Source organism: Streptomyces sp. NPDC046712 (genome assembly GCF_040645695.1).
Taxonomy (GTDB): Bacteria; Actinomycetota; Actinomycetes; order Streptomycetales; family Streptomycetaceae; genus Streptomyces.
The window spans coordinates 111516-167604 of sequence record NZ_JBEYYW010000015.1 but is presented as its reverse complement, the minus strand read 5'-3'; the positions used below and the strand labels follow the sequence as shown (position 1 = coordinate 167604).

General features: G+C 71.8%; 51 protein-coding genes (2 of these 51 only partly in view). 23 read left to right on the top strand and 28 right to left on the bottom strand.

Annotation, left to right across the window (positions count from 1 at the left end):
- The 8 genes from ABZ939_RS20985 to pssA all read left to right on the top strand — a co-directional run.
- A protein-coding gene (locus ABZ939_RS20985) for a TetR family transcriptional regulator (protein WP_361857057.1) crosses the window boundary here: on the top strand, positions 1-693 show its 3' portion. 150 nt of this gene lie to the left of the window's left edge; 693 of the gene's 843 nt are visible here — the last part of the coding sequence; its start codon lies beyond the left edge, outside the window; its stop codon occupies positions 691-693.
- Between the two features lie 388 nt (positions 694-1081).
- Positions 1082-2419, top strand: a complete 1338-nt coding sequence (gene ccrA / locus ABZ939_RS20980; protein WP_361857054.1) for a crotonyl-CoA carboxylase/reductase — start codon at positions 1082-1084, stop codon at positions 2417-2419.
- A gap of 14 nt (positions 2420-2433) precedes the next feature.
- On the top strand, positions 2434-4446 hold the full coding sequence (locus ABZ939_RS20975) for a protein meaA (RefSeq protein WP_361857051.1): 2013 nt from the start codon (positions 2434-2436) through the stop codon (positions 4444-4446).
- Entirely contained in the window at positions 4443-5408 is a 966-nt protein-coding gene (locus ABZ939_RS20970) for a CoA ester lyase (RefSeq protein WP_361857048.1), read from the top strand. Before ABZ939_RS20975 ends, ABZ939_RS20970 begins: the two co-directional genes overlap by 4 nt.
- A 5-nt stretch (positions 5409-5413) precedes the next feature.
- The gene (locus ABZ939_RS20965; RefSeq protein WP_260226712.1) at positions 5414-5938 is read left to right on the top strand and encodes a MaoC family dehydratase; all 525 of its coding nucleotides are present in this window, start codon (positions 5414-5416) and stop codon (positions 5936-5938) included.
- Positions 5939-5940: 2 nt separating this feature from the next.
- The gene (locus tag ABZ939_RS20960; protein ID WP_361857045.1) at positions 5941-7155 is read left to right on the top strand and encodes an acyl-CoA dehydrogenase family protein; all 1215 of its coding nucleotides are present in this window, start codon (positions 5941-5943) and stop codon (positions 7153-7155) included.
- A 169-nt stretch (positions 7156-7324) separates the two neighbouring features.
- Positions 7325-7981: a phosphatidylserine decarboxylase gene (locus ABZ939_RS20955; RefSeq protein WP_361857042.1), complete on the top strand. Its 657-nt coding sequence runs from the start codon at positions 7325-7327 to the stop codon at positions 7979-7981.
- Complete coding sequence (gene pssA / locus ABZ939_RS20950; protein WP_361857128.1) at positions 7974-8852, top strand: CDP-diacylglycerol--serine O-phosphatidyltransferase; 879 nt, start codon at positions 7974-7976, stop codon at positions 8850-8852. Before ABZ939_RS20955 ends, pssA begins: the two co-directional genes overlap by 8 nt.
- A gap of 59 nt (positions 8853-8911) precedes the next feature.
- Here pssA and ABZ939_RS20945 read toward each other — a convergent pair whose 3' ends face one another.
- The gene (locus tag ABZ939_RS20945) at positions 8912-9406 is read right to left on the bottom strand and encodes a GNAT family N-acetyltransferase (RefSeq protein WP_361857039.1); all 495 of its coding nucleotides are present in this window, start codon (positions 9404-9406) and stop codon (positions 8912-8914) included.
- Between the two features lie 64 nt (positions 9407-9470).
- On the opposite strand from ABZ939_RS20945, the gene ABZ939_RS20940 reads away from it, so the two are divergent.
- Positions 9471-10343: an NAD-dependent epimerase/dehydratase family protein gene (locus ABZ939_RS20940; RefSeq protein ID WP_361857036.1), complete on the top strand. Its 873-nt coding sequence runs from the start codon at positions 9471-9473 to the stop codon at positions 10341-10343.
- Positions 10344-10404: 61 nt separating this feature from the next.
- Here ABZ939_RS20940 and ABZ939_RS20935 read toward each other — a convergent pair whose 3' ends face one another.
- From ABZ939_RS20935 to ABZ939_RS20915, 5 genes are all read right to left on the bottom strand, one after another.
- Positions 10405-11673, bottom strand: a complete 1269-nt coding sequence (locus tag ABZ939_RS20935; RefSeq protein WP_361857033.1) for an ABC transporter substrate-binding protein — start codon at positions 11671-11673, stop codon at positions 10405-10407.
- On the bottom strand, positions 11670-12767 hold the full coding sequence (locus ABZ939_RS20930) for a branched-chain amino acid ABC transporter permease (RefSeq protein WP_361857030.1): 1098 nt from the start codon (positions 12765-12767) through the stop codon (positions 11670-11672). The genes ABZ939_RS20935 and ABZ939_RS20930 overlap by 4 nt, the downstream gene beginning before the upstream one ends.
- Positions 12760-13650, bottom strand: coding sequence for a branched-chain amino acid ABC transporter permease (locus ABZ939_RS20925; protein ID WP_361857027.1), 891 nt, complete (start codon positions 13648-13650; stop codon positions 12760-12762). The genes ABZ939_RS20930 and ABZ939_RS20925 overlap by 8 nt, the downstream gene beginning before the upstream one ends.
- Positions 13647-14417: an ABC transporter ATP-binding protein gene (locus ABZ939_RS20920; RefSeq protein WP_361857125.1), complete on the bottom strand. Its 771-nt coding sequence runs from the start codon at positions 14415-14417 to the stop codon at positions 13647-13649. Before ABZ939_RS20920 ends, ABZ939_RS20925 begins: the two co-directional genes overlap by 4 nt.
- Positions 14418-14559: 142 nt before the next feature.
- The gene (locus ABZ939_RS20915) at positions 14560-15378 is read right to left on the bottom strand and encodes an ABC transporter ATP-binding protein (protein WP_361857025.1); all 819 of its coding nucleotides are present in this window, start codon (positions 15376-15378) and stop codon (positions 14560-14562) included.
- Positions 15379-15558: 180 nt separating this feature from the next.
- On the opposite strand from ABZ939_RS20915, the gene ABZ939_RS20910 reads away from it, so the two are divergent.
- A complete protein-coding gene (locus ABZ939_RS20910; protein ID WP_361857022.1) occupies positions 15559-16755 on the top strand; it encodes a helix-turn-helix domain-containing protein in 1197 nt (398 codons plus the stop codon).
- A 394-nt stretch (positions 16756-17149) separates the two neighbouring features.
- Here ABZ939_RS20910 and ABZ939_RS20905 read toward each other — a convergent pair whose 3' ends face one another.
- Positions 17150-18304, bottom strand: coding sequence for a glycerate kinase (locus tag ABZ939_RS20905; protein ID WP_361857019.1), 1155 nt, complete (start codon positions 18302-18304; stop codon positions 17150-17152).
- Positions 18305-18637: 333 nt separating this feature from the next.
- Here ABZ939_RS20905 and ABZ939_RS20900 point away from each other — a divergent pair, with 333 nt between their 5' ends.
- From ABZ939_RS20900 to ABZ939_RS20890, 3 genes are all read left to right on the top strand, one after another.
- Complete coding sequence (locus tag ABZ939_RS20900; RefSeq protein ID WP_361857016.1) at positions 18638-19711, top strand: ADP-ribosylglycohydrolase family protein; 1074 nt, start codon at positions 18638-18640, stop codon at positions 19709-19711.
- Positions 19708-20199: an NUDIX hydrolase gene (locus tag ABZ939_RS20895; protein WP_361857013.1), complete on the top strand. Its 492-nt coding sequence runs from the start codon at positions 19708-19710 to the stop codon at positions 20197-20199. Before ABZ939_RS20900 ends, ABZ939_RS20895 begins: the two co-directional genes overlap by 4 nt.
- Before the next feature lie 144 nt (positions 20200-20343).
- Positions 20344-21081 carry a Sir2 family NAD-dependent protein deacetylase gene (locus tag ABZ939_RS20890; protein ID WP_361857010.1) on the top strand — a complete coding sequence of 246 codons (738 nt, stop codon included), beginning with the start codon at positions 20344-20346 and terminating at the stop codon, positions 21079-21081.
- On the opposite strand, the gene ABZ939_RS20885 is transcribed toward ABZ939_RS20890, so the two are convergent.
- Positions 21078-21575 (bottom strand): methylated-DNA--[protein]-cysteine S-methyltransferase, encoded by a 498-nt coding sequence (locus ABZ939_RS20885; protein WP_361857007.1) that lies wholly within the window; start codon positions 21573-21575, stop codon positions 21078-21080. The genes ABZ939_RS20890 and ABZ939_RS20885 overlap by 4 nt on opposite strands.
- Before the next feature lie 14 nt (positions 21576-21589).
- Positions 21590-23071: an AlkA N-terminal domain-containing protein gene (locus tag ABZ939_RS20880; protein WP_361857004.1), complete on the bottom strand. Its 1482-nt coding sequence runs from the start codon at positions 23069-23071 to the stop codon at positions 21590-21592.
- 196 nt (positions 23072-23267) lie between these two features.
- Between ABZ939_RS20880 and ABZ939_RS20875 the strand changes: the two genes are divergently transcribed.
- Entirely contained in the window at positions 23268-26033 is a 2766-nt protein-coding gene (locus ABZ939_RS20875; protein WP_361857001.1) for a SpoIIE family protein phosphatase, read from the top strand.
- A gap of 73 nt (positions 26034-26106) precedes the next feature.
- Here the strand turns inward: ABZ939_RS20875 and ABZ939_RS20870 are convergent, their stop codons facing one another.
- The gene (locus tag ABZ939_RS20870) at positions 26107-28167 is read right to left on the bottom strand and encodes a SpoIIE family protein phosphatase (RefSeq protein WP_361856998.1); all 2061 of its coding nucleotides are present in this window, start codon (positions 28165-28167) and stop codon (positions 26107-26109) included.
- 164 nt (positions 28168-28331) lie between these two features.
- Here ABZ939_RS20870 and ABZ939_RS20865 point away from each other — a divergent pair, with 164 nt between their 5' ends.
- Positions 28332-30260 carry a cellulase family glycosylhydrolase gene (locus tag ABZ939_RS20865; protein WP_361856995.1) on the top strand — a complete coding sequence of 643 codons (1929 nt, stop codon included), beginning with the start codon at positions 28332-28334 and terminating at the stop codon, positions 30258-30260.
- Positions 30261-30265: 5 nt separating this feature from the next.
- On the opposite strand, the gene ABZ939_RS20860 is transcribed toward ABZ939_RS20865, so the two are convergent.
- On the bottom strand, positions 30266-31468 hold the full coding sequence (locus ABZ939_RS20860; RefSeq protein WP_361856992.1) for an amino acid aminotransferase: 1203 nt from the start codon (positions 31466-31468) through the stop codon (positions 30266-30268).
- Positions 31461-32420, bottom strand: a complete 960-nt coding sequence (locus ABZ939_RS20855; RefSeq protein WP_361856989.1) for a DMT family transporter — start codon at positions 32418-32420, stop codon at positions 31461-31463. The genes ABZ939_RS20860 and ABZ939_RS20855 overlap by 8 nt, the downstream gene beginning before the upstream one ends.
- A 139-nt stretch (positions 32421-32559) precedes the next feature.
- On the opposite strand from ABZ939_RS20855, the gene ABZ939_RS20850 reads away from it, so the two are divergent.
- Positions 32560-33045 carry an Lrp/AsnC family transcriptional regulator gene (locus ABZ939_RS20850; RefSeq protein ID WP_361857122.1) on the top strand — a complete coding sequence of 162 codons (486 nt, stop codon included), beginning with the start codon at positions 32560-32562 and terminating at the stop codon, positions 33043-33045.
- Here ABZ939_RS20850 and ABZ939_RS20845 read toward each other — a convergent pair.
- From ABZ939_RS20845 to ABZ939_RS20835, 3 genes are all read right to left on the bottom strand, one after another.
- The gene (locus tag ABZ939_RS20845) at positions 33038-33556 is read right to left on the bottom strand and encodes an O-acetyl-ADP-ribose deacetylase (RefSeq protein WP_361856986.1); all 519 of its coding nucleotides are present in this window, start codon (positions 33554-33556) and stop codon (positions 33038-33040) included. The two genes, ABZ939_RS20850 and ABZ939_RS20845, sit on opposite strands and share 8 nt — an antisense overlap.
- Positions 33557-33563: 7 nt before the next feature.
- The gene (locus tag ABZ939_RS20840) at positions 33564-34985 is read right to left on the bottom strand and encodes an NAD(P)/FAD-dependent oxidoreductase (RefSeq protein ID WP_361856984.1); all 1422 of its coding nucleotides are present in this window, start codon (positions 34983-34985) and stop codon (positions 33564-33566) included.
- 63 nt (positions 34986-35048) lie between these two features.
- The gene (locus ABZ939_RS20835) at positions 35049-35885 is read right to left on the bottom strand and encodes an inositol monophosphatase family protein (RefSeq protein WP_361856981.1); all 837 of its coding nucleotides are present in this window, start codon (positions 35883-35885) and stop codon (positions 35049-35051) included.
- Between the two features lie 120 nt (positions 35886-36005).
- Here ABZ939_RS20835 and ABZ939_RS20830 point away from each other — a divergent pair, with 120 nt between their 5' ends.
- A complete protein-coding gene (locus tag ABZ939_RS20830; RefSeq protein WP_361856978.1) occupies positions 36006-37061 on the top strand; it encodes a biotin/lipoate A/B protein ligase family protein in 1056 nt (351 codons plus the stop codon).
- A gap of 9 nt (positions 37062-37070) precedes the next feature.
- On the top strand, positions 37071-37955 hold the full coding sequence (locus tag ABZ939_RS20825) for a hypothetical protein (RefSeq protein ID WP_361856975.1): 885 nt from the start codon (positions 37071-37073) through the stop codon (positions 37953-37955).
- Here ABZ939_RS20825 and ABZ939_RS20820 read toward each other — a convergent pair.
- The 7 genes from ABZ939_RS20820 to ABZ939_RS20790 form a co-directional block, all read right to left on the bottom strand.
- The gene (locus tag ABZ939_RS20820) at positions 37952-39364 is read right to left on the bottom strand and encodes an amidase (protein WP_361856972.1); all 1413 of its coding nucleotides are present in this window, start codon (positions 39362-39364) and stop codon (positions 37952-37954) included. The genes ABZ939_RS20825 and ABZ939_RS20820 overlap by 4 nt on opposite strands.
- 98 nt (positions 39365-39462) lie before the next feature.
- Positions 39463-40977, bottom strand: a complete 1515-nt coding sequence (locus tag ABZ939_RS20815) for an NCS1 family nucleobase:cation symporter-1 (protein WP_361856969.1) — start codon at positions 40975-40977, stop codon at positions 39463-39465.
- Positions 40978-41047: 70 nt separating this feature from the next.
- Entirely contained in the window at positions 41048-42049 is a 1002-nt protein-coding gene (locus ABZ939_RS20810; protein WP_361856966.1) for a TIGR03842 family LLM class F420-dependent oxidoreductase, read from the bottom strand.
- Between the two features lie 9 nt (positions 42050-42058).
- A complete protein-coding gene (gene hydA, locus ABZ939_RS20805; protein ID WP_361856964.1) occupies positions 42059-43462 on the bottom strand; it encodes a dihydropyrimidinase in 1404 nt (467 codons plus the stop codon).
- Positions 43463-43490: 28 nt separating this feature from the next.
- The gene (locus ABZ939_RS20800; RefSeq protein ID WP_361856961.1) at positions 43491-44771 is read right to left on the bottom strand and encodes an aspartate aminotransferase family protein; all 1281 of its coding nucleotides are present in this window, start codon (positions 44769-44771) and stop codon (positions 43491-43493) included.
- Positions 44768-45610, bottom strand: a complete 843-nt coding sequence (locus tag ABZ939_RS20795) for a nitrilase-related carbon-nitrogen hydrolase (RefSeq protein ID WP_361856958.1) — start codon at positions 45608-45610, stop codon at positions 44768-44770. The genes ABZ939_RS20800 and ABZ939_RS20795 overlap by 4 nt, the downstream gene beginning before the upstream one ends.
- A 244-nt stretch (positions 45611-45854) precedes the next feature.
- Positions 45855-46412, bottom strand: coding sequence for a TetR/AcrR family transcriptional regulator (locus tag ABZ939_RS20790; RefSeq protein ID WP_361856955.1), 558 nt, complete (start codon positions 46410-46412; stop codon positions 45855-45857).
- A gap of 97 nt (positions 46413-46509) precedes the next feature.
- On the opposite strand from ABZ939_RS20790, the gene ABZ939_RS20785 reads away from it, so the two are divergent.
- Positions 46510-47118 (top strand): DUF2867 domain-containing protein, encoded by a 609-nt coding sequence (locus ABZ939_RS20785; protein WP_361856953.1) that lies wholly within the window; start codon positions 46510-46512, stop codon positions 47116-47118.
- A gap of 31 nt (positions 47119-47149) precedes the next feature.
- On the opposite strand, the gene ABZ939_RS20780 is transcribed toward ABZ939_RS20785, so the two are convergent.
- The 3 genes from ABZ939_RS20780 to ABZ939_RS20770 form a co-directional block, all read right to left on the bottom strand.
- Entirely contained in the window at positions 47150-48400 is a 1251-nt protein-coding gene (locus tag ABZ939_RS20780; RefSeq protein WP_361856950.1) for a UL36 very large tegument protein, read from the bottom strand.
- Positions 48401-48508: 108 nt separating this feature from the next.
- A complete protein-coding gene (locus tag ABZ939_RS20775) occupies positions 48509-48889 on the bottom strand; it encodes a PPOX class F420-dependent oxidoreductase (protein WP_361856948.1) in 381 nt (126 codons plus the stop codon).
- A 35-nt stretch (positions 48890-48924) separates the two neighbouring features.
- Positions 48925-49308 carry a helix-turn-helix domain-containing protein gene (locus ABZ939_RS20770; protein WP_361856945.1) on the bottom strand — a complete coding sequence of 128 codons (384 nt, stop codon included), beginning with the start codon at positions 49306-49308 and terminating at the stop codon, positions 48925-48927.
- A 61-nt stretch (positions 49309-49369) separates the two neighbouring features.
- Here ABZ939_RS20770 and ABZ939_RS20765 point away from each other — a divergent pair, with 61 nt between their 5' ends.
- Positions 49370-50026, top strand: coding sequence for an NAD(P)H-binding protein (locus tag ABZ939_RS20765; protein WP_361856942.1), 657 nt, complete (start codon positions 49370-49372; stop codon positions 50024-50026).
- 7 nt (positions 50027-50033) lie between these two features.
- On the opposite strand, the gene ABZ939_RS20760 is transcribed toward ABZ939_RS20765, so the two are convergent.
- Positions 50034-50285, bottom strand: coding sequence for a helix-turn-helix transcriptional regulator (locus ABZ939_RS20760; protein ID WP_361856939.1), 252 nt, complete (start codon positions 50283-50285; stop codon positions 50034-50036).
- Positions 50286-50317: 32 nt separating this feature from the next.
- On the opposite strand from ABZ939_RS20760, the gene map reads away from it, so the two are divergent.
- The gene (gene map, locus ABZ939_RS20755) at positions 50318-51085 is read left to right on the top strand and encodes a type I methionyl aminopeptidase (protein WP_361856936.1); all 768 of its coding nucleotides are present in this window, start codon (positions 50318-50320) and stop codon (positions 51083-51085) included.
- Between the two features lie 154 nt (positions 51086-51239).
- Here map and ggt read toward each other — a convergent pair whose 3' ends face one another.
- On the bottom strand, positions 51240-53039 hold the full coding sequence (ggt, locus tag ABZ939_RS20750; protein ID WP_361856933.1) for a gamma-glutamyltransferase: 1800 nt from the start codon (positions 53037-53039) through the stop codon (positions 51240-51242).
- Positions 53040-53143: 104 nt separating this feature from the next.
- Here ggt and ABZ939_RS20745 point away from each other — a divergent pair, with 104 nt between their 5' ends.
- On the top strand, positions 53144-53887 hold the full coding sequence (locus ABZ939_RS20745) for a hypothetical protein (protein WP_361856931.1): 744 nt from the start codon (positions 53144-53146) through the stop codon (positions 53885-53887).
- On the opposite strand, the gene ABZ939_RS20740 is transcribed toward ABZ939_RS20745, so the two are convergent.
- On the bottom strand, positions 53859-55094 hold the full coding sequence (locus ABZ939_RS20740; RefSeq protein ID WP_361856928.1) for a cytochrome P450: 1236 nt from the start codon (positions 55092-55094) through the stop codon (positions 53859-53861). The two genes, ABZ939_RS20745 and ABZ939_RS20740, sit on opposite strands and share 29 nt — an antisense overlap.
- A 141-nt stretch (positions 55095-55235) precedes the next feature.
- Here ABZ939_RS20740 and ABZ939_RS20735 point away from each other — a divergent pair, with 141 nt between their 5' ends.
- Positions 55236-56089, top strand: partial view of a radical SAM protein gene (locus ABZ939_RS20735; protein ID WP_361857119.1) — the 5' portion only. Its footprint extends 481 nt past the window's final position; 854 of the gene's 1335 nt are visible here — the first part of the coding sequence; the start codon lies at positions 55236-55238; its stop codon lies off the right edge, out of view.

Genomic DNA, 56089 nt, shown 5'->3' with positions numbered 1-56089 from the left:
AAGGGGTACGAGGCCACGACGGTCGACGAGATCGCCGCCCAGGCCGGGGTCGCCCGCCGGACCTTCTTCCGCCACTTCCGCTCCAAGGAAGAGGCGATCTTCCCCGATCACGACGACACCCTGGTGCGTGCGGAAGCGGTGCTGAACGCCGCTCCGCCGCACGAGCACCCGCTGGACACCGTCTGCCGGGGCATCAAGGAAGTCATGAAGATGTACGCGGGGTCCCCGGCGGTCTCCGTGGAGCGCTACCGGCTCACCCGCGAGGTACCGACCCTGCGGGAGCGCGAGATCGCTTCGGTGGCCCGCTACGAGCGGCTGTTCACCCGCTATCTCCTGGGCCATTTCGACGAGCGCGACCACCACGACGGCAACGACGACCCGCTGCTCGCCGAGGTGGCCGCGTCGGCGGTCGTCACCGCCCACAACCACGTGCTGCGCCGCTGGCTGCGCGCCGGGGGCCAGGGTGACGTGGAGGCCCAGCTGGACCATGCCTTCGCCATCGTGCGGGAGACCTTCGGGACGGGCATAGGCGCCCGGCCCGCCGCGACTCCGCAGGCGGCGGTGCAGCCGGCTCCCGCGGGCCCCGCAGCCGTGGCCTCCACGGAGGGGGACGTGGTGGTCGCCGTGGCCCGTACGGACGCACCGCTGGACGAGGTCATGCGCACGATCCAGCAGGCACTGAAGAAGAGCTGACTCTCACCTCACGGCGAAGGCCGCCCCCCTCACCGGGGGCGGCCTTCGCCCGTTTTACCCCCACTCTCGATCGATCATCGCTCATGTGTGACCGGCGGATTGCATCTGAGTGAAATTGTTGGCACGCAGTGCCTTGTCAGGTGACACGCGGTGCCATACGTTGATGTTGTCCGGGCGGCCGGCGCGCAGAGGTCTCCTCGTGCGCCGGCTGTCCCCACAAGCGATCGTGATTGTGCGCCCGGACGCCTGCGTCACAGGCAAACTTCAGCGCCCACCAGGCGCGGCCACCGCACCACCCGCCGAACCGACGGCACACCTCCACAGCAGCACTCCAAGACGTAACCCCTCAGTGCGTCCCCCTCAGACGCCGCACCGCCGGAGGCACCCCGTGAAGGACATCCTGGACGCGATCCAGTCGACGGACGCCACGTCCGCGGACTTCGCCAACATCAAGCTCCCCGAGTCGTACCGCGCCGTGACCGTCCACAAGGACGAGGTCGAGATGTTCGCCGGCCTCGAGAGCCGCGACAAGGACCCGCGCAAGTCGCTCCACCTCGACGACGTGCCGCTCCCCGAGCTCGGCCCGGGCGAGGCCCTGGTCGCCGTCATGGCCAGCTCCGTGAACTACAACTCGGTCTGGACCTCGATCTTCGAGCCGGTCTCGACCTTCGGCTTCCTCGAGCGGTACGGGCGGCTCTCCGAGCTCACCAAGCGCCACGACCTGCCGTACCACATCATCGGCTCCGACCTCGCGGGCGTCGTGCTGCGCACCGGCCCCGGCGTCAACGCCTGGAACCCCGGTGACGAGGTCGTCGCCCACTGCCTCTCGGTCGAGCTGGAGTCCTCGGACGGTCACAACGACACGATGCTCGACCCCGAGCAGCGCATCTGGGGCTTCGAGACCAACTTCGGCGGCCTGGCGGAGATCGCCCTCGTCAAGTCGAACCAGCTCATGCCGAAGCCGGACCACCTGAGCTGGGAGGAGGCCGCCTCCCCCGGCCTGGTGAACTCCACCGCGTACCGCCAGCTCGTCTCCCGCAACGGCGCCGGCATGAAGCAGGGCGACAACGTCCTGATCTGGGGCGCGAGCGGCGGCCTCGGCTCGTACGCCACCCAGTTCGCCGTGGCCGGCGGCGCCAACCCGATCTGTGTCGTCTCCTCCCCCGAGAAGGCCGACATCTGCCGGGCGATGGGCGCGGAGGCGGTCATCGACCGCAACGCCGAGGGCTACAAGTTCTGGAAGGACGAGAACACCCAGGACCCGCGCGAGTGGAAGCGCTTCGGCTCCAAGATCCGCGAACTGACCGGCGGCGAGGACATCGACATCGTCTTCGAGCACCCGGGCCGCGAGACCTTCGGCGCCTCGGTGTACGTCACCCGCAAGGGCGGCACCATCACCACCTGCGCCTCGACCTCGGGTTACATGCACCAGTACGACAACCGCTACCTGTGGATGTCGCTGAAGCGCATCATCGGCTCCCACTTCGCGAACTACCGCGAGGCCTGGGAGGCCAACCGCCTGATCGCCAAGGGCAAGATCCACCCGACGCTCTCCAAGGTCTACTCCCTGGAGGACACCGGCCAGGCCGCCTACGACGTCCACCGCAACCTGCACCAGGGCAAGGTCGGCGTCCTCGCGCTCGCCCCCGAGGAGGGCCTGGGCGTGCGCGACCCGGAGATGCGCGCGAAGCACATCGACGCCATCAACCGCTTCCGTAACATCTGATCCCGGGACCCCACATGACAGAGCGCCAGAAGGACCGGCCGTGGCTCATGCGGACGTACGCCGGTCACTCGACCGCCGAGGCGTCCAACGAGCTGTACCGGCGCAACCTCGCCAAGGGTCAGACCGGTCTCTCGGTCGCCTTCGACCTGCCGACGCAGACCGGCTACGACCCCGACCACATCCTCGCCCGCGGCGAGGTCGGCCGGGTCGGGGTCCCGGTCTCGCACCTCGGTGACATGCGCCGGCTGTTCCAGGACATCCCCCTGGAGCAGATGAACACCTCGATGACGATCAACGCCACGGCCATGTGGCTCCTGGCGCTCTACCAGGTGGTCGCCGAGGAGCAGGGCGCGGACGTCACCAAGCTCCAGGGCACCACCCAGAACGACATCGTGAAGGAGTACCTGTCGCGCGGGACGCACGTCTTCCCGCCCGGCCCCTCGCTCCGCCTCACGACGGACATGATCACCTACACGGTGAACAACATCCCGAAGTGGAACCCGATCAACATCTGCAGCTACCACCTGCAGGAGGCGGGGGCCACTCCGGTCCAGGAGATCTCGTACGCGATGTCCACCGCGATCGCGGTGCTCGACGCGGTCCGGGACTCCGGCCAGGTTCCGGCGGACCGCTTCGGCGAGGTCGTGGCCCGGATCTCCTTCTTCGTGAACGCGGGCGTTCGCTTCATCGAGGAGATGTGCAAGATGCGCGCCTTCGGCCGCATCTGGGACAAGGTCACCCGCGAGCGGTACGGCATCGAGAACGACAAGCAGCGCCGGTTCCGTTACGGCGTCCAGGTCAACTCGCTCGGTCTGACCGAGGCGCAGCCGGAGAACAACGTCCAGCGGATCGTGCTCGAGATGCTGGCCGTGACGCTCTCCAAGGACGCACGCGCGCGTGCCGTCCAGCTGCCCGCGTGGAACGAGGCCCTCGGCCTGCCGCGCCCCTGGGACCAGCAGTGGTCGCTCCGTATCCAGCAGGTGCTCGCCCACGAGTCCGACCTGCTGGAGTACGAGGACATCTTCGCCGGTTCGCACGTCATCGAGGCCAAGGTCGACTCGCTCGTCGAGGAGTGCCTGGCCGAGATCGACCGGATCCAGGAGATGGGCGGCGCGATGGCCGCCGTCGAGTCCGGCTACCTCAAGTCGCAGCTGGTCTCCTCGCACGCCGAGCGGCGCGCCCGGATCGAGGCCGGCGACGAGAAGATCGTCGGCGTCAACATCTTCCAGTCGACCGAGGAGAACCCGCTCACGGCGGATCTCGACACGGCCATCATGACGGTCGACCCGGCCAACGAGGCCAAGGTCGTCGCGAAGCTCCACGAGTGGCGCGACAACCGCGACGAGAACCGTGCCCAGGAGTCGCTGGCCGCGCTCAAGGCGACGGCGGCCGGGGAGGGCAACCTCTTCGCCGCCACCCTGGAGTGCGCCCGCGCCGGTGTCACCACCGGTGAGTGGTCCTGGGCGCTGCGGGACGTCTTCGGCGAGTTCCGCGCCCCCACGGGCGTCTCCTCCGCCCCGGTCGCCGTGACGGCCGAGGAGGGCACGCCGCTCGCTCTCGTACGGGACAAGGTGGCGCGGACGGCCTCGGAGCTGGGCTCCGGGCGGCTGCGGCTCCTGGTGGGCAAGCCGGGCCTGGACGGGCACTCCAACGGGGCCGAGCAGATCGCGGTACGCGCGCGTGACGCCGGCTTCGAGGTGGTCTACCAGGGGATCCGGCTGACCCCCGAGCAGATCGTCAACGCCGCCCTCGCGGAGGACGTGCACTGTGTCGGTCTTTCGATCCTGTCCGGCTCGCACGCCGAGCTGGTTCCGGACGTCCTCGACCGTCTCCGCGAGGCGGGCGCGAACGACATTCCGGTCATCGTCGGCGGGATCATCCCGAACGCCGACGCCGCAGAACTGAAGCGCGCGGGTGTGGCCGCCGTCTTCACACCGAAGGACTTCGGTATCACCGAGATCATCGGCCGTATCGTCGACGAGATCCGGAAAGCGAACAAGCTCGACCCTCTGGAGGTCCCCGCATGACCACCCCCGTGAACCGTCTGCGTCCGCGCCGCTCCTGCCTCGCGGTCCCCGGCTCCAACCCGCGCTTCCTGGAGAAGGCCCAGGGTCTGGCCGCGGACCAGGTCTTCCTCGACCTGGAGGACGCCTGCGCGCCGCTCGCCAAGCCCGAGGCGCGCCACACCATCGTCAAGTTCCTGAACGAGGGCGACTGGACCGGCAAGACGCGGGTCGTGCGGGTCAACGACTGGACGACCCACTGGACGTACCGTGACGTCGTCACCGTCGTCGAGGGCGCGGGCCAGAACCTCGACTGCATCATGCTGCCGAAGGTCCAGGACGCCCAGCAGATCGTCGCCCTCGACCTCCTGCTGACGCAGATCGAGAAGACGATGGGCTTCGAGGTCGGCAAGATCGGCATCGAGGCGCAGATCGAGAACGCCCAGGGCCTCAACAACGTCAACGAGATCGCCACCGCCTCGCAGCGGGTCGAGACGATCATCTTCGGCCCGGCCGACTTCATGGCCTCCATCAACATGAAGTCCCTGGTCGTCGGCGAGCAGCCGCCCGGCTACGACGCCGACGCCTACCACTACATCCTGATGAAGATCCTGATGGCCGCGCGCGCCAACAACCTCCAGGCGATCGACGGCCCCTACCTGCAGATCCGCAACCCCGAGGGCTACCAGGCGGTCGCCCGCCGCGCCGCCGCCCTCGGCTTCGACGGCAAGTGGGTGCTCCACCCGGACCAGGTCGCCGCCGCGAACGAGATCTTCTCCCCCTCGCAGGAGGACTTCGACCACGCCGAGCTGATCCTGGACGCGTACGACTACTACACCTCCGAGGCCGGCGGCAAGAAGGGCTCGGCCATGCTCGGCGACGAGATGATCGACGAGGCGAGCCGCAAGATGGCCCTGGTCATCTCCGGCAAGGGCCGCGCCGCCGGCATGCAGCGCACCACCAAGTTCGAGATCCCGGAGGCCTGAGTCCGATGCAGTTCGGCCGCACCTACGAAGAGTTCGAAGTCGGCGCCGTCTACAAGCACTGGCCCGGAAAGACGGTCACCGAGTACGACGACCACCTCTTCTGTCTGCTGACGATGAACCACCACCCGCTTCACATGGACGTGAACTACGCGGAGAACACGACGGACTTCGGCAAGAACGTCGTCGTCGGCAACTACATCTACTCCCTGCTGCTCGGCATGTCCGTCCCGGACGTCTCGGGCAAGGCGATCGCCAACCTGGAGATCGAGTCGCTGCGCCACGTCGCGCCGACCTTCCACGGCGACACCATCTACGGCGAGACCACGGTCCTCGACAAGACGCCGTCGAAGTCGAAGAACGACCGCGGCATCGTCTACGTCGAGACCAAGGGCTACAAGCAGGACGGCACCCTCGTGTGCGTCTTCCGCCGCAAGGTGATGGTCCCCACCGAGACGTACATCAAGGAGCGCGGCGGCGAGCAGCCCGGCCGCCCCGAGCTGATCGAGCCCTCCAAGAAGACGGAGAAGTAGCCATGGCCCGACTCGCCCAGACCGCCGGGCTCACGGATGTCCAGCAGGAGATCCTCAAGACCGTCCGGGAGTTCGTCGACAAGGAGATCATCCCGGTCGCGACGGAGCTGGAGCACCGCGACGAGTACCCCCAGCAGATCGTCGACGGGCTCAAGGAGCTCGGCCTCTTCGGTCTGATGATCCCCGAGGAGTACGGGGGTCTGGGTGAGTCGCTGCTCACCTACGCGCTGTGCGTCGAGGAGATCGCCCGTGGCTGGATGTCGGTCTCCGGCATCATCAACACGCACTTCATCGTGGCGTACATGCTGAAGCAGCACGGCACCCAGGAGCAGAAGGACTACTTCCTTCCGCGGATGGCGGCCGGCGAGACGCGCGGTGCCTTCTCGATGTCGGAGCCGGGGCTCGGCTCGGACGTGTCGGCCATCACGTCCAAGGCGGTCAAGGACGGCGACGAGTACGTCCTCAACGGCCAGAAGATGTGGCTGACGAACGGCGGAACGTCAACGTTGGTCGCCGTTCTCGTCCGAAGTGACGAAGGACTCACTCCCGAAGAAGCTGCCGCGAAGCCCCACAAGTCGATGACGACCTTCCTCGTCGAGAAGGAGCCCGGCTTCGGAGAGGTCCGCCCCGGTCTCACCATCCCCGGGAAGATCGACAAGATGGGTTACAAGGGCGTCGACACCACCGAACTCATCATGGACGGACTGCGCATTCCGGCCAATCGGGTCCTCGGCGGGGTCACCGGCCGAGGGTTTTACCAAATGATGGACGGCGTGGAAGTCGGCCGCGTGAATGTGGCGGCGCGTGGTTGCGGTGTCGCGCAGCGTGCGTTCGAACTGGGTGTCTCGTATGCCCAGCAACGTCACACTTTCGGCAAGCCGATCGCTCAGCACCAGGCGATTCAGTTCAAGCTGGCCGAGATGGCTACCAAGGTCGAGGCCGCTCATGCCATGATGGTGAACGCAGCACGCAAAAAGGACTCCGGGGAACGAAACGACCTCGAAGCAGGGATGGCGAAGTACCTCGCCTCCGAATACTGCAAGGAAGTCGTCGAGGACGCCTTCCGTATCCATGGCGGATACGGGTTCTCGAAGGAGTACGAGATCGAGCGCCTCTACCGCGAGGCTCCGATGCTGCTCATCGGTGAAGGTACCGCCGAGATCCAGAAAATGATCATTGGGCGTCGGCTGCTCGAGGAGTACCGGTTCCAGGGTTGATTGTCGCATTTGGGTCGGTTCGGCCGCGAAGAAGATCACACCCTGTCATCGTCTTCCGGCCGCCGACTCGGCTTCTGGCTTGCCCAGTTGCGGCCCGCAACCGATAGCATCGCCCGAAAGCCGCCGTCCCCCGTTGCCAGTGCGGCATCATCCGCTACGAAGGTCATCCATGCCCCACAGCCAAACCTCTGCACCTCGCGACAGCCTTGCCGGCGTACGCATCGCACGCGGAGCATCGCCGTGGCTTCTGCCGACCGTCGCCACCGCGGCGCTGAGCCTCGCGCGTGCGCGCAGGTCGAAGCGTGCCGCGGCCATCGCCGTGCCCACCACCGCCCTGGCGGCGGGCATGCTGTGGTTCTTCCGCGACCCCGAGCGTGAGATCGCTCAGGGCCGGGTCATCTCGCCCGCCGACGGTGTGGTGCAGAGCATCATGCCGTGGAAGGACGGACGCACCCGGGTCGCCATCTTCATGAGCCCGCTGAACGTCCACGTCAACCGCGCGCCGCTGGCCGGCACGGTGACGTCCGTGGAGCACATCCCCGGCGGGTTCGTCCCGGCGTTCAACAAGGAGAGCGAGAACAACGAGCGCGTTGTCTGGCACTTCGACACCGAGCTCGGTGACATCGAGATGGTGCAGATCGCGGGGGCCGTGGCCCGCCGCATCGTGCCGTACATCCCGCAGGGGACGAAGGTCGAGCAGGGCGAGCGCATCGGTCTGATCCGTTTCGGGTCGCGCGTCGACATCTACCTTCCGGAAGGTGTGGAGGTCGCCGTCGAGGTCGGTCAGGCCACGACCGCGGGGGTGACTCGCATTGACCGTGATTGATCCCGACACCCGGGCCGGCGACTGGGTCGCCGACGCGGAGGCGGACGCGGCCGAGGAAGCCGAGGAGATGCCGCTGTCGCTGAGGCTGTCCATAGCGGACGCCCTCACGCTCGGTAACGCCACGTGTGGATTCATGGCGGTGTACTTCACCACCACCGGCATCCTCATCCCGCACCTCACGGGCAGCACGGAGACCGGCATGGCGCGCAACAGCGCCGCCACCGCCGTGATCCTGATGCTGGCCGCGGCGATCTTCGATCTCTTCGACGGCATCGTGGCGCGCAAGCTGCGCTCGTCCCCCATGGGCGCGGAGCTCGACAACCTGTCCGACCTGATCAGCTTCGGTCTGGCCCCGGCGTACTTCGTGCTCGTGTACGGGATGCTCGCGGACGACGGGTTCCAGCAGAAGGTCTCCGCGGTGGCCGCGATCGTGGTCCTCCTCGCGGTGGTGCTGCGGCTGGCGAGATTCTCGTGCGTGACCATGAAGGACGGCATGTTCCAGGGCATGCCGAGCCCCTTCGGCGCGCTGACGGTGGTCTCGATCATCCTCCTGGAGCTGCCGTTCATCCCGACGCTGCTCGCGATCATCGGTGTCGCCTGGCTGATGGTGAGCCGGGTCGAGTACCCCAAGCCGCGGGGCATCCTCGCGGTGGCGATGCTCAGCTGGATCGTGGGTGCGATGGGCATGCTGGCGGCCTGGGCGTTCGACGCGCCGGGCGGGCAGCTCCTGCTGCAGACCGGCTGCGCGCTGCAGGTCGTGATGGGCGCCGTGATCCCCCTCTTCGCGACGGCCCGCCGGGTGAACACCTTCCGCGGCAACCGCCGCGAGAGCCGCGAGGCTCGTCAGGCGGAGGCGGCACAGCTTCCGTAGGCGAAACGTGTACGACGAAGGGCCCGGAGACGGATGTCTCCGGGCCCTTCGTCGTACGGTCAGCCGCTCAGCGGCTTCTCCAGGCACAGCAGACCCGGCCGGTCGTCCCACGGGGCGACCGTGTCGAAGCCGAGCTTCCGGTAGAGGGCGAGGGCGTGCTCGCGCCAGAGCCAGACCGAGAGGCGTACGGAGCGGGCTCCGGCACTCGTCGCATGGCGCAGGGCCCCGCGCATCAAGGCCGCCGCCGCGCCCCGGCCGCGGGCTCCGGGGTCGACCCAGAGACGCTTGATCTCGCGGGCGCCGTCCCCGTGGGGCGCGGTCAGCACCACCACACCGGCCGCGGAGTCCTCCCCGTCCACGGCCAGCAGGACGGTGTCGCCGGCGAAGGCGGTCTCCGGGGCGAGCACCTCGGCGCGGTAGGCGGGCGGAAGCTCGGCGGGCGAGTCGACCGGGACGCCCTTCTCCGCCTCCGTGCTCAGGTGGTAGGCGGCGACCAGGGCGGGGATCCGGGGATCGTCGAGGGCGGCGGGCCGGACCGTGTACGTGTCGTTCATGGGCCGAGCCTCACATCAGCTTGTTGCGCCCGAGTGACGACATGCCCATGTCTACGATGATCAGATGCGTGTACTTGTCGCGGGCGCCACGGGCGCGATCGGTCGGATCCTCCTCCCCCGCCTTCTCGACGCGGGCCACCACGTCACCGGGGTCTCGCGCTCCGCGGACGGCGCCGCGCTGATCCGGAAGGCCGGTGCGGAGGCGGTACGGGCCGACGCGCTGGACGCCGAGGGGCTGCGCCGCGCGGTCGCCGAGGCCGCGCCCGAGGCCGTGATCCACCAGCTCACCGACCTGAGCGGGGCGGACGGCGCCGCCAACAACCGGCTGCGCCGGGAGGGCACGCGCCACCTCGTGGACGCGGCGCGGGCGGCGGGCGTACGGCGGATCGTCGCGCAGTCGATCAGCTGGGTGTACTCCCCCGGTCAGGGTGCCGCGGACGAGTCCGTACCGCTCGACGGCACGCGGGAGCAGCCGCGGGCACGGATCGTGGACGCCGTCCGCGCGCTGGAGACACAGACCGCCGAGCTTCCCGAGGCGGTCGTGCTGCGGTACGGCATCCTCTACGGCCCCGGGACCTGGTACGCGCCCGGTGGGCCCGTGGCCGCGGCGCTGGGCGGGGATCAGCGGGCCCGGTTCCTGGGGAGCGTCGCCGCGGACGACTCCGTCAGCTCTTTCGTCCATGTCGTGGACGCGGCGCGGGCGGCTGCCTCGGCCCTGGGCTGGCCGGCGGGCACGTACAACGTGGTCGACGACGAACCGGCCCCGGGCCACGCCTGGGTCCCCGTCCTCGCGGGGGCACTGGGCACACCGGCCCCGGAACGGACGACGGGCGGCGCCCCCTGGGCCCGCGGCGCGACGAACGCCCGGGCGCGCGAGGCCGGCTGGCGACCGTCGTATCCGTCGTGGCGGACGGGCTTCGCCGAGCAGCGAGGCTGACACGGGGGTGCCCCCGGCGCGCGACGGACGCGCAGCGGGGGCACCTCGGCTCAGGCAGCCGTCACTTCACCGGGTAGCTCTTCGCCGCGTCGGAGACGAAGGGCTCGCGGACCGTGCGCATGCCGCCCGGGACCGACTTGTCGGGCTGGAGGATGACCGACTCGCGGGACGACGGGGCCTTCGGGTCGCTGAGGTCGTGCGTCATGCCGAAGCCCGCGTCGTGGCTGTTGAGCGTCAGCAGCGCCTTGTCGATGCCCTCGCGGGTGAGGTCCTTGGAGGCGCAGGCCTTCTTCAGGGCCTCGCCGAAGACGCTCGCCGCCGTCCAGCCGGCCACGATGCCGTTGTCGAGGCTGTCGCTCGGGTAGGCGGCCTTGTAGTCCGCCACGAGCTTCTTCGCGGCCGGGGTGTCGGCGCCGATGGGCAGGCTCGGGGAGGCGAACCAGTACATCTTCTCCAGCGCGGGGCCGGCCTGGGTGCCGAGCAGCTGCGGCGCGAACGCCGAGTTGTTGCCGATGATCGGCACCAGGAGCTTGGTCGCCGCGGCGACCCCGACCAGCGAGGCGGCCTGACGCGGGCCCGCGCTGATGACGATGCCCTTGACCCCGGCCTGCTTGAGCGCCGCGACCTGGGCCGACATGTCGTTGTCGGTGGGCTTGATCTTCTGCTCGACGACCGTGAGCCCCGCCTTCCCGGCCGCGTACTTCGAGCCGGCCAGCGCGTTCTCGCCGTAGTCGCCCTCGAAGTAGACGTGGCCGAGCTTGTCGCCCGCCTTCAGCCCCTTCTCCTTGACCAGGAAGTCGACGGCGTTGATCGTCTCGACGTCGTACGTGGAGCCGAGGACGCGGATGTACGGGGAGCCCAGCAGCGAGGCGGACCAGGCCTGAGGCAGCACGAGCCCCTTGTCCTGGCCGTCGACGCGCTGCTTGACGGCGGCGACGAACGGGGAGCCGATGAACTGCATGTAGCCGGCCACCTTGGGCTCCAGCTCGGTGTACGCGGAGAGCGCCTTCTGCGGGTCGTAGCCGTGGTCGCGGACCGTCAGCTCCAGCTGCCGGCCGCAGATCCCGCCGGCCGCGTTGACCTGCTTCACGTACAGCTGCTGGGCCTGTGTGACGCTCTTGCCGAGCGTGGCGTACACGCCGGTCATGTCCGTGAGCGCGCCGACCGCGATGGTCTTGTCGGTGACGCCCTTGCCGGACTTCACCCCGCCCGCGCCGGTGCCGTTGTCGTCGCCGGTCTTGGCCTTGGAGCTGCAGCCGGCGGCGGTCAGGGCGACGAGGGTGGCGAGCGTGACGGCCATGGTTCTGGACGCCTGTCGTCGGTGGGTCATCGTTCCTCCCCAGAGGAGTGCGAGGGTTGGGCGGTTCGTTTCCGGGCGGCCAGCCGGACCAGGCCTCCGGGCAGGAAGAGCACCACCGCGACGACGGCGGCGCCGTAGAGATAGCGCGCGGCCTCCCCCGGTGCGATCCCGCCCGTCCCGGGGGCGGAGACCAGGGGAAGCGCGTCGCTGTACCGGTTGAGGAGCTGCGGGAGGAGGGAGACGAAGACGCCTCCGATCACCGCACCGGCGACCGAACCGAGACCGCCGATGACGATCATGGCCAGGTACTCGAGGGAGAGCATCATGCCGAAGTACTCCGGCACGGTCCGCTGGAAGACCAGCGCGAGCAGGACGCCGGCGAGACCCGCGTACATGGACGACAGGACGAAGACGGCGGCGCGGTAGCGGGCCACGGGGATGCCCATGACTCCGGCGGCGATCCGGTGGTCCCTGATGGCGTTCATGGCGCGGCCGGGTCGGCCGCGGAGCACTCCGCGGGCGAACAGCGCACCCGCGAGGAGGAGGACGAGCCCGAGGTACCAGAGCTTCTCGGCCGCGCCGAACGGCACCTGGGCGACGAGGAGTTCGCTGTCGTCGAAGGTGAGGCCGAAGAGACTGAGCGGGGGCACCGCGCGCCCGTTGAATCCGCCGGTGATGTCGTGGGCGTTGAAGAGCACGTGCTGGCCGATGAAGATCAGCGCGAGGGTGGCGATACCGAGGTACGCGCCCCGCAGCCGTCCCGCGATGGGGCTGAACACCCCGCCCGCCAGGCCCGCGAGGGCGACGGCGAGGACGGCGGCGAGCCAGCCCGGCAGGCCGAGACCGGTGAGGTCGTCCTTGCCGTCGCCGGCGAAGGCGCAGTAGCCGTAGGCGCCGACGGCGAGGAAGAAGGCGTGGCCCATGGAGAGCTGTCCGGTGGCGCCGGTCAGCAGGTTGATGCCGATGGCGCCGATCGCGGCGGCCATGGCGAAGAGCCCGGCCTGGAGCCAGAAGCGGTCCAGGTAGAAGGGGAAGGCGGCGAGGACGAGGCCGGCGGCGGCCCATCCGTAGACGCGGGGTCGGGCGAGCGTGGCGGCTCCACGGCGGGGAAGCGCGTCAGACACGGGCCAGCTCCTTCGTGCCGAAGAGTCCGGCGGGACGGATCAGCAGCACCGCGACCATCACGAGGTACGGGGCGAGGTCGCCGATGCCCCGGCCGAGGAAGGTCAGATCGCCCTGGTAGCCGGTGGCGAGGGACTCGGTGACGCCGACCAGGAGTCCGCCGACGAGGGCGCCGGTGGTGGAGTCGAGGCCGCCGAGGATGGCGGCCGGGAAGGCCTTCATCGCGGCGAACGAGGTGGTGCGCTCCAGGCCGGGGGTGGGGAAGACGGTGAGGAAGAGGGCGGCGACGGCGGCGAGTCCGCCGGCCACCGCCCAGGCACCGATCGAGACCCGGCCGAGGCGGATGCCCATGAGGGCCGCGGTCTCCTGGTTCTCGGCGGCGGCGCGCATGGCGACGCCCCAGGAGGTGTACCGGAAGGCCAGCAGGAAGGCGGTGATGAGCAGGGCGGCGGCGAGGAAGGCCGCGATCCGGGTCTGGGCGATCGTGACCGGGCCGAAGGTGACGACGGCGTCGCCCCAGGGGTCGCCGAGCGACAGGATGTCCGTACCGATGCGGCGGGTCAGTTCGGTGGCGAGCAGGATGTCGACGCCGATGGTCACGATGGCGAGGACGCTGTGGTCGGAGCCGCGGTAGCGGCGCATGACGAGGAACTCCACGGCCGCGCCGACCAGTGCGGCGCCGCCGATGCCGACGAGGAGCGCCGGCCAGAAGCCGATGTCGTCGTGGAGTACGGCGGTGAAGTACCCGCCGGCGAGGAGCAGGGAGGCGTGGGCGAAGTTGACGACCTCGGTGGCGCGGAAGATCACCACGAAGCCGAGGGCGATGAGTGCGTAGATGGAGCCCAACGAGACGCCGTTGAGCAGGAGTTCGGCGAAGGTGGTCACTCGGCGGTCTCCTCTCCGAGATAGGCGCGGACGACCGCCGGGTCGTTCTGTACGTCGCCGGGGGCGCCGTCGGCGATGCGACGGCCGAAGTCGAGGACGGTGACGGCGTCGGCGAGCCGCATCACCACTCCCATGTCGTGCTCGACGAGGACGATGGAGATCCCGAGGCTGTCGCGGACGCCGGCGATGACGGCGGCGGTGCGGCGGCGCTCGTCGGCGGTCATGCCGGCGACGGGCTCGTCGAGGAGGAGCAGCCGGGGCTCCATGCAGAGGGCGCGGGCCAGTTCGGCGAGCTTCTGCTGTCCGTACGGGAGCGATCCCGCGGGCTGGTGGAGCTGCTTCTCCAGGCCGACGAAGGCGGCGATCTCTCGGACCCTGGCCCGGTGCCGGGCGTCCTCGCGGGCGGCGGAGGGCAGCCGGAGCCCGGCGGCGAGGAAGCCGGTCCGGGTGAGCCGGTGGCGCCCGAGCATCAGGCTGTCCTCGACGGTGGCGCGGGGCGGCAGCGCGAGGTTCTGGAAGATGCGGGCGACGCCGAGGGCGGCGATCCGGTGCGGGGGCAGGGCGGTGAGCTCGTGCTCGCCGAAGCGGACACTGCCGGAGGTCGCCCTGTAGACCCCGGAGAGGACGTTGAAGCAGGTGGACTTGCCGGCGCCGTTCGGTCCGATGACGGCGTGGACGGTGCCGGGGCGGACGGTGAAGCCGACGGAGTCGAGGGCGGTGAGCCCGGCGAAGCGGACGGTGACGTCCCGGACCTCGAGGGCGGGCACGGACACGGCGGTGGCCCGGTCCGCCTCGGCGGCCGCCTCGCCGGGAGGCGGGAGCTGGCTCATCGGTTCTCTCCCCAGGACGGCATCGGGCGAAGGGCGGCGGCGCGCGGTGCGCGGCCGGCCGCGGGCGCGGTGGTCGTGGTCATCGGGCCTCCTCCCAGCGGGACAGGACCGGGTGCGTGGTCGCGGCGCCCACCGCGTCGGCGGCGGCGTCCTCGTCCACGACGCCCAGATAGCGGCGGCGTACCTCGTCGGAGGCGGCGAGTTCGGCGGCCGGGCCGGAGAGGGTGACCTCGCCGACCTCCAGGACGTACGCCCGGGACGCGAGCCGCAGCGCGAGCGCCGCGTTCTGCTCGACGAGCAGCACGGCCGTGCCCTGGGCGTTGATCTCGCGGATCGTGTCGGCGATCCGGGCGGCCATCAGCGGCGCGAGGCCGAGCGAGGGCTCGTCCAGGAGCAGCAGTTTCGGCGAGGCCATCAGCGCGCGGCCGACGGCGAGCATCTGCTGTTCGCCGCCGGAGAGCAGCCCGGCGCGCTGGTGGGCGCGGTCGGCGAGGACGGGGAAGAGCTCATGGACCCGTTTCAGGGCCGCCGCCTTTCCGGCGCGGTCTCCCTGCGCGCCGAGCGCCCCGGCGCGCAGGTTGTCCTCGACCGTCATCCGGGCGAAGACCTGGCGGCCTTCCGGCACCTGGGAGACCCCCGCGGCCACGATCCGGTCGGGGGCGAGCCCGCCGATCGCCCGGCCGCCGAAGCTCACGGTGCCGGAGGTGACGGCTCCGCCGTGGAACGGCAGTGTGCGCGAGATGGCCCGCAGGAGCGTGGACTTGCCCGCGCCGTTGCCACCGAGGACGGTGACGACGCTGCCCTCCGGCACGGTGAGCGACACCTGCCGCAGGGCGCGTACCGGTCCGTATCCCGCCGACAGGTCCGCCACCTCGAGGGCGAGTGCGGTACCTCCCATGGTTCCCCTTCCGTGGCCCGTTCAGTGGCGCTCACCCCAGCACCGCGTACGGCCGTGCGTCCACGTGCGGCGGCCGAAACGCTGCCGGTGACCAGCGGGCGCGAGGGTGGGTTGTGCACGCGCACAACACCGCGTGTCAGGGGCCTGTGGGGATGGGCTCCGGGATGGCATCCTCCGGGCATGGGACGGCGCAGACCGCGGACCGGCGATGACTGGAAGCTGCTGGCAGAGGCGTGCATGGCGCTTCTGGAGCGGCTCCCGGAGCTGGTGGACGAGCATCTGAGGGACCTGCACGAGTACGAGCCGGCGTACGGCCGGATCGTGCCGTACGACCAGCACTGGCAGGAGGCCCATGAGGCGATGCGGATCGGGATCGAGATGATCTCGGCGCCCCGGGACTCGCCGCGGCGGGACCTGGAGCACGCGGACGAGATGGGGCGGCGGCGGGCCGAGCAGGGCATGCCGCTGGAGCTGGTGGTGCACGCGTACCGCCATGCCGGGCATCTGGTGTGGGACGCGCTGATCGAGGACGCGTCGGCGTTCCCGCCGAGAATGGCGGCGCTGACGCAGTCCGCGACGATGGTGTGGTCGGCGGTGGACGCGCAGGCGGACACGGCGTCGGAGGCGTACCGGGCGACGGAGCTGGAGCTGCGGCGCCGCACGGACGAGCAGCTCCAGGCGCTGCTGGACGCCCTGCTGCACGGGCAGCGCTCGCCGGAGGTGACCTCGCGGGCGGCGGCGGGTCTGGACCTGCCGGAGCACGGGCGGTACGCGGTGGTGGTGCTGCGCCACGACCGGCGGGAGGTGCCGGAGCCGTTCCACCGTCGGGTGCAGGGGGCCGGGGTGCGGTTCCTGTGGCGGATGGGGGCGGACTGCGAGTTCGGTGTGGTGTCGCTGGCCGAGGACACGGGTCTGGACGCGCTGTCGGAGCTCCTGGAGGGCCGGTGTCCGGGTCCCGGCGGGATCAGTCCGGTGGTGGTCGGCCTCTCCGAACTGGGCCGGGCGCGCCGTCTGGCGGAACTGGCCCTGCGCACCTGCCCGCCCGACTCCCACCAGATCGTCCGCCTGGACCGCCGGATGGGCGGCGCGCTGGTGGTCGGCCAGCCGGAGCTGGCCGGCCTGCTGGTCACGGACGTCCTGGGCGGACTCCTGGAACTGGACCCGGCGGACCGGGCGATCCTTCTGGAGACCCTGGACGTCTGGCTGGACTGCGAGGGGTCGGCGGGGCGGGCGGCGGGTCGTCTGTACTGCCACCGCAACACGGTCTTCAACCGCCTGCGACGTCTTGAGCAGCTCACATCGAGGTCGCTGTCCCGCCCGCGGGACCTGACGGAGATGACACTGGCCCTGGACGCGTTCCGCCTGACGGCGGGCTGAGCGGGGGATTTCCCCCCACCCCACCCCTTCCCGAAACCCTGCCGGGGCGGGTGGGGGGTGATGCATCGGGGGCAGCTTCGCGCCGCAGGCTGCTCCCCCAGGCCCGTTGCGGGCAGAAGTTCCGCAGGGACGGAACACCCGACGGACGGCGCGCCTCCGCGCGGCCGCACTGCTCCCCCCGTTGTGGGCATTCGTTCCGCTGGGGCGGAACGGGTGGGCACAACGGACGACGGCGCCCTTGCGGGCGCGTCCGCCCCAGGGGCCCGCGACCCCGAGGGCGGCACCTTCGCGCGCGGGGGCCCGGCCATCGGGCCGCGCCGGCCCGGGCAGCTTCACGCTCCCGTGGGCCCCGCCCCGGGGTACCGAGCGCCCGTGCCCCGCGCCCGCACGGGCGCTACGCCAGGAAGTCCCTCGCGATGTTCGCCGCCACCTGCTCCAGCAGCGGGCCCGCGTTCGCGATGCACTTCGCCGTGTCCGGTTCGAGGTCCGTGAGCGGGTAGGCGCGGCGGATGCCGGCCCTGCCGAGGGTCTCGGGAGCGAGCGCCAGGCGACCGCAGACCGCGACGACCTCCTTGCCCGCCGCCCGCGCCGCCGCGGCGACGCCCGCCGGGGCCTTGCCGTGCAGGGTCTGCTCGTCGAGCGAGCCCTCACCGGTGATGACCAGCGTGGCCCGCTCCAGCGCAGGGGCGAAGCCCAGGACGTCGAGCATCAGCTCGATGCCGGGACGGAAGCTCGCGTCCAGGCCGACGAGCGCCCCGTAGCCGATACCACCCGCCCCGCCCGCGCCCGGCGCGGCCGCGCACTCCGCGGCCTTGGGGCCGATGGCCTTCTCCAGGACGGTCACGAAGTGCGAGAGCGCCGCGTCCAGCGTCTCGACGTCCTCCGGCGTGGCCCCCTTCTGCGGGCCGTACACGGCCGGGGCGCCCTTGGGACCGGTCAGCGGGTTGTCGACGTCGCTGGCCAGGATCAGGTCGACCGAGGCGAAGCGGGGGTCGAGGCCGGACAGGTCGGCGGAGGCGAGCGACGCCAGCGGCGCGCCTCCCGGGCCCACCGGCTCACCCTGCGCGTCGAGGAAGACCGCGCCCAGCGCGGCCAGCATGCCCGCCCCGCCGTCCGTCGTCGCACTGCCGCCGACGCCGAAGACGATCGTCGTCGCGCCCGCGTCCAGCGCGGCCCGCAGCAGCTCGCCCGAGCCGTACGTCGTCGACGTGAGCGGCGCGAAGACGCCCGCCGGAAGCAGCTGCAGCCCGGAGGCCTCCGCCATCTCCACGACGGCCGTCGTGCCGCGCAGCGCGAACGCCGCCGTCACGGGGTCGCCGACCGGCCCGGTCACCCGTACCTCACGGCGTTCGAAACCGGCCGCCACCGCGGCGGCGACCGTACCGTCGCCGCCGTCCGCAACCGGCAGAGTCTCCACTTCCAGCTCCGGGACGACCCGTCGCAGACCTGCTGTGACCCGCTCCGCGACCTGTACGGCCGTGAGCGAGCCCTTGAACTTGTCGGCCGCGACGAGCACGCGTGCGACCTCAGTTACTGCTCCGTCCGTCACCTTGCATCCCTTGCTTTCGAACAGGCAGTCGCGCCGAGCCGACCCTATCTGCACCCCCAGACGGCGTGCCACCCCCCGATAAAGCGATATTCCGCACCATAGTGGGGCGATTAGAGCACCGTTCGATCGATCAAATACCTCCCGACCTGCTGGTCGTCGGCATCGGCGGGGCCTCCGTCGTCGCGATGGGTCCCGGGCGGCCCCGGGCAGGGATTCCTCCGAAGTGGCGCATCGAGACGTACAGCGAGACGTACGAGGACCGGCTGCGAGCTCCTCTCCGGTGTCCGAACGCGTCGGCGCGCGCCGGGCCGGTGGATTCGGTACACCGGACGTATGGCGCTCAAGCACGGTGAACTCGCCGACCGCATTCTCGGCGGCTGGACGGGACGGATCGCCGGGAACATGCTCGGCAAGCCCGTCGAGCGGGGCGATCACTGGACGCCCGAGCACATCGACCGCTACCTGCGGCTGACGGACGCGCTCCCGCTCACCGACTACCTGCCGCCGCCGCCCGCCGACGCCCTGTCCGAGGGGTTCGAGCTGCGGCCCGAGTGGCCGCAGTGCGTGCGCGGGCGGATCCACGGGAGCTGTCGGGACGACGACATCGACTACTCGATCCTCGGTCTGCACCTCCTGGAGACCCGCGGCTTCGCCTTCACCACGGAGCAGGTCGGCGAGCTCTGGCTGCTGCGCCTGCCCTACCTCCAGACGTTCACCGCCGAGCGGACGGCCTACCGCAACCTCGCCAACGGCCTCAAGCCGCCGCTCACCGCGACGTACGACAACCCCCACCAGGAGTGGATCGGCGCGCTGATCCGGGCGGACGTCTACGGCTGGACCTCGCCTGGCGACCCGCGCCGGGCCGCCTCCCTCGCCCGGCGCGACGCCGTGCTGTCCCACACGGGGAACGGGGTGTACGGCGCGATGTGGGCGGCCGCCCTGATCGCCGCCGCTTTCATGGCGCCCGACATGCGCACCGCCCTGGAGAGGGCGCTGGAGCGGATCCCGGCGAGCAGCCGCCTCGCGCGGACGGTGCGGCACACGATCGCCCTGTACGAGTCGGGGGTGGAGTGGTCCGACACCCTCGCCGAGCTCGCGCGGCAGACGGACGGCATGGGCTGGATCCACACCATTCCCAACGCGGCCGTGCTGACCGCCGGACTGCTGTACGGCGAAGGCGACTTCACCACCACGATCGCCCTGACCGTCCGCGGCGGCCTCGACACGGACTCGAACGGGGCGACGGCCGGCTCGGTGGCCGGGGTGCTGTGCGGGGCCGCGGCGATTCCGACGCAGTGGTCGGAGCCGCTGGAGGACCGGGTGCGCAGCGCGGTGTTCGGCTTCGACGGGGTACGGATCAGCGAGCTGGCCGATCGGACGCTGCGGCTGGCTACGCTGACGGGATGACGACGACCGACTACGCCACGTACATCGCCGGGCTGCCCCGTGTCCTCGCCGGCGCCGCCGCGCTCTTCCGGGACGCGGCGGGCCGCATCCTGATCGTCGAGCCGAACTACCGCGAGGGCTGGGCACTGCCCGGCGGCACGATCGAGTCCGACACGGGCGAGACGCCCCGGCAGGCGGCGCGCCGCGAGACGGCCGAGGAGATCGGCCTGGACCTGGAGCTGGGGGCGCTGCTCGCGGTCGACTGGGTGCACGGGGCGGCGCGTCCGCCGCTCGTGGCGTACGTGTACGACGGCGGGGTGCTGTCCGACGAGCGGTTCGCCGCGATCCGTCTCCAGGAGGAGGAGTTGCTCTCCTGGAAGCTGATCGACCCGGCCGAGGTGACCAGCCATCTGCCCGCCGAGCTCGGCCTGCGCGTCCTCTCGGCCCTCGACGCCCTCGAGAACGGCCGGGGCCCGGCGGAACTGGAGAACGGCCGCCCCGCCCGGTGAACCGCGGCGGCCGGGCGGTCGGCTGGTTGGGTCGGCTAGTTGGTCGGTCGACCCATCGGCTCGGCCCCGCCGGTGCTCGACGAGGACTCCCACGACGGGAATTCCGTTCGCGGAGGCCACGGGCGGAGTCCTACCCTCGGCCTCATGACCATGGTCGCGATTCTCAGCGGAGCCGGCATCTCCACGGACTCCGGCATTCCCGACTACCGGGGTCCGAACGGTGTGTGGACGCGCGATCCGGAGGCCGAGAAGCTCGCCACGTACGAGCACTACATGGCCGATCCGGACGTACGGCGCCGCGCCTGGCGTATGCGGCTCGACGGACCGGTGCTGCGCGCCGAGCCGAACGCGGCGCACCGGGCCATCGCGGCGTTCGAACGGGACGGGAACCCGCTCCGGGTCATCACGCAGAACATCGACGGTCTGCATCAGCTCGCCGGGGTGTCCGAGCGGAAGGTGCTGGAACTCCACGGCTCGGCACGGTCGGTGGTCTGCACCGGCTGCCATGCCCGTTCGTCGATGGCGGACGCCGTGGAGCGGGTGAGGGCCGGCGAGGACGATCCGAAGTGCCGGGCCTGCGGGGGCATCCTCAAGTCGGCCACCGTCATGTTCGGTCAGCGGCTCGACCCCGTCGTCCTTGCCGAGGCGATGGGGATCGCCAAGGCCACCGAGGTGTTCCTCGCGGTCGGTACGAGTCTCCAGGTGCAGCCCGCGGCCTCGCTGGCCGGGATCGCGGCCGAGCACGGGGCCCGGCTCATCATCGTGAATGCCGAGCCCACCCCGTACGACGCGCTCGCCGACGAGATCGTGCGCGAGCCGATCGGGACCTCGCTGCCCTCGCTCCTCCAACGGCTGCGCCGGGGCCCGAGCCCTGCGAGCTAGAAGAGGGAGTCCGGCTCCGCTCCCGACTCGAAGGCGAGCAGCCGCTGCTTGCGGCCGAGTCCGCCGCCGTAACCGGTGAGGGAGCCGCTCGCCCCGATGACACGGTGGCAGGGCACGACGATGCTGACCGGGTTCTTGCCGTTGGCGAGGCCGACCGCGCGTGAGGCACCGGGGCTGCCAAGTGCCTCAGCCAGCTCGCCGTACGTGCGCGTCTCGCCGTACGGGATGAGGCACAGCTGCTCCCACACCCGCAGCTGGAACGGGGTGCCGATCAGCTTCAACGGCAGCTCGAACGTGGTCAGTTCACCGGCGAAGTAGGCGTCGAGCTGGCGGATCGCCTCCCCGAAGGGGCGCGGGTCGGGCTCGCCGAAGGTCTCCTCCGGCGGGCGGTGACGCTGGCCGGTCATGTGGATGCGGCTGAGGACGCCGTCGACGGCGACCAGGGTCAGCGCGTCGTAGGGGCTGTCGATGACGGTGTGCTGGACGGTGGGCATGGCGCGGCGACTCCTCAGGCGGGGAGGTGGTTGATCGGGTGGCTGTCGGTGGCCCAGAGGTACTGGACGGCGTACGCCCGCCAGGGCCGCCACCGCGCGGCGCGGGCGGTCAGCGCGGCCGGTGTGGCGGGCAGGCCGAGGCCCTCGGCGGCGCGGCGGACGCCGAGGTCGCCGGGGAGGAAGGCGTCGGGGTCGCCGAGCGCCCGCATCGCGATGACCTCGGTGGTCCAGGGGCCGAAGCCGGGCAGGGCGAGGAGCTTGGCGCGTGCCTCGTCCCAGTCGTCGGCGGGGCCGAGGCTCAGGGAGCCGTCGGCGAGCGCCCCGACGAGGGTGAGGAGGGTGGTGCGGCGGCTGCGGGGCAGGGCGAGGGACTCGGGGTCGAGACCGGCGAGCGCCTCGGAGGTCGGGAAGAGGTGGGTAAGACCACCCTCGGGGTCCTCCACGGGCACACCGTGCGCGGTGACGAGCCGGGCCGCGTGCGTGCGGGCGGCGGCCGTGGAGACCTGCTGGCCGAGCACGGCCCGTACGGCGAACTCGGCGGCGTCCACGGTCCTCGGCACCCGCCGTCCCGGTGCCTGATCGACCAGCGGGGCGAGCAGCGGATCCGTCCGCAGCTGCTCGTCGACGGCGACCGGGTCCGCGTCGAGGTCGAGCATCCAGCGGCAGCGGCTGATGGCGAGGGTGAGATCGCGCGGGTCGGTGAGGGAGAGCCGGCAGGCGATGTGGTCGGGCCGGGGGGTGAGGGCGACGATGCCGTGGCCGTGGGTCAGCGTCAGCGTCCGGCGGTACGCCCCGTCCCGCCACTCCTCCACGCCGGGAACGGCGGTGGCGGCGAGATGGCCGAAGAGGTTGGAGGGGTTCAGGGGTGCGCGGTACGGCAGCCGCAGCGCGATCACGCCCGGGGTGCGGGGGGCGTTCGCGGCGGCCGAGGACCGTGCGGCGCGGGCGCGCAGCTCGCCGGGCGCGAGGGCGAAGACCTCGCGGACGGTGTCGTTGAAGGTGCGGATCGAGGAGAAGCCGGCCGCGAAGGCGATCTCGGCCATGGGCATCGGGGTCGTCTCGATGAGCAGCCGGGCGGTCTGGGCACGCTGGGCGCGGGCCAGGGCGAGCGGTCCGGCGCCGAGTTCGGCGAGGAGTTGGCGTTCGATCTGGCGGGTGGACCAGCCGAGCCGGGCCGCGAGCCCCGGTACGCCCTCGCGGTCGACGACACCGTCCTGGATGAGCCGCATGGCCCGGGCGACGGCGTCGGCGCGGACGTTCCATTCGGGTGAACCGGGGCTGGTGTCCGGGCGACAGCGCTTGCAGGCCCGGAATCCGGCGCGCTGACAGGAGGCTGCGCTGGGGTGGAACACCATGTTCTCGGCCTTGGGCGGCACGACCGGGCAGCTGGGGCGGCAGTAGATACGGGTGGTCAGGACGGCGGTGAAGAACACGCCGTCGAACCGGGCATCCTTCGACTGGACGGCCCGTACGCAGCGCTCGGTGTCGGTGTGCATGACTCCATGGTCGGGGACCGGAGCGGCCTGCCGCTGGCGAGAAAACGACATGGACCTTCCGGGGCGCCGCGCGACACGACTGTGCCGCTCCGCCTCGATATCCCGACGCGGCAGGAGCAGCATGGAAGGGGAACCGAGGAAGTGGACGGGTGACAGCCGAATCCGTGACGACAGCCGAACCTCCGAGAAGCACCCCATGAGCGGACGTCTTGGCCGCCGACCCAAGGGGCTGGGGCTGCGCAGCGTCGCCGGGCAGGTCTTCGCCCTGCAGGCGGTCATCGTCGCGCTCCTGGTGACCGTGGGAGCGCTGGCCCTGATCTTCCAGGCCCGGTACGACACCGAGCGCGACGCGCGCAACCGTTCGCTCGCCGCGGCGGAGTCCTTCGCGCATGCGCCCGGCCTCGTCGACGCCTTGAGGGCGCCCGACCCCACCGCCCTGCTCCAGGCGCGCGCCGAGGCCGCCCGGCAGGCCTCGGGGCTCGACTTCCTCGCCGTGATGACCCCCGACGGGATCCGCTACACGGACTCCCGGCCGGAGCTGATCGGGCAGCGCGCCACCGGCGACATCGCACGGGCCCGGGGCGGCGAGTCGTTCACGGAGATCTTCACCGGTGAGCCGACGGACGCGGTCCGTGCCATCGTCCCGGTGCAGACCGAGGAGGGGGACGTCGTCGGCCTGGTCGGTACCGGCATCGAGATCCAGAACGTCGGCAACGTGGTGGAGGACCAGTTGCCACTGCTCCTCGGCACCGCCGCGGGCGCCCTGCTGCTCGCCGTGGGTGGCGCCGCGCTGGTGAGCCGGCGGCTGCGCCGGCAGACCCACGGCCTGGGCCCGCTCGAGATGACCCGGATCAACGAGCACCACGAGGCGGTCCTGCACGCCGTGCGCGAGGGTGTGCTCATCATCGACGCGGACCGTCGGCTGCTGCTCGCCAACGACGAGGCGCGGCGCCTGCTGGACCTGGCGCCCGACGCCGAGCAGCGGCATGTCACCGAGCTGGGCCTCGCCCCCCAGACCGCCGCGCTGCTCTCCTCCGGGCGGGTCGTGACCGACGAGGTGCATCTGGCGGGCGACCGGCTGCTCGCCGTGAACGTGCGGCCCACGGCTCCGTACAAGGGCCGGCCCACCGGGACCGTGATGACGCTGCGGGACTCGACCGAACTCGCCTCGCTCTCCGGCCGGGCCGAGGTGGCCAGGGGCCGGCTCCAGCTGCTGTACGAGGCCGGGGTGCGGATCGGCACCACGCTGGACGTCGTACGGACCGCCGAGGAGCTGACGGAGGTGGCCGTCCCGCGGTTCGCGGACTTCGTCACCGTGGAGCTGCTTCAGCCGGTACTGCGCGGCGAGGAGCCGACGGGATCGTTCACTGAGATGCGTCGCACGGCGCTGAGCGGCCTCCGGGCCGAGCATCCGTTCCAGCCGGTGGGCGACGTCATCCGGTTCGTCGTTCCGACCACGCCGATGGCGAGGGCGCTCGACAGCGGTCACGCGGTGCTGGTGGCGGATCTGACGACGGCCGACGGCTGGCAGGCCCAGGACCCCGAGGGGGCGGCGGCCTCCCTCGCGTACGGGCTGCACTCACTCGTGGCCGTGCCGCTGCTCGCCCGGGGTGTCGTCCTGGGGATGGCCAACTTCTGGCGGGCCGACACCCCCGACGCCTTCGGGGAGGAGGACCTGACGTTCGCGGAGGAGCTGACCGCGCGCGCCGCGGTCTCCATCGACAACGCCCGCCGGTTCACCCGCGAGCACGCCATGGCCGTGACGCTCCAGCGCAGTCTGCTCCCCCGTACCCTGCCCGAGCTGTCGGCGGTCGACGTGGCCTTCCGCTACCTGCCAGCGAAGGCGGGCGTCGGCGGTGACTGGTTCGACGTGATCCCGCTGCCGGGCGCCCGGGTGGCGCTGGTCGTCGGCGATGTCGTCGGGCACGGTCTGCACGCCGCGGCGACGATGGGCCGACTGCGTACGGCGGTGCACAACTTCTCCACCCTGGACCTGCCGCCCGACGAGCTCCTGGGCCACCTCGACGAGCTGATCGACCGGATCGACCGGCCCGACACCGGTGACGGGAGGGGCGGCATCGAGGACGGTCCCGGCGACGACGAGGAGGAGGGCGAGGGCACCGACCGGATGACCGGCGCGACCTGTCTGTACGTGGTCTACGACCCCGCGAGCGGGCGCTGCACCATCGCCCGGGCCGGGCATCCCGGGCCCGCGGTCGTGCACCCCGACGGCCGGGTGGAGTTCCCGGACGTGCCGGCCGGGCTGCCGCTGGGTGTGGGCGGGATGCCGTTCGAGGCCACCGAGCTGCAGCTGCCGGAAGGGAGCCGGCTGGCGCTGTTCACGGACGGGCTCCTGGAGGACCGCGACCGGGACTTCGACACGGGTCTCGGGCTGCTGCGCGAGGCGCTGGCGACCACCGGTCGCAGCCCGGAGCAGGCCTGCGCGGACGTCCTGACCGCGCTGCTCCTGCCGGCGCCGGACGACGACATCGCCCTGCTGGTCGCCGACACCCGGCGGCTGGAGTCCGACCGGATCGCGGAGTGGGACGTGCCCGCCGATCCGGCCGAGGTCTCCCGGGTCCGCAACGCGGGGGCCGCGCAGCTCGCCGCGTGGGAGCTGGACGGCATCGCGTTCACCGCCGAGCTCATCCTCAGCGAGCTCATCACCAACGCCATCCGGTACGGCGCCGAGCCCATCCGGGTCCGGCTGCTCCGCGACCGCCGGCTGATCTGCGAGATCTTCGACGGCAGCAGCACCGCGCCGCATCTGCGCTATGCGGCCACCACCGACGAGGGCGGCCGCGGCCTGTTCCTCGTCGCCCAGTTCGCCGAGCGCTGGGGCACCCGCTACACCGAGCGCGGCAAGGTCATCTGGGCCGAACTTCCCCTGACCACGGGCGACTCGGAGCTGCCGGGGCTGGCAGTGGCGGACCTGGACGCGCTGGAGGACCTGGCCTGGTGAGCCGCGGGGACCTGGCGCGGCAGGCTGGGAGGACGCGCCCGGAGAGCCGGGGAGGACCTGGCCTGGTGAGCCGTCACCTCAGCGAGGTGCGGGCCAGCAGGACGGCCACGTCGTCCGGCGGCGCGCAGGGCAGCAGGTGTTCGAGGATGTCGTCGCAGAGCTGGCTGAGCGGCCGTTCGAGGTGCAGCAGCACCTGGGCGAGCTGGTCCATGCCCTCGTCGAGGTCCCGGTCCCTGGCCTCGATGAGCCCGTCGGTGTACAGCACCAGCAGGCTGCCCGGGGGCAGCCGCAGCTCCTCGGTCCGGAAGTCCTGACCACCGGTGCCGAGCGGGGTGCCGGGCGGGCCCTCCAGGAAGGTGATGGCGCCGTCCGCCGTGGCCACGGCCGGTGGCGGGTGCCCGGCCCGGGCGATGACGACACCGCCGGTGGCCGGGTCGTGGACGGCGTAGACACAGGTCGCCATCTCGTCCTCGCCCAGGTCGGCGACGACGGCGTCGAGGGAGCGGAGCAGTTGGGCGGGCGGCACACCGTGCCGGGCGAGGGTCCGTACGGCCGTACGGAGCTGGCCCATCACGGCCGCCGCGTGGATGCCGTGGCCCATGACGTCACCGATCACGAGACCCGTCCGGCCCTCGGGCAGGGCGATGACGTCGAACCAGTCGCCGCCCACGTCGTGGTCGCTCGCGGGAAGGTAGCGGCCGGTGAGTTCGAGGCCGTCGACCTTGGGCAGGGCGCTGTTGGTGAGGCTGCGCTGCAGCGTGAGGGCGGCCTCGCGCTGGGTGGTGTACATGCGGGCATTGTCGATGTTCAGGGCCGCGCGGGCGACCAGTTCGTCGATGAGCACGCAGTCCTGCTCGTCGAAGGGTTCGCGCTCGCGGAGTCGGGTCACGGTGACGGCGCCGAGGACCTTGCCGCGGGCGACGAGCGGCACGAGGCGCGCGGAGCCGATGCTGGACGCGAGGTAGGCCCGCAGCGGTTCGGTGCGGGGGTCGGGGAAGAGCGCCGGGATGTCGGAGTGGTAGAGGTTCATCGGCCGGGCGTCGGTGATGACCTGCTCGTACACGGTGCCGAGCGGGATCTGGAAGGTCTGTCCCGGGGTGAGCAGGGCGGTGGGGGCGGTCGGGTCGGGGAAGACGGCCGCGAGACGGCGCAGCAGGCCCTGGGTCGAGGCGCCCGCCTCGTCCGGTTCGAGGACTGATTCGAGCATCTGCACGTCGGCCGAGTCGGCGAGCTGCGGCACGAGGACCTGGACGACCTCCTCGGCGGTCTGGTGCAGGTCGAGGGTGGTGCCGATCCTGGTGCCCGCCTCCGAGAGCAGCGCGAAGCGGGACCGGGCCCGTTCGGCCTCGACGAGCGCCCGCTGGCCCTCGGTGATGTCGATGAGGGAGGCGATCAGACCGAGGCGCCGGCCCGAGCCGTCGAGCAGCGGGGCGTACGAGCAGGACCAGGTCCGGTCGTGGTCGGGGTCGGCGGGGGTCCGGCCGGTGCGGCGCACGTCGACGACGGCCTCGCCGCGTTCGAGGACCTGCCTCATGGTGGCCTCGAGGGCCGTGGCGTTGACACCGGGCACCACCTCGGTGAGCCGCCTGCCCAGGTGTTCGGCGGCGGAGACCCCGTTCATCCGCGCGAGGGCGTCGTTGACCCGCAGGAACCGCAGGTCGGGGCCGAGGGTGGCGAGTCCGATGGGCGACTGGGTGAAGAGGCTCTGGAGGGCGGCGAGGGAGTCCCGCATCCGCAGGACCTCGGAGGTCTCCACGGCGATGAGCATCGCGCCCGGCCGTCCCTGGGGGTCGACCTCGGGGACGATCCACATCTCCATCGTGATCTGGTGACCGTCGCGGTGCCGTACGGGCAGGGTGCCGACGACGGTCTCGCCCGCCTGGACGCGGCGGGTCAGCTGATCGGCGAGTTCCCGGTTGCTGTCGGGGACCAGAACGGGTGTGGCGGGGCGGCCGAGGAGATCCTCGGGACGGTGGCCGAGCAGGTCCTGGGCGGCCAGCGACCACTCCACGACGCACCCGTCCGCGTCCTCCCTCCACAGGGCGATCGGCAGGAGTTCGCGCAGTACACCCGCGTATCCGATGGCCGCCGGTGGCCTTTCCGGCGACTCGCTCGGCGACTGAAAAGTGTCCAACGCTTCGACCTAACCCCGGGGGGTGTCTTCCTTCTCAATCACCCTATCCGAGCCGTCGGAACGGGGCGCTGTGGCACCACTCCGTACGGTGTGGGTTCCCCTCGTACCGACCCGCCGGTAACTTGGCGCCTCGCCCACTCCCCCACCGTCCTGGCAGGTACGAGATGCAGAGCTTGTTACGTGTGGTCCGAGGCGTCCTTCTGGTGGGGGCGCTGCTGCTGCCGGCCCTGCCGGGCGCCGCCGCTCAGGCCGCTCCGCTTCCCGGGGCACCCGTGGCGGCGGCCACCCCCGACTGGACCCCGCCGCTGTCCACCCGCGGGCGGTACGTGGTCGACGCCGACGGCAAGCGGTTCCGGCTGCGCTCCGGCAACTGGGACGGCGCCCAGGGTTCCTGGAACGGCTCGGGCGACATCGCGGACCCGGCCAACCACCATGCCGGGCAGCCCTCGCACGGGATCCCCATCGGCCTGGACCGCACCCCGCTGCCCACGCTCCTCGCCGACTTCCACGCCCTCGGCCTGAACAGCATCCGGCTGCCCTTCTCCAACGAGATGCTGCGAGACACACGCCCCGTGCCCGACACGGCGGTCGCGGCCAATCCCGCCCTGCGTGGCAGGACCCCGCTGCAGGTCTTCGATGCCGTCGTCGCCGCGCTCACCGCGGACGGGTTCGCCGTCATCCTCAACAACCACACGGTGACCACCCGTTGGTGCTGTGGCGTGGACGGCAACGAACGCTGGAACAGCAGCGGGCAGTCCACCGCCCAGTGGGCCGACGACTGGGTGTTCATGGCGAAGCGCTACCGCGCCGACCCGCGCGTGGTCGGCGCCGATCTGTACAACGAGGTCCGCCGGGACATCTGGGACGACCCCAACTGGGGGCTCGGCGACAACCACGACTGGCACGCCGCCGCGCAGGAGGCCGGGGACCGCATCCTCGCCGAGGCCAACCCGCACCTGCTCATCGTCGTCGAGGGCATCAACTGGACGGGCATTCCCGTGGACGGCTTCGCGCACGGCCGCCCCGCCCTCGCCCCGGTCCGTACCCTCTCGCACACCTTGGTGGTGTCGAACAAGCTCGTCTACTCCGCCCACTTCTACGGCTACACCGGTCCGCACCACAGTGGCGCCACCGGCATCGGCGAGACCAGCGACCTCCGCTACCAGGACCTCACCCGCGAGCAGCTCCGCCAGGTCGTCCACGACCAGGCACTCTACGTCTCCGCCGAGACCGGCCGGCATTTCACCGCCCCTGTCTGGATCAGCGAGTTCGGCATCGGCGCCGATGAGCGGAACGACCGTCCACGCGCCTGGTTCGGCCATCTCACCGAGCTCCTCGAGGACGCCGACGCGGACTACGCGTACTGGCCGCTGGTCGGCTGGAGCGCCGGCGACGGCGGCAGCGGCGGGGACAGCTGGGCGCTGCTGCGGTACGACTCCGAGGGGCACAGGACCGGGGTCCTCGACGCGGGCGACTGGCGCGCCCCTGCCTGGACGGGGCTGACCGACGCGCCCGGCCGCACCGGGGCCGTGCCCGCCACCCCCGCCTGGTACCAGCTGACGACGGACCACCGCGACCACAACGCTTCGCTGCGCGTCCGGGCCGGCGGGGACTGGGACAGCGGGGCACGCAAGGCCGTGTGCCCCGACGGCGCCCGGCTGGCCGGGCTCAGCCACACCGGCGGCCGCGGCCTGTGCGCGAGTTCGGCCCTGCGGGCCGGCACCGGCGGGCACACGGTCGTCCGCGACGAGTCGCACGTCCCGGCGGGCGGCGACTGGTCCGGCGGCTACACCAAGTTCCAGTGCCCGGCGGGGCAGTTCCTCATCGGCTACAGCCTGCGCGGGCAGCAGGTCTCTGCCGCGCTGTGCGCTCCGGCCCGTACCGCGCTCGCGACGGGCGGAGGCCGGACGGTCTGGTTCGACCGAGGTGACAACCGCCCTGCGGGAGGCCCCGGGGGTGAGTACGCGCAGGGCCATTACAAGGGCCAGTGCCTGCCCACCGAGTACGCGGCCGGCATCGCCTTCACCACCCGGTTCGGCGCCCGTCCCTCCCCGGCCGCCCTGCTGTGCCGCCCGGCGCCCCCGGAGGCGTAGGGGCGTCAGACGGACGACATGGCGCGGGGCGTCTCGCGGGGCGCCTTCAGGACTGTGGCGATGCCCTGCGCCAGGTACGGGATGCGGTGCGCGGAGACACCGGCGATGTTGATGCGCCCCGAGGTCGTGCCGTAGATGCCGTACTGCCGGCGCAGCCGGTGCATCTGGTCCGGGGTGAGCGGCAGCATCGAGAACATGCCCTTCTGCCGTGCGAGTGACGTCGCCTGCTCCTCGCTGCCGAGCGCGCGGAGATGGGCGACGAGGTCCGCGCGGTTGGCCGTGATGCGGTGCCGCATGCCGTCGAGCTCCGCCAGCCAGGCGGCCCGCAGCCGCTCGTCCTCCAGGACGGTGGCGACGACGGCGGCGCCGTGCTCGGGCGGCATCGAGTACAGGGTGCGCGCGGCGTTCTGGAGTGCCGTCTCGACGTGCCGCAGCGCCTTCGCCGACGATCCCACGACGATGGCGCAGCCGGTGCGGTCGCTGTAGAGGCCGAAGTTCTTGGAGCAGCTGACGGCGATCAGCACCTCGGGCAGCCGCTCGGCCAGCATCCGGGTCGCCCACAGGTCGGCGGTGAGGCCGTCGCCGAGCCCGTGGTACGCCAGGTCGACGAAGGGGACCCAGCCGTTCGCCGCGGAGAGGGTGGCCAGCTCCTCCCACATCTCGACGGTGGGGTCGATTCCCGTGGGGTTGTGGCAGCAGCCCTGGAGCAGGACGACGTCGTCCCGGCGGGCGGCGGCGAGGTCGCCGAGCATGCCGGCGCCGTGTCCGTACGTCCGGACCCGGAGGCCGGCGCCTTCCAGGATGGGTCGGTGGTTGACGTAGGCGGGGTCACTGATCCACACCGTCGTGCCGGGGCGGGTCCGGCTCACCAGATCGGCGAGCAGGCGCAGGGCTCCGGTGCCCGCCACGGTCTGGACGGCTGTCGCCCGCGCCGTGAGGTCCTCGGTGCCGAGGCCCCCGAGAACCATGGTCAGCATGGCGCGGTTGAAGGCGGTGTTGCCGGAGAGCCCGCGGTACTCCTTGGAGATGGAACGTTCCGCCAGGCGTATCTCGGCCTCCTTGACCGCCGCCATGACCGGGGTGCCCCCGGTGTGGTCGCGGTAGACGCCGAGGACGAGGTTCAGGCGCTCGGGGCGCGGATCGGCGGCGAACTCGGCGGCCAGGTCCCACAGCGGGTCCACGGGCGGGGCGGGAAGAAGCTCAAGCATGGGCGGAGACCTTGGATCGGGGGCGCCGGTTGGCGAGCGCGACGCCGAGGGTGATGAGGGGGACGCCGAGCAGGACGGAGAGGGTCGGCGACTCGCCGAGGAGGGGTATGGCGAGCAGGACGACGGCGACCGGGCTGAGGCTGCCGACGACCGAGCTGCGCTCGGGTCCGAGCCGGCGGATGGCGAACGCGTACAGCAGCCCGGCGCACAGGCCGACGCCCAGGCCCTGGACGACGAGGAACAGCGCGATGTCGCCGCCGGCCGCCCGGGCGAGACCGGTGGGCAGGACCCCGGTCAGGGTCAGGAGCGCGATGACGGCGAAGGAGGGCAGGCAGAGCAGTCCGATGGACCCGATGGGGTCGAGGTCCACCTCGCGCAGGCCCACGGTGTAGAGGGCCCACAGTCCACTGGCGGCGAGGAGCGTTCCCACACCGAGCAGCACATCCGCGTCCAGCGCGACCGTGTGGTGCCAGACCAGCGCCACGACGCCGGCCACGATCAGCGCGAGACCGGCCGACTGGGTGCCGCGCGGGAGGCTCTTCCCGCCCGCGACCATGAGGGCGGAGACGAACAGCGGGACCATGCCGGGGACGATCGCCCCGACGAACGCGGCCGAGGTCAGCGAGCCGCCGTACATGGCGGCGAGGAAGAACGGCACCCCCGCACCACAGATGATCTTGGCCGCGGGACCGGGCCGCACCGCGGCCAGTCGGCGCCGGCGCCGCCACAGGGCGGGCGCGAGGACCACGAGGGGTACGCCGAAGCGCAGCAGGGCCGCATCGGCGGGCAGCAGCGTGGAGGCGCTCAGCGCACGGGCGCTCAGGGCGAACGCGGCCCAGATGGCCACGGTGAGCAGCAGGGCGAGCAGCCCGACGGCCTGGGGGGAGAGCCTCGTGGGCGGGCCGACGCGGCGCACCACCTGTGCCGGTGGCGACCCCACCGATTGCGTCATGCCCACCAAAGATTCCTCCTGCTCGAAGCCGACCGCCTGTGCGGCAAGGCTAGAGCTTTCGTCGAGGCAGGCGATTGCCAGTTATGCCCTCCAGACATAGCGTGGGGGCAGAATCTGCCAAGGAGTGACGTTGGACGCTGTGGACTTCCGGATCATCCACGAGTTGCAGGCGGACGGCCGCCTGTCCAACCAGGACCTCGCCGACCGGATCGGGCTCTCCCCCTCGCCCTGTCTGCGCCGGGTGCGCCGCCTGGAGGAGTCGGGCCTGGTCAGCGGCTACACGGCCATGGTGGACCAGGTCGCCTACGGTCTCCCGATCACCGTCTTCGTACGGATCCGGCTGGAGCGCCACACCGCCGAGGCGGTCAACGTGTTCGAGGAACATGTCGGTCTCATCGAGCACATCCAGGACTGCTATCTGATGGCGGGCAGCAGCGACTATCTGCTCCGGGTCGTGATCGAGAGCCTGGAGGCGTACGAGGTGTTCGTACGCACCCGGATCCACGCCATCCCCGGCATCGCGTCGATCGAATCCAGCTTCGCCTTCGGCAGCGTCAAGCAGTCCAAGGTCTATCCGCGCCCGGGCGGCCCGGCCCGCCCTCGCGCTCGGGGCGTGGTCAGCTGAGGGCGGACTCGAAGGCCGCGTACGCCGTCTCGTCGAAGAGGACGAACCGCACCTCTTCCACCGACGTGGCGGTGGCGCGCACCGTCTCGACCGCGATGCGGGCGCCGTCGTCCATCGGCCAGCCGTAGATGCCGGTGGAGATGGCGGGGAAGGCGACGGTACGAGCGCCCAGCTCGTCCGCCACCCGGAGCGACTCCCGGTAGCAGGAGGCCAGCGATTCCGACCGGTCCTCGTCCCGGGACCAGACCGGGCCGACGGTGTGGATCACCCAGCGGGCGTCGAGCCGGCCCGCCGTGGTGGCGACGGCCTTGCCGGTGGCCAGGCCCCGGCCGTAGTGGCCCGCGCGGAGCTTGCGGCACTCCTCCAGGATCGCCGGGCCGCCGCGGCGGTGGATGGCGCCGTCGACCCCGCCGCCGCCGAGGAGGGAGGAGTTCGCGGCGTTGACGATGGCGTCGACGTGCTGCTCGGTGATGTCGCCGCGGACGAGGACGAGGGCCGGTTCGGTGCTCATGCGTCCATCATCGCGCCGCGGCGCGCAGCCGGCGCCACACCGCCTTGGCCGCGTTGTGGCCGGACATACCGTGAACGCCCGGGCCCGGAGGGGTCGCGGAGGAGCAGAGGAAGACCGCGGGGTGCGGGGTGTCGTACGGACGCAGCGACAGCTTGGGGCGCAGCAGCAGTTGGAGCCCGCGGGCCGCGCCGCAGGCGATGTCGCCGCCCACGTAATTGGCGTTGCGCACGGCGAGTTCGGGCGGTCCGGCGGTGGCACGGGCCAGGACGAGGTCGCGGAAGCCGGGGGCGAAGCGCTCGATCTGGCGCTCCACGGCGTCGGTGAGGTCGCCCTCCCAGCCGTTCGGCACATGGCCGTACGCCCAGAAGGCCTGCTTGCCCTCGGGAGCGCGGCCGGGGTCGACGAGGCTGGGCTGGGCGGTGATGAGGAAGGGCGTGCGGGGGGCCGTACCGGAGGACGCCTGGTTCAGGGCGGCGCCGATCTCGCCGCTGGTGGGCCCGATCTGGACGGTGCCCGCCCGGCGTGGCGCCTCCGCCGTCCATGGCACGGGACCGTCCAACGCGTAGTCGACCTTGAAGACGCTCGCGCCGTAGCGGTAGTGGTCGTAGTGGCCGCCGAAGCCGGCGATCCGGGCCAGGGCCGTGGGCGAGGTGTCGAAGACGTACGCACGGGCGGGTGGCAGGTCGTCGAGCCGCTTGACCTCGTAATCGGTGTGGACGGCGCCGCCCAGGTCCTTCAGATACGCGGTGAGGGCGTCCGCGATCGCCTGCGAGCCGCCGCGCGGCATCGGCCAGCCGCCCTCGTGCGCGGCGAGCGCGAAGACGAGTCCGACCGCCGTGGTGGCGAACCCGCCCAGCGGGGCGATGACATGACCGACGAGGCCCGCGAACAGGGCGCGCGCCTTCTCGTCCTTGAAACGGCGCAGGAGCCAGGTCGCGGGCCGCAGGCCGTCGAGCCCGAACCGGGCGAGCGTGACCGGGTCCCGGGGCAGCGCGGTGAGCGGCAGGGACATGAAGTCCCGTGCCAGGGTGTCCCACTTGCCGAGGTACGGGGCGACGAGCCGGCGGTACGTGCCGGCGTCGCGGGGCCCGAAGGAGGCGGCGGTCTCGGCGACGGACCGGGAGAGTACCGCGGCGGTGCCGTCGTCCCAGGGGTGCGCCATGGGCAGCCGGGGGTGCAGCCACTCCAGGCCGTACCGGTCCAGCGGCATCGTCTTGAAGACGGGTGAGCCGACTCCCAGTGGGTGTACGGCGGAACAGGGGTCGTGGCGGAAACCGGGGAGCGTCAGCTCCTCGGTCCTGGCACCGCCGCCCACGGTGGACATGGCCTCGAACACGGCGACGGAGAAGCCCCGTCGGGCCAGCTCCACCGCGGCGGTCAGTCCGTTGGGTCCCGCCCCCACGACGACGGCATCGAGCATCGACGGCACCTTCGGACTCCTTCGTCAGCCGATGGCCAAGGCTCCCAGGATATTCCTGGGCCCCGGCGCCCCTCACCGCCCCCGCAGCAGTGTCCGGATCCGATCGGCGGTGGCCTTGTCGCGAGCTGCCGTGAACGGCAGTGCGTTGCCTCCGGTGATACGGAACGGCTCGCCGGCGAGTGTCGTGTGCGTGCCGCCCGCCTCGGTCACCAGGAGCAGTCCGGCCGCGTGGTCCCACGCGTACTCCCAGGAGAAGGCGGTGGCGTCGAGGAGGCCCCGGGCGACGTCCAGGTACTCGAGTCCGGCGGAGCCACAGGGGCGCGGGCGGACACCGTCGGTGTTCAGGCCGAGCAGGGCGCGCTTCTGGTCCTCGGTGGTGTAGTCGGGGTGGGAGGTGGCGACGTCGATGACCGCCCCGGGCGCGGGCGAGCCGGACCGTATCGGCTCGCCGTTGAGCGTGGCCCCTCGTCCGCGCACCGCGACCGCCATCTCCTCGAGGGCGGGGGCGAACGTCCAGGAGGCGAGCAGCTCGCCGCGCTGCGCGAGCGCGACGAGGGTGCAGAAGCCGGGCTCTCCGCTCACGAACTGACGGGTGCCGTCGACCGGGTCGACGATCCAGACCGGGGCGTCTCCCTGGATCGCCTCGTAGACCGCCGGGTCGGCGTGCACGGACTCCTCGCCGACCACCACGGAGCCTGGCAGCAACGCGGTCAGAGACCGGGTCAGATGGGCCTCCGCGGCCCGGTCGGCGACCGTCACCAGGTCGTGCGGCCCGTTCTTCTCGACGATCTCGTGCGCGGCGAGCTGACGGAAGCGCGGCGTGATCTCGGCCGCGGCCGCCTTGCGGACCGCCTCCTCCACCTCGGTCGTACCACCGGCGAGGACGTGGTCAAGGAAGTCATCGATCATGCGTCCAGCTAAGCACGGTGGGCTGACGGCCGAGCATCGGACTTGTCACCCCCTGTTTCCCCGCGGAGTACGCTTTGGACCGGTTCACCCCTTACGGGGAAACGGGGCAAGGGAGGGTCCGTGCACGGCGAGTACAAGGTTCCCGGCGGAAAGCTGGTGGTCGTCGACCTGGAGACGCGCGACGGCGTCCTCGCGGACGTCCGGGTCGCGGGCGACTTCTTCCTGGAGCCGGACGAGGCGATCCTCGCCATCGACCGCGCCCTGGAGGGCGCCCCCGTCGACACCGACGCGTCGGGACTCGCGGCCCGGATCGACGCGGCGCTGCCGCCCGGCACGGAGATGTACGGGCTCACCACCGAGGGCATCGGGGTCGCCGTCCGCCGGGCCCTCGCGCACGCCACCGACTGGACCGACTACGACTGGCAGCTGATCCACGAGCCGCCGCAGTCCCCCGCCCTGCACATGGCCCTCGACGAGGTCCTCACGGCCGAGGTCGCGGCCGGCCGCCGCGCGCCGACCCTGCGGGTCTGGGAGTGGGGCGCGCCCGCCGTCGTGATCGGCAGCTTCCAGTCGCTCCGCAACGAGGTGGATCCGCGGGCGGCCGAGCGGCACGGCTTCGAGGTGGTCCGCCGGATCAGCGGCGGCGGCGCCATGTTCATCGAACCGGGCAACACCATCACGTACTCGCTCTCCGTCCCCGACGCCCTGGTCCAGGGGCTGTCCTTCACCGACAGCTACGCCTATCTCGACGACTGGGTGCTCGGGGCGCTCGGCGACATGGGGGTCAAGGCCTGGTACCAGCCGCTGAACGACATCGCCACGGACGCCGGAAAGATCGCGGGCGCGGCCCAGAAGCGGATGGTGACGGGCGAGGGCGCGGTCCTGCACCACGTGACGATGGCGTACGACATCGACGCCGACAAGATGACGGACGTCCTGCGGATCGGCCGGGAGAAGCTCTCCGACAAGGGCACGAAGAGCGCGAAGAAGCGGGTGGATCCGCTGCGCCGGCAGACGGGTCTGCCGCGCGAGGCCGTGATCGAGCGGATGATCGGCTCCTTCCGGGGCCGGTACGGCCTGTCGGAGGGCCGGGTGACGGAAGAGGAGATGGCCCGCGCCAAGGAGCTGGCCGCGGCGAAGTTCGCGACACGGGAGTGGACGGCGCGGGTGCCGTAGGCTCGCCGGATGCGTGTCGAACGGCCGGTGACGCCGGATCTGCGGATGGAGTGCGCCGACGGGCGGCGGCTGATCCTGGTCCAGGACGGCGTTCCTGTGCTCTTCGCACGGCAGCGCGCCACCTTGCGCGGGGTGCACTACGCGAGGACCGGCCGGTACGTCTCCCCGCTCGCGCCGCTCCGGGCCGAACAGGCCCGCGCCTTCGCCGAGTTCGCGGAGCCCGGGTCGGAGGAGTGGACCGAGCGCTGGGCGGCGCACGCCGGGAGCGCCTTGCGGAAGGCGGGCAACGGGCCTCTCCACGCGGGGGATTGGAATCTCACTCCGGATGTCAGCCGCTGGTTCGTGGACCGCAACTGGCCCAGACTCCTGGCCCACGACCCCGATCGGGGCCATCTCACCTGGTTCGGCTACGGCGACCCGGAGGAGGACGCCCGCGACCTGCTGCCGCTGCGGAAGCTGTCGCATCCGGAGGCACCGCGCGTGAGGGCCTACCGCAGGCAGTACCGGGAGGGCGCCCTGCCCCCGGTTCTCGCCTGGTGGATCAGCGGCCTCAACTCCCCTGTGGTGCTGGACGGTCACGACCGGCTGACCGCCGCACTCGCCGAGGGCGGGCGGCCGCGCGTCCTGATCCTGTCCCGGGCGGTGGACGAGGAGTGGATCGCCCTCTGCGCCGAGCGGCCGGTCCTGGAGTACGAGAAGCGGATGGCCGCACTCGACGGCCCCCTCGCGGCGGTTCACGCGGCCGCCGCGGGAGGCCGACTGGCGGATGAGCTCAGGAGCATCACCCTCGCCCGCGACCTGACCAGGGCCTGGCCGCTGCCCGGCGGTGTACCGGCCTGGGAGGCGGCGGTGGCGGAACACGCCCCGGGCTGGGCCCCGGACCCCGACGCCTAGACCGGCCGAGCCGGCTCCGGCGGCCGGTGGACGAACCACTTCTGGTCGTCCTCCAGTTGGGCCGCGAGCGAGATCAGCAGCGGTTCGCTGCCCGCCGGCCCGAGGAGCTGCGCGCCGACCGGGAGGCCGTCGGGTGTGAAACCGGCCGGGACGTTCACGCCGGGCCAGCCGAGGACGTTCCAGGGCCATGCGTAGGGGCAGGCGGACGCCATCGTCAGGTCGGTGCGCCAGGCCGGCATCGCGTCGAAGGTGCCGATCCGGGGCGGGGGCGCGGCCGTCGTCGGCGCGAGGAGGACGTCGTACGCGTCGAAGAGCGCGCCGATCCTGCGGTGTTGGTGGGTCTCGCGGGCACGGGCGGCGCGCAGGGCGCGGCCGCCGAGGCGGCGGCCGGTGCGGGTGGCGCTGCGGGTGCGCGGGTCGAGCAGCGCGGGCTGGGGGTGACGGTCGGCGTACTCGGCGATCCCGGCGGTCGCGCGGGGCAGGAAGCTCAGCCCGATCAGGCCGTAGCGCGGACGCGCCTCCTCCACGGTGTGGCCGAGCCCGGCGAGGGCTTCGGCGAGGTCGGCGACGGCCCGTCGTATCCCCGCGTCGAGGGGGTTGTACGTGGCGGTGAAGGGGGCTCGCCAGGCGAGGGCGATGCGCAGCCGGCCGGGCTCCCGGCGGGCGGCGGCCGAGGCGTCGACGGCGGTCGGCCGGAAGCGGTCCCCCGTGTGCGGCCCGGCGACCGCGTCGAGGAGGAGCGCGGCGTCGCGGACGGTGCGGGCGAGCGGGCCGTTGACGGTCAGGCCCTGGAAGCAGTCGTCGTAGGGGTGGACGGAGACCCGGCCGCGTTGCGGCTTGATGCCGACGAGATGGGTCCAGGCGGCCGGGATACGGATGGATCCCGCCCCGTCGGAGCCGAGTGCGGCGGGCACGAGTCCGGCGGCGACGGCCGCCGCCGATCCGCCGGAGGAGCCTCCGGGTGTGTGGCCGGTGTTCCACGGGTTGCGGGTGGCACCGAAGGCGTGGCCTTCGGTGAACGGCCACTGTCCCAGCTCGCAGGAGTTGGTCTTCCCGACGATCACCGCCCCTGCGGCACGCAGCCGTCGTACGGCCTCGCCGTCCTCGGCCGCGTCGGGGATGTCCCCGGCGCAGCCGAACCGGGTGGGCAGTCCCGCGACGTCGGTGTCGTCCTTGACGGCGATCGGCACACCGAGCAGCGGCAGCTTCTCGCCCGCGGCGAGCCTGCGGTCGGCCTGCTCCGCCTCGGCGAGGGCGGCTTCCGGCCGGGTGCAGCGGAAGGCGTTGAGGGTGGGCTGCGTGGCCTCGATCCGGTCGAGCGCGGCCTGGACGACGGCGGTAGAGGTGACGTCTCCCTCGCCCAACTGCCGTGCCTGTTCGGCCAGTCCGGTGTAGTCGACCGCGCTCACGGCAGCCCCCTCGTCTCGTCGGCTGCCGGAACCCTACTGGAGCGTAACCTCGCTGTCAGTCCCGGCCGCCACGACCGCGGCCGACGTGCCGAACGTGACTAAGGAGTTCGCCGCCGCCTCGCCGTCATGAGCCCGGTGTACAGCAGCAGGGACGCCGCAAGCCCGACCGCCCAGCCGTAGTCGGCGAGGGGCTTCAGGAAAGGGATGAGCCCGTCCTCGGGGAAGGGGCCCTTGCCGGGGGCCGAGTGCGAGCCGCCGACCGCGAGGACACCGCCCACGGCGAAGGCCAGCACGGCTGCCGGGTTCCAGCCGCCCGCGTACCAGTACGGGCCGTCCGGCCGGTAGAGACCGGCCAGGTCGAGGACGGTCCGGCGGACGATCCAGTAGTCGGCGATGAGGACGCCCGCCACCGTACCGAGGAGACCGCCGACCAGTCCGAGCCAGGTGAAGATGTACAGCTCGGGGGTCTCGGTCAGCTTCCACGGCATGATCAGGACGCCCACGACGCCCGTGATCAGCGCGCCCGTGCGGAAGTTGACGATCTTCGGCGCGAGGTTGGCCAGGTCGTACGCCGGCGAGACCACGTTCGCCGCGATGTTCACCGAGATCGTGGCGACGAGCACGGTCACCAGGGCGAAGAGCAGGCCGAAGACGTTGTCCGTCTTCGCGGCGAGCGCGACCGGGTCCCACACGGGCGCGCCGTACACCGCCTGCGAGCCGGAGGTGACGAGGACGGAGAGCAGCGCGAAGAGCGTCATCGTCGTGGGCAGCCCCAGGGTCTGCCCCCAGATCTGCGCCCGCTGGCCCGCCCCGAAGCGGGTGAAGTCCGGGATGTTCAGCGACAGCGTCGACCAGAAGGCGATCATCCCCATGAGCGAGGGGAAGAAGACCGGCCAGAAGTCGGCTCCCCAGCCCAGCTTCGAGGGCTGGTCGAGCAGCGGCCCGAACCCGCCCGCCTTGGCGGCGATCCAGACCAGGAGCACCAGCGCGCCGACGATGACGAAGGGCGCGGCCCAGTTCTCGAAGCGGCGCAACGCCTCCATCCCCCGATAGATGATGGCGAGTTCGAGGATCCAGAAGAGGACGAAGCAGAGCCAGAGCGTCCACGGCTGGCCACCGACCTGTGCCGCCTCGGCCCAGCCGCCGAAGACCTTGTCGAGCAGGATGAAGATGCCCTGGCCGCCGATCCAGGTCTGGATGCCGAACCAGGCGCAGGCGACGCCGGCGCGGATGAGTGCGGGCAGATTGGCGCCGCGCAGTCCGAAGGAGGCGCGGGCGAGGACGGGGAACGGGATGCCGTACTTGGGTCCGGCGTGCCCGGTCAGCAGCATCGGGAGCAGGACGATGACGTTGGCCAGCGCGATGGTGAGGACGGCCTGCTTCCAGTCCATGCCGAGGGCGACGAGACCGGAGGCGAGCAGCCAGGAGGGGATGTTGTGGGCCATGCCGACCCAGAGCGCGGCGAAGTTGTACGTGGTCCAGCGGCGCCGCTCGACGGGGACGGGCAGCAGGTCGTCGTTGACGAAACGGGGGTCGGCCGGGGCCGTGCCGGGCGGGAGCTCGACACGGCCGTCGGATATGGCGGGTCTTCCTGCGGGGGTGGTTGCGGTCATGGCGGCGGAATCCTTCGTTCGGGGACGGAACGAGGCCGTGCGGGGCGTGGGGGTTCCGCAGGCGCGGGGATCAGGCGTTGATCGCGGGGATGATCTCGGAGCCGTAGGCGTCGATGGTGGCTTCCTTGGCGTCGTGCATGTTGTAGACGGCGAACTGGTCGACGCCCAGCTCCCGCAGCTTCCGCAGCTTCTCGATGTGGGCCTCGGCCGGGCCGAGGAGACAGAAGCGGTCGACGATCTCGTCGGGGACGAAGTCGGTGGAGGGGTTGTCGGCCCGGCCGTGGTGGCTGTAGTCGTAGCCGTGCCGGTCCTTGATGTACGCGGTGAGCTCCTCCGGAACCATGTCGGAGTGCTCCCCGTACTTGGAGACCAGGTCCGCGACGTGGTTGCCGACCATCCCGCCGAACCAGCGGCACTGCTCGCGGGCGTGCGCCAGGTCGTCGCCCACGTACGCGGGTGCGGCCACGCAGATGGTGAGCGCGTCGGGGTCCCGTCCCGCGTCGGTGGCGGCCTGCCGGACCGCCTTGACCATCCATTCGGTGAGGAACGGGTCGGCGAGCTGGAGGATGAAGCCGTCCGCCTTCTGTCCGGCGAGCGCCAGCGCCTTCGGGCCGTACGCGGCCATCCAGACCGGCAGTTTCCCGCCCCGTACCCAGGGGATCCGGATCGGGTTGCCGTCCACGACCGTCTCGCGGCCCTCGGCGAGGTCGCGGATGGCGTCGATGGCCTCGCCCACCCGGGCGAGGGTGTTCGGCTTGCGGCCGGCGACGCGCATCGCGGAGTCGCCGCGGCCGATGCCGCAGACGGTCCGGTTGCCGTACATGTCGTTGAGGGTGGCGAAGGTGGAGGCGGTGACCTCCCAGGTCCTGGTGCCCGGGTTGGTGACCATCGGGCCGACGTGCAGCTTGGTGGTGTGCTCCAGGATGCGGCTGTAGATGACGAAGGGCTCCTGCCAGAGCACGGCGGAGTCGAAGGTCCAGCCGTAGCGGAATCCGTTGCGCTCCGCCCGGCGCATGAGGCCGACGACCGCCGATGCGGGCGGGTCGGTCTGCAGGACGAGTCCGAAGTCCACGTCGTTCTCCTAGTTCAGGTACTGGCAGGTGGATCGGGGGGTGAACACGCCGTGTCCGGCACGGCCGGTGAACTTCCGGTGGTCGATGACGACTTCGCCGCGGGAGAGCACCGTCTCGACCTGGCCGGTGACGGTCCTCCCCTCGTACGCGGAGTAGTCGACGTTCATGTGGTGGGTGTCCACCGAGAGGGTCTGGCGGATGTGCGGGTCGTAGATGACGACGTCGGCGTCGGCGCCGGGCGCGATGGTGCCCTTCTGCGGGTACAGGCCGAACATCCGGGCCGGGGTGGCGCAGGCGATCTCGATCCAGCGGCGGCGGCTGATGTGGCCGTCGACGACGGCCTGGTGGAGCAGGTCCATACGGTTCTCCACGCCCGGCAGGCCGTTGGGAATCTTCGAGAAGTCCCCGACTCCGAGGTCCTTCTGGCCGGTGAAGCAGAACGGGCAGTGGTCGGTGGAGACCACCTGGAGGTCGTTGGTGCGCAGCCCGCGCCAGAGCGCCTCATGGTGCTCCTTCGGCCGCAGGGGCGTGGAGCAGACGTACTTCGCGCCTTCGAAGCCCGGCTCGGCGAGGTTGTCGGTGGAGAGGAAGAGGTACTGGGGACAGGTCTCGCCGAAGACGGGGAGCCCCATGTCGCGGGCGGCGGCGAGTTCCCGCACCGCCTCGTCCGCGGAGACGTGGACGACGTAGAGCGGTGCCCCGGCGACCCGGGCGAGCTGGATGGCGCGGTGGGTGGCCTCGGCCTCCAGCAGGACCTTGCGGACCTCGCCGTGATACCGGGGGTCGGTCTCGCCGCGGGCCAGGGCCTGCTCGACCAGGACGTCGATCGCGATGCCGTTCTCGGCGTGCATCATGATCAGCCCGCCGTTGGCGGCGCCCCGCTGCATGGCCCGCAGGATCTGGCCGTCGTCGCTGTAGAAGACGCCGGGGTAGGCCATGAAGAGCTTGAAGGAGGTGACCCCTTCCTGGACCAGCTTGTCCATCTCCTTGAGCGTGTGCTCGTTGACGTCGGAGAGGATCATGTGGAAGCCGTAGTCGATGGCGCAGTTGCCGTCGGCCTTGGCGTACCAGGCGTCGAGTCCTTCGCGCAGCGTGTGGCCGACGGTCTGGACGGCGAAGTCGACGATGGTGGTGGTGCCGCCCCAGGCGGCGGCCCGGGTCCCGGTCTCGAAGGTGTCGGAGGCGAAGGTGCCGCCGAACGGCAGCTCCATGTGGGTGTGCGCGTCGACGCCTCCCGGGATGACGTAGCGGTCGGTGGCGTCGATGGTGCGCTCGGCGGTCCAGTGGGCGGCGGCGGCGGAGCCGTGCGCGGCGAGCGCGGCGATCCTGCCGTCCTCGATCAGGACGTCGGCGTGGATCTCGTCGGCCGCGGTGACGACGAGGCCGCCGCGGATGAGGGTTCGGGTGCTCACGGGTGTCCCCCTGGCTGAAGGCGGTGAACTACAGGGCGCGGAGGGCCTGTTCGAGAATGTCGGCACCCTCTTCGGCCTCGGCCACGGTGAGGGAGAGCGGTGGGGCGATCCGCAGGGAGCTGGTGTTGTGGCCGCCGCCCTTGCCGATGAGCAGTCCGTTCTCACGGGCGGCCTCCAGGACGGCCGCGGCGGCCGCGGGGTCGGCCTCGTCGGTGCCGGGCCGGGTCAGCTCGATGCCGATCATCAGGCCACGGCCGCGGACCTCCCGTACCGCCTCGACGCCCGCGCCCGCGGCTCGCAGCCGCTCGATCAGCAGGCCGCCGACGCGGCGGGCGTTGCCCTGGAGGTCGTGTTCCAGGAGGTACCCGAGGTTGGCGAGGCCTGCGGCCATGGTGATCGGCGAACCACCGAAGGTGGAGATCGAGTTGGCGTCCAGACAGTTCATGATCTCGGCGCGCGCGACGACTCCGCCGACCGACATGCCGTTGCCGATGCCCTTGGCGAAGGTGAGGATGTCGGGCGGGCCCGCCTGGTCGTGCGCCTCCCAGCCCCAGAAGTGGTCGCCTGTACGACCCCAGCCGGTCTGCACCTCGTCGGAGATCCACAGGATGCCGTGCCGGTCCAGGACGCGGCGGAAGGCTGCGTAGAGGCCGTCGGGCGGGGAGGTGAAGCCGCCGACGCCCTGGATGGGTTCGGCGATGAGCGCGGCGACGTCCCGGGTGTGACCGAGGAGGTCTTCGAGGTCCGCCACGCAGGCGTCGATGAACCGTTCGTCGCTGTACTGCGCGTACGGGCCGCGGGTGCGGACGCCCCCGTGCACGTACAGGGTCTGGAGCGGGGAGAGGGTCGTCGGGGACCAGGCGCGGTTGCCGGTGATGCCGACGGTGGAGAAGGAGCGGCCGTGGTAGCTGTTGCGCATCGCGAGGATCTGGTTGGAGCGGCGGTACGCGGTGGCGAGCAGCAGGGCCGTGTCGTTGGCCTCGGTGCCGGAGGTGGTGAAGAAGACCCGGGCGTCGGGGATGCCGGAGAGGGCGGCGATCCGCTCGGCGAGCTCGACCATCGGCCGGTTGAGGTAGAGCGTGGAGGAGTGGATGATCCGGCCGGCCTGCTCGGCAACGGCCTTGGTCACCTCGGGCACGGCGTGGGCGGTCATGGTGGTGAGGATGCCGCCGAAGAAGTCGAGGTAGCGGTTCCCGTCGGCGTCCCAGACGTGGCGGCCCTCGCCGTGGGTGATCTCGATGGGGTCCTGGTAGTAGAGGGCGACCCAGTCGGGGATGACGGCGCGGTGGCGGTCGTAGAGGCTGTTCACGGCTGCACCAGCCCGTCGTACGCGTCGGGGCGGCGGTCGCGGTAGAAGGCCCACTGCTGCCGGACCTCCTCGATGAGGCGGAAGTCGAGGTCGCGGACGACGAGCTCCTCCACCTTGTCCGAGGCGACGTCTCCGACGAACTGGCCTCGGGGGTCGACGAAGTAGCTGGTGCCGTAGAAGTCGTTGTCGCCGTACTCCTCCTGACCGACCCGGTTGATGGCGGCGACGAAGTACTCGTTGGCGACGGCGGCCGCGGGCTGCTCCAGCTGCCAGAGGTAGGAGGAGAGGCCGCGCGAGGTGGCGGACGGGTTGTACACCAACTGGGCGCCGTTGAGCCCGAGTTGACGCCATCCTTCGGGGAAGTGGCGGTCGTAGCAGATGTAGACGCCGACCTTGCCGACGGCGGTGTCGAAGACCGGCCAGCCGGCGTTGCCCGGGCGGAAGTAGTACTTCTCCCAGAAGCCCTTGACCTGGGGGATGTGGTGCTTGCGGTACTTGCCGAGGTAGGAGCCGTCGGCGTCGATGACGGCGGCGGTGTTGTAGTAGAAGCCGGAGTCCTCGATCTCGAAGACGGGGACGACGATCACCATGCCGGTCTCGCGGGCCAGCTCACGCATCCTGGTGACGGTCGGCCCGTCCGGGACGGGCTCGGCCCAGCGGTAGTGCTCGGGCTCCTGCACCTGGCAGAAGTACGGAGCGTTGAACACCTCCTGGAATCCGATGACCTTGGCCCCCTGCCGGGCCGCCTCGCGGGCGTACTCCTCATGCTTGGCGATCATGGATTCGGTGTCGCCGGTCCAGGTCGCCTGGACAAGTGCGGCGCGTACGACGTCGGTCATGAGCTGCTCCTTCGGCACGGCGTCAGAGAGCCTCTACGCACGTAGACGCGGTGCGTAGGAGGAGAACGTAAGCCCCGTCACATCCCGGAGCAAGACCACCGCCGTGAACCGCCGGAGTCGATCATGTTTCATACCCGAGTGGTCCACGTCGGACACGTACCGACACGTACGGGTCCAGGCCGGTACGCCCCGGCCCGGTCGCCCAGGCCGTCCCGAGGCGGCCACCGACACCGCCCCGGGGCGGCTACCGCAGGAGCCACTCCCGGGTCAGCTCCATGACCTCCTCGCGCGTCCGGCCCGCGTGGTCGGCGGCGATCAAGTAGGTGGCGATGCGCAGCGAGAAGGTGACCAGACAGCGCACCTCGACGTCGTCCTCGTCGGGGCAGAAGTCGCTGAACAGCGAGCGCAGATACTCCATGCGCCGGTTGTCGGTGCGCCGGAGCCGTTCCGCCACGGACTCGTCGCGGCGGGCCCAGTCGCGGATCGCGAGGTCGACCGACGTGCCGGTCACCGGCCCGTCGAGGCCCGCGACGATCGTGAACAGCCGGTCGAGACGGGCCCGTCCGTCTCCTCCGCCGCTCTCGACCTGCTCGATCACCGCCTCGGCGACCTCGCGCTCCCAGGTGTCGAGCATCTCGTCGAGCAGGGCGCCGCGGTTGCGGAAGTACCCGTAGAAACCACCCTTGCTGACGCCGAGCGCCTGCGCGAGCGGCTCGATCCGGACGGCCTCCGGGCCGCCCGCGGCCAGCGCGCGCAGCCCCTCCTCGATCCACTTACCGCGCGGCGTGCGGGTCGCGCCCATGATGTGTCTCCTCTCACGCCCACCCCGTCTATACGGTGCCGTATAACCGAGTGCTAGCCTCGTTCTATACGGCATCGTATAGATAGGGGCTTGGCACATGAGACTCCCCAGCACCGCGCACACCTCCCGTCCCTGGCGCATCCACGAGATCGCGCCCGACTTCCGCCTCGAGGACGTGTGGGCCCTGCCCACCCCCGGCGGTCCCGACGACCTCGCGCGGCTGGTCGAGCAGTTCGCGAGCAAGGAAGAGCGCAACGGCGAGGGGGCGCTCTCGTCCCCCGGTCCGCGGCTGCTCTTCGCCCTCCGCTGGAAGCTCGGGAAGCTGCTGGGCCTGGACAAGGCGGGCTCCGGCGTCGGGACCCGGGTGGCCTCGCTGCGCGACCGGCTTCCCGCGGACCTCCGGGAGGGCCTGCGCGGGCCCGACCTCCAGGAGGTTCCGTTCACCTCCGTCTACCAGACGCACGACGAGTGGGTCGCCGAGATGGGCAACAAGACCGTGCACGGGGTGATGCACATCAGCTGGGTCCCCGACGGGGCCGGCGGCTACCGCGGCCAGATGGCGGTCCTGGTGAAGTCGAACGGCGTGCTCGGCGCCGTGTACATGGCCTTCATCAAGCCGTTCCGCTACCTGGGGGTGTATCCCGCGCTCATCAGGGGGATCGGGCGCGAGTGGCAGGCGCGTGAGGGCGGGAGAAGCGTGCGCTGACCCCTTCCGGCCCGGGGTGGTCCCCGGCGCCTCAGACTCCCGCCAGGCCGGCGACGCGCAGGGCGTGGACCAGGTCGCGTTCGCGGGCCGGGGACACCGCGCGGGCCGCGGCGAGGAGTTGGGGGACGAGGCCGTGCGGGTCGGCCGCCGCGAGCCGGGCGGCGTCCTCCGGGGTGCGGACCCGGACGAAGGCGGTGAGCAGGGCGTGCGCCTCGCGCTGGTGATCCTCGGCCCGCAAAGCGGCGCAGGCACCCGCCAGCTCCTCCACCGGGCGGGCGACGCCCTGGCGCAGCAGCTGGTCGCAGTCCTCGGGCCGGCCCGCGTCGGCGAGCGCTCCGGCGACGGCGGCCAGCCGCCCGGGCGGGAGCGAGGCCGCCTCCCAGAGCAGGGTGGCCCAGTCGGCGCCGAGGCCGACGCGGTGCAGTTCGGTCGCGAGGGCTGGGAGCCAGGCCGGCGGCCCGGCGACGGCCTCGCAGAGCAGCGCGTGCGCCTCGCCGCTGCGCCCCTGGGAGCGCAGCCGCTGGAGCGCGTACACCGCGTTCCCGGCGGCACGGGCCGCCTCCTCGGCGACCTCCCGCGGGGCGGCGCGGGTCACGGGGGTGGCGGGAGCCTCGGCGCCGCCGAACCGGGCGCCGCGCGGAGCCGCCCCCGCCACGGGCAGTTCCGGCACGGGGACGGCCTCCTGGGCCTCCTCGACCTCGTCCATCCACGCGTATCGGGCACCCCTGGGCCGCCGCTTGACCGCGGGGGCGGGGGAAGGGGGTGGAGGGGGCGGAGCAGGTTCTCGGTCACCGCCGAGCGCCGCGAGACGCGCCGTCAGCTCCGCGATGCGGGCCGTCGCACGGCTGAGGTCGTCCTGGGCCCAGGCGAGTTCGCCGCTCAGCCGGGCGGCGTCCGGGGAGCCCGGGGCCGCGCGCAGCCGGGCGTCCAGGTCGTGGGAGCGGGACTGGGCATGGTGCCGCTCCCGTTCCATCGCCTCCAGGCGCTCGCGCAGCGCCTCCGCCCCGCCCGGCAGCCGGTCGTGGGCCGCGGCGGCCGCCGCGTGCAGCGCCCTGGCCCTGGCCGTCTGCGGTCCGCCATCGGCCTCCCCCAGGTCCTGGAGCAGTGACGCGACGACGTCCCAGGGCAGGATCTCGGCCCCGTCGAAGCAGGACCGCAGGCCCTCCGGGTCCCGGGTCGCGAAGACCCCGTACCAGCCTTCGCCCGGCTCCAGACGCGCCGCCAGGTCTCTGAGGAAGCGCGCGAAGGCGCCGACCTCCACCGAGAGTTGATACAACGCCATATCGCCCGCACCACCCGCGTACTCGACTGGAACCCTCCGGTCCGCAGGTATTCGACCCCAGTCGTGTTACGGGACGGCTACAGACTGTTTTCGGGCAGGGCCCGTCCGTCAGAACGTCACGGCGATCCCGGTGTGAGGTCGCTTGCCTAGCCGGGCGATCATGGCCGGCCAGTCGACGACCCAGAACTGCCAGGTGTACTTGCGGGAGAGCAGCTTCCGCACCCGGCGGAGCTCCTCCCCCTCCAGGAGGCGGGCGGTGCCCTCCACCCTCGCGGCCCCCTCCTCGACCCTGCCCCGTACGTCGCAGACCGCGACCACGACCCGGGGGTCGTTGCGCAGCCGCTTGACCTTCCAGGAGTCGGTGCGGGTCCACGCGTACAGTTCGTCGCCCGCCACCGCGTACCAGACCGGTGTCGCCACCCCGCTTCCGTTCCTGCGGAAGGTGGTCAGGCTGACGTAGCGGCCGCGCCGCAGTTCCTCGGTCATCATGCGGGCGAGACTACGCAGGGGCCCGGCCGGGTCGGCTACCCGCCCTCGTACGCCGCCCTGGCCTCGGTGACCTCCGGTACGTGCGCGCGGGCCCACGCACAGGTGGTGTCGAGCGGCCCGAGCAGCGAGCGCCCCAGGGCGGTCAGCGTGTACTCGACCCGCGGCGGGTTCTCCTCGTGGACGACACGGAGGAGGAAGCCGTCGCGCTCCATGGCGCGCAGGGTCTCGGTGAGCACCTTGGGGGTGATCCAGTGCAGCGGGACGCGCAACTCCGAGAAGCGCCGCGGCCGGCCGTCCTCCAGGCAACGCAGCACCATGGCGGTCCACTTGCCGCCGACGCGGAACGGCTGGGCACGGTCGGAGCAGTCGGGGTCGCGGAACATGTCGGGGCGCAGCGGACGGGCTTCACGCTCGGTCATGCGTCCGACGCTAGCCCAGTACCGTTGAAGTAACCAGGCACCCCCGTCCTACGGTCCTGCCATGAGCGACGACACGAACGACATCATCATCTTCGGCGCCGGCGGACGGGTCGGCCGGGCGGCCGTGACGGAGGCGGTGGCCCGCGGCCACCGGGTGACCGCTGTGGTGCGCGACCCCGCCAAGTACCGTGATCTGGAAGGGGATTCGGTCAGGGTGGTACGGGGAGACGTCACCGATCCGGCGTCGGTGGCGGCCCTCGCCGCGGGCCACACAGCGGCCGTCAACGCCTCGGCACGCCTCGACATGCCCTCGGAGGAGTACTTCACCTCGGCGGCGAAGGCGCTGCTCGCAGGGCTCACGGAGGCGGGCGTGGGGCGCCTGCTCGCGGTGGGCATCGGGTCCACGCTGGAGGTCTCGCCGGGGTTGCGAGTGATGGACGCGCCCGAATTCCCCGCGGAATTCCGGGCGTTCTCGCAGGGGCATGTCGCGGAGTTCGAGCTGCTCACGACGGAGGCGGGCCCGGCACTGGACTGGCTGATGGTGGTTCCCCCGCTCGACCTGAACCAGGAGGCGCCGGTGACCGGGGGCTATCGGACGGCGGTCGGCGCGGTGCTCGACGGGCCGGGCCGGATCGCGCACGCGGACTTCGCGCGCGCCCTCCTCGACGAGATCGAGCGACCGCGCCACAGCCGGGTGCTGCTGGCCGTGTCCGTCTGAGCCCCGCTCAGACGGGGACCGGCGCGCAGCGCGTGACGATCTCGTCCATGGAGAGGTCCAGGACCCCCGCGAGCGCCGCCACGGTGAAGAAGGCGGGGGTCGGGGCCCGGCCGGTCTCGATCTTGCGGAGCGTCTCGGCGGAGAGTCCGGCGGCCGCGGCGATCTCGACCATGGAACGGCCACCGCGGGCCTCGCGCAGGAGGAGGCCGAGCCGTTCGCCGCGCTCGCGTTCTTCTGGGGTCAGGGGTGTGCGCACCATGCCCCCATTCTAATACCGGTATAGTAATTGGCATGGTGGAGATCAAGACGAACGAGTCCCTGCAGGCCATGCGGGTCGCGGGACGGGTGGTCGCCGAGGCGCTGGCGGCCGTACGGAGGAAGGCGGCGCCGGGCGTCAGCCTCAGGGAACTGGACCGGACGGCCCGGGAGGTCCTGGCCGCGGCGGGGGCGGGATCGCCCTTCCTCGACTACCACCCCGACTGGGCGCCGGTGCCCTTCCCCGCCGTCGTGTGCGTCTCGGTGAACGACGCGATCGTGCACGGCATCCCGGGCGACCGTCGCCTCGCCGACGGGGACCTCGTCTCCGTCGACTGCGGGGCGATCCTCGGCGGCTGGGTGGGCGACTCCGCGATCAGCTTCACGGTCGGCCGGGCCCGCCCCGGGGACACCCGGCTGGTCGACACGGCGTACGCCGCCCTGGAGGCCGGCATCGGCGCGGCCGTCGTCGGCAACCGCATCGGCGACATCGCGCACGCGATCGGCCGCGTCTGCCGGGGCGCCGGCTACGGCATCCCGGACGGCTTCGGCGGCCACGGGATCGGCCGCACGATGCACGAGGACCCGGGCGTCCCCAACGAAGGGCGCCCGGGCCGCGGGATGCCGCTGCGCCACGGGATGGTCATCGCGATCGAGCCGATGCTGATCGGCGGGGGCGGGGACGAGCACTACACGGCGCGGGACGGCTGGACGGTCCACACCATGGACGGCTCCCGCGCGGCCCACGCGGAACACACGGTCGCGATCACCGACGACGGCCCGAGGATCCTCACAGCGCTGTAGACGCGATGCCGGACCCCGGCCGGACGGGCCGCCGATTCCCGGCGCGATTGCGAGGCCGGACCCCGGCCGACCGGCGCGCCGATTCCGGTCGCGACGCGGGGCCGGACCCCGGCCGGACGGGCGCGCCGATTGCCGGCGCGCCCGTCGCGGGGCGCTACCGCGCCGGCCGGACCACCATCGCCGAGCCGCCACCGCGGCGTACGGTCTCCGCCGCGGCCACCCACCGGCCGTCCGGCAGCCGCTGGACGCCCGTCGCCGCACCGATCTCCGGGTTCTGCCGGAAGCCGTGGCCGATCGCCTCGAGCTCGGCGCGCAACGGGCTGTTCCACAGGCCCGGTTCCAGCTCGGTCGTCGCCTGGTTGCGCTGACTGGCGCGCGGGGCCGCGATGGCGTCGACGAGCGGCAGGCCGCGGTCCACGACCCCGGTCAGCGTCTGGAGCACGGTGGTGATGATGGTGGCACCGCCCGGGGAGCCCAGGGCGAGCACCGGTCGGCCGTGGTCGAGCACGATCGTCGGGGACATCGAGGAGCGGGGCCGCTTCCCCGGGCCCGGCAGGTTCGGGTCGTGGACGGCCGGGTTCGCCGGGGCGAAGGAGAAGTCGGTCAGCTCGTTGTTCAGCAGGAACCCGCGGCCGGGAACGGTGATCCCGCTGCCGCCCGTCGACTCGATCGTGAGCGTGTACGCGACGACGTTGCCCCACTTGTCGGCGACCGTCAGATGCGTGGTGTTCTCGCCCTCGTACGTGGTCGGCGCCGCCGTCCCGCCGCTCGCGCAGGCCGCCGGGTCACGTGGGTCCCCCGGCGCGAGCGGGCTGGTCAGCGCGGCGTCGTCGCGGATCAGGCACGCCCGGGAGTCGGCGTACCGCTGCGAGAGCAGCTCGCGTGTGGGCACGTCCTCGAAGGCCGGGTCGCCGACCCAGCGTCCCCGGTCGGCGAAGGCGATCCGGCTCGCCTCGATGAAGCGGTGCAGATAGGCGGTCTGCGAGGTGGTGGAGAGGTCGGTCCCCTCCAGGATGTTGAGCGCCTCGCCGACGGTCGTACCGCCCGAGGACGAGGGAGCCATGCCGTAGACGTCGAGGCCGCGGTAGGAGAGCTTCGTGGGCTTTCTGTTCAGCGTCTCGTACGCCGCGAGGTCACGCTCCGTCAGGTCGCCGGAGCGGACCACCCGGGTCGCGCCGTTCCGTACGGGCGGCTTGCGGACGGTGTCGACGATGTCCCGGGCCAACGGGCCTCGGTAGAGCGCGCCGACGCCTTCCCGGCCCAGCTTGTCGTACGTACGGGCCAGGTCGGGGTTCTTGAAGACCGAGCCCACCACCGGGAGTTGGCCGCCCGGCAGGAAGAGCTCGGAGGAGGCGGGGAAGTCCCGGAAGCGGGCCTCGTTGGCGGCCGTCTGGGCGCGGAAGGTGGCGTCGACGGTGAATCCCTCGCGGGCGAGGCGCCCGGCCGGTTCGAGCAGGGAGCGCAGCGGCTTGCTGCCCCAGGCGTCGAGAGCGGCCTCCCAGGTCGCCGGGGTGCCGGGGGTGCCGACGCCCCGGCCGCTGGTCATGCCCTCCTCGAACGGGATGGGCTTGCCGTTCTCCACGAAGAGGCCGGCGTTCGCCGACGCGGGCGCGGTCTCGCGGCCGTCGATCGTGTGCACGGTGCGCGTCTTCGCGTCGTAGTGGGCGAAGTAGCCGCCCCCGCCGATGCCGGCGGAGTACGGCTCGGTGACGCCGAGGGCCGCGGCCACCGCGACGGCGGCGTCGACGGCGTTGCCGCCCTTGCGGAGCACCTCGATCCCGGCGGCGGAGGCGTCGGCATCGACACTGGCGACGGCACCGCCGTAGCCGACGGCGACGGGTTCCTTCACCGGGGCCGGGGGCGGGGTCGGCGTCGGTGGAGCCGCGGCCCCCACCGAGAGCCACGTCGCGGCGACGACGAGAACCGACCCATTCCGCAGCACGGAACGACGCATCCCTACCTCCAGTCAACGACCGTCCGCGCAGCGTAACTTCCCCCCACCCTCCCCGTCAGGACCGCCTCGAACACAGGGCCGCTCCCCCGCTAGCATGCGCGCCCATGAATGAAGACCTGCGCAATGTCGTGCTGGGAGTCCTCGCGACCGGGGTCAGCGCCTCGCTGGGCTGGTTGACCCGGACGTATCTCTGGAGGCGCCGGCTCCGGCGCAAGCAGGCCTTCTTCGGGCTTCTCTCCGGCTCCGAGTGCCTGCTGGTGATGAACCGCAAGGCGGGCAGCGACGGGGCGGCGGTGCACAACGTCGACGTGTCCGCGCTGCTCGAACTCTCGGCGCTGATCAAGGACTGCGGGGCGCGGGCGCACATCGTGCAGCACGACCCCGCCCGGCAAGGGCTCGGGGACCGTACGGAGTTCTGCATCGGCGGCCCGTACTCGAATCGCCGCATGGCCGCCCATCTCTCCTCCCTGCTGCCGGGCCTGACGATGAACGTGGAGCCGGAGCCGGCGGCGGACCGGGGCATGTTCACGGTCGACGGCGAGGTCTACAGGGGGGTGCACGGGGTCACCGAGTACGTCGTCCTCGCCCGGCTCACCGGGGGCGAGGGCGGCCGGCCGGTGTTCCTCTTCTGCGGCCAGTCCGCGATCACCAACCAGGCGGCGACCCGCTATCTGGCGCGGCACCACGAGAAGCTGGCGCGGACGCACGGCGCGGGCCCCTTCGTCCTGCTCCTCAAGGTGGTCAACTCGCAGGCGTACGGCCCCGATGTCGTGGAGCTGGTCTCCGATGTCACGCGGGCGGCGCGGACCTCGCCCCCCGCTACCGCAGCCGAACCGGCAGCGACTTGATGCCGTTGATGAAGTTGGAGACGAGCCGCCGGGGCCGGCCGGCGAGGGTGAGGGCGGGCAGCGCCTCCCGCACCTCCTCGTGCAGCACGCGCAGTTGCAGCCGGGCGAAGTGGGCGCCGAGGCAGATGTGCGGTCCTTCCCCGAAGGACACGTGAGGGTTCGGGGTCCGGTCCAGGTCGAGCCGGTGGGGGTCGGTGAAGACCCGTTCGTCGTGGTTGGCGGAGGCGTGGAAGACGACGACCTTGTCTCCGGCGGCGACGGGCCGGCCGGCGAGCACGGTGTCGCGGGCCGCTGTGCGCCGGAAGGAGAGCACGGGCGGGTGCCACCGCAGGAGCTCCTCGACGGCGCGGTCCACGGCGACCGTCCCGTTCCACAGCCGCTGTCGTTCGCCGGGGTGTTCGGCGAGGGCGAGCAGCCCGCCGGGGGCGGCGCTGCGGACGGTGTCGTTGCCGGCGACGGTGAGCAGGAAGAAGAACATCTCCAGTTCGGCGGGGAGGAGTTCGGAGGTGGCGAGCGCGGTCATGACGTCGTCCGCGGGGTTCTTCCGCTTGTACGCGGCGAGTTCCCGGGCGTAGCCGAACATCTCGGCGAGCATGGCGGGTGAGCGGGGGTTGACCGGTCGGCCCCGCTCGTCGAGGACGGGCGGCTCGTCCGGGTCCTGGTAGGCGATCACCCGCTCGGTCCAGGTGAGCAGCAGACCGCGGTCGCCGGCGGGGACGCCGAGGAGATCGGTCAGGTTGAGCAGCGCGTAGTCGTCGGTCACGGCCCGTACGAGATCGACCTCGGGGCCCGCGTCGACGGCGGCCTTCAGCAGCTCGCGGGCCCGCGCCCGCGCGGTCTCGGCGAACCGCCCGATGCGCCCGGGTGTGAAGGCCCGGCTGACGAGCCGCCGCAGGCGCCCGTGGTCCGGTGGGTCCTGATTGAGCATCATCCGCCGGATGAAGGGCAGATCCGCCGGGTCGGGGTCGCGGATCTGGGTGGCGCCGAGATGCGAGGAGTAGTCCGTGGAGTCCTTGAGCACCCCCACCACGTCGGCGTGCCGTGTGACGGCCCAGAACCCGGGCCCGGGTGGCCAGCCGAGTACCTCGTACTCCTGCTGCCAGGCGACGGGATGCCTGTCGCGCAGGGTGCGGAACGCCTCGTGCGGCAGTCCGTGGGCGTAGATCCGCGGATCGAAGACGTCCGGTACCTCGCTGCTGTTCTCCACGGCCCCCAGCTTGGGCCGCGGGCCCCCGGATTACCAGATCCGCGGGTCCACCGGTCGTGTCACACCCCGGCTCCAGGCGTGTCACTTACACGGGGTTAGGCTTCGAGGGACCCTCATGGAGTCACAGGGATGGAGCAGCACATGGAGAGCCTCAGCCGTACCGCACTGGTCGAGGGCCTGATGGAGCGCTTCCCGCACGTGCCCCGGGAAGCCGTGATCAAGGAAGATCTCCTCCGGGGTGGCATGGCCTTCGACGAGTCGGCGCTCAGTGGCACCTCGGACGGGGCCGCCGGCGACGTCAAGCCGAAGTCGTACTTCATCTTCTCCTTCGACCACCGCACGCTGCCGGAGCTCGGTGCCGCCGCGCTCAACCGGCCGCCCGAGGAGATCGTGCTCACCGGCGGCCCGTACGAACTGCGCCGCACCGTCGTGTCCGTACGTGTGAACCCGGACTCCCCCTACGTCGTACGGGGCGGCGAGGACGGCGTGCTCGGGCTCTATCTGGACGGTGTGCGGATCGCCGACGTCGGCCTGCCGCCGATGCCGGAGTACTACCGGCACAAGCTGTCGAACGGCAAGTCGGTGATGGAGGTCGCGCCGACCATCCAGTGGGGCTATCTCATCTATCTGACGGTCTTCCGGGTGTGTCAGTACTTCGGCGCCAAGGAGGAGTGCCAGTTCTGCGACATCAACCACAACTGGCGCCAGCACAAGGCGGCGGGGCGGCCGTACACCGGGGTGAAGCCGGTCGAGGAGGTCCTGGAGGCCCTGGAGATCATCGACCGGTACGACACCGCGGGGACCTCACGGGCCTACACCCTGACGGGCGGCTCGATCACGTCCCAGGTCGGCGGCCGTGACGAGGCCGATTTCTACGGCCACTACGCGAAGGCCATCGAGGAGCGCTTCCCGGGCCGCTGGATCGGCAAGGTCGTCGCCCAGGCGCTCCCCCGCGACGACGTCCAGCGCTTCCACGACTACGGCATCCGGATCTA

Bases quoted from the DNA above. Each gene is read 5' to 3' on its own strand.
- ABZ939_RS20975 (WP_361857051.1), top strand. From the start codon at position 2,434: ATGACAGAGCGCCAGAAGGACCGGCCGTGGCTCATGCGGACGTACGCC.
- ABZ939_RS20970 (WP_361857048.1), top strand. From the start codon at position 4,443: ATGACCACCCCCGTGAACCGTCTGCGTCCGCGCCGCTCCTGCCTCGCG.
- ABZ939_RS20965 (WP_260226712.1), top strand. From the start codon at position 5,414: ATGCAGTTCGGCCGCACCTACGAAGAGTTCGAAGTCGGCGCCGTCTAC.
- ABZ939_RS20960 (WP_361857045.1), top strand. From the start codon at position 5,941: ATGGCCCGACTCGCCCAGACCGCCGGGCTCACGGATGTCCAGCAGGAG.
- ABZ939_RS20955 (WP_361857042.1), top strand. From the start codon at position 7,325: ATGCCCCACAGCCAAACCTCTGCACCTCGCGACAGCCTTGCCGGCGTA.
- ABZ939_RS20945 (WP_361857039.1), bottom strand. From the start codon at position 9,406: ATGAACGACACGTACACGGTCCGGCCCGCCGCCCTCGACGATCCCCGG.
- ABZ939_RS20940 (WP_361857036.1), top strand. From the start codon at position 9,471: ATGCGTGTACTTGTCGCGGGCGCCACGGGCGCGATCGGTCGGATCCTC.
- ABZ939_RS20935 (WP_361857033.1), bottom strand. From the start codon at position 11,673: ATGACCCACCGACGACAGGCGTCCAGAACCATGGCCGTCACGCTCGCC.
- ABZ939_RS20915 (WP_361857025.1), bottom strand. From the start codon at position 15,378: ATGGGAGGTACCGCACTCGCCCTCGAGGTGGCGGACCTGTCGGCGGGA.
- ABZ939_RS20910 (WP_361857022.1), top strand. From the start codon at position 15,559: ATGGGACGGCGCAGACCGCGGACCGGCGATGACTGGAAGCTGCTGGCA.
- ABZ939_RS20900 (WP_361857016.1), top strand. From the start codon at position 18,638: ATGGCGCTCAAGCACGGTGAACTCGCCGACCGCATTCTCGGCGGCTGG.
- ABZ939_RS20895 (WP_361857013.1), top strand. From the start codon at position 19,708: ATGACGACGACCGACTACGCCACGTACATCGCCGGGCTGCCCCGTGTC.
- ABZ939_RS20890 (WP_361857010.1), top strand. From the start codon at position 20,344: ATGACCATGGTCGCGATTCTCAGCGGAGCCGGCATCTCCACGGACTCC.
- ABZ939_RS20885 (WP_361857007.1), bottom strand. From the start codon at position 21,575: ATGCCCACCGTCCAGCACACCGTCATCGACAGCCCCTACGACGCGCTG.
- ABZ939_RS20880 (WP_361857004.1), bottom strand. From the start codon at position 23,071: ATGCACACCGACACCGAGCGCTGCGTACGGGCCGTCCAGTCGAAGGAT.
- ABZ939_RS20875 (WP_361857001.1), top strand. From the start codon at position 23,268: ATGAGCGGACGTCTTGGCCGCCGACCCAAGGGGCTGGGGCTGCGCAGC.
- ABZ939_RS20865 (WP_361856995.1), top strand. From the start codon at position 28,332: ATGCAGAGCTTGTTACGTGTGGTCCGAGGCGTCCTTCTGGTGGGGGCG.
- ABZ939_RS20860 (WP_361856992.1), bottom strand. From the start codon at position 31,468: ATGCTTGAGCTTCTTCCCGCCCCGCCCGTGGACCCGCTGTGGGACCTG.
- ABZ939_RS20855 (WP_361856989.1), bottom strand. From the start codon at position 32,420: ATGACGCAATCGGTGGGGTCGCCACCGGCACAGGTGGTGCGCCGCGTC.
- ABZ939_RS20845 (WP_361856986.1), bottom strand. From the start codon at position 33,556: ATGAGCACCGAACCGGCCCTCGTCCTCGTCCGCGGCGACATCACCGAG.
- ABZ939_RS20835 (WP_361856981.1), bottom strand. From the start codon at position 35,885: ATGATCGATGACTTCCTTGACCACGTCCTCGCCGGTGGTACGACCGAG.
- ABZ939_RS20825 (WP_361856975.1), top strand. From the start codon at position 37,071: ATGCGTGTCGAACGGCCGGTGACGCCGGATCTGCGGATGGAGTGCGCC.
- ABZ939_RS20815 (WP_361856969.1), bottom strand. From the start codon at position 40,977: ATGACCGCAACCACCCCCGCAGGAAGACCCGCCATATCCGACGGCCGT.
- ABZ939_RS20795 (WP_361856958.1), bottom strand. From the start codon at position 45,610: ATGACCGACGTCGTACGCGCCGCACTTGTCCAGGCGACCTGGACCGGC.
- ABZ939_RS20790 (WP_361856955.1), bottom strand. From the start codon at position 46,412: ATGGGCGCGACCCGCACGCCGCGCGGTAAGTGGATCGAGGAGGGGCTG.
- ABZ939_RS20785 (WP_361856953.1), top strand. From the start codon at position 46,510: ATGAGACTCCCCAGCACCGCGCACACCTCCCGTCCCTGGCGCATCCAC.
- ABZ939_RS20780 (WP_361856950.1), bottom strand. From the start codon at position 48,400: ATGGCGTTGTATCAACTCTCGGTGGAGGTCGGCGCCTTCGCGCGCTTC.
- ABZ939_RS20775 (WP_361856948.1), bottom strand. From the start codon at position 48,889: ATGATGACCGAGGAACTGCGGCGCGGCCGCTACGTCAGCCTGACCACC.
- ABZ939_RS20770 (WP_361856945.1), bottom strand. From the start codon at position 49,308: ATGACCGAGCGTGAAGCCCGTCCGCTGCGCCCCGACATGTTCCGCGAC.
- ABZ939_RS20765 (WP_361856942.1), top strand. From the start codon at position 49,370: ATGAGCGACGACACGAACGACATCATCATCTTCGGCGCCGGCGGACGG.
- ABZ939_RS20760 (WP_361856939.1), bottom strand. From the start codon at position 50,285: ATGGTGCGCACACCCCTGACCCCAGAAGAACGCGAGCGCGGCGAACGG.
- map (WP_361856936.1), top strand. From the start codon at position 50,318: ATGGTGGAGATCAAGACGAACGAGTCCCTGCAGGCCATGCGGGTCGCG.
- ggt (WP_361856933.1), bottom strand. From the start codon at position 53,039: ATGCGTCGTTCCGTGCTGCGGAATGGGTCGGTTCTCGTCGTCGCCGCG.
- ABZ939_RS20745 (WP_361856931.1), top strand. From the start codon at position 53,144: ATGAATGAAGACCTGCGCAATGTCGTGCTGGGAGTCCTCGCGACCGGG.